The 55,487-nt window shown below is 72.4% G+C and carries 57 protein-coding genes, 1 pseudogene and 1 riboswitch (2 of these 59 running past the window's edge); of the genes and pseudogenes, 35 read left to right on the top strand and 23 right to left on the bottom strand.

The annotated features are described in order from the left end of the window. From BU52_RS17390 to BU52_RS17350, 9 genes are all read left to right on the top strand, one after another. Positions 1–1,697 carry the 3' portion of a mannose-1-phosphate guanyltransferase gene (locus BU52_RS17390; RefSeq protein ID WP_037935172.1) on the top strand. Its footprint begins 799 nt before the window's first position, so 1,697 of the gene's 2,496 nt are visible here — the last part of the coding sequence; the start codon falls outside the window, past its left edge; it ends in the stop codon at positions 1,695–1,697. Positions 1,698–1,795: 98 nt separating this feature from the next. After that, complete coding sequence (locus tag BU52_RS17385; RefSeq protein ID WP_107061196.1) at positions 1,796–2,701, top strand: DUF881 domain-containing protein; 906 nt, start codon at positions 1,796–1,798, stop codon at positions 2,699–2,701. After that, positions 2,698–3,030, top strand: coding sequence for a small basic family protein (locus BU52_RS17380; protein ID WP_003988855.1), 333 nt, complete (start codon positions 2,698–2,700; stop codon positions 3,028–3,030). Before BU52_RS17385 ends, BU52_RS17380 begins: the two co-directional genes overlap by 4 nt. Positions 3,031–3,035: 5 nt before the next feature. Further along, positions 3,036–3,923, top strand: a complete 888-nt coding sequence (locus BU52_RS17375) for a DUF881 domain-containing protein (RefSeq protein ID WP_037935167.1) — start codon at positions 3,036–3,038, stop codon at positions 3,921–3,923. A gap of 61 nt (positions 3,924–3,984) precedes the next feature. Next, positions 3,985–4,917, top strand: a complete 933-nt coding sequence (locus BU52_RS33720; protein ID WP_078903295.1) for an FHA domain-containing protein — start codon at positions 3,985–3,987, stop codon at positions 4,915–4,917. A gap of 39 nt (positions 4,918–4,956) precedes the next feature. Next, positions 4,957–5,697, top strand: a complete 741-nt coding sequence (ftsR, locus tag BU52_RS17365; RefSeq protein ID WP_037935162.1) for a transcriptional regulator FtsR — start codon at positions 4,957–4,959, stop codon at positions 5,695–5,697. Between the two features lie 82 nt (positions 5,698–5,779). Next, entirely contained in the window at positions 5,780–6,253 is a 474-nt protein-coding gene (locus tag BU52_RS17360) for a bifunctional nuclease family protein (protein ID WP_030833746.1), read from the top strand. 303 nt (positions 6,254–6,556) lie between these two features. Beyond that, positions 6,557–7,129, top strand: a complete 573-nt coding sequence (locus BU52_RS17355) for a MerR family transcriptional regulator (RefSeq protein ID WP_407702044.1) — start codon at positions 6,557–6,559, stop codon at positions 7,127–7,129. Between the two features lie 68 nt (positions 7,130–7,197). After that, positions 7,198–8,589: a DNA polymerase IV gene (locus tag BU52_RS17350; RefSeq protein WP_078903293.1), complete on the top strand. Its 1,392-nt coding sequence runs from the start codon at positions 7,198–7,200 to the stop codon at positions 8,587–8,589. A 10-nt stretch (positions 8,590–8,599) separates the two neighbouring features. Here BU52_RS17350 and BU52_RS17345 read toward each other — a convergent pair whose 3' ends face one another. Continuing rightward, positions 8,600–8,974 carry a PRC-barrel domain-containing protein gene (locus tag BU52_RS17345; protein WP_037935156.1) on the bottom strand — a complete coding sequence of 125 codons (375 nt, stop codon included), beginning with the start codon at positions 8,972–8,974 and terminating at the stop codon, positions 8,600–8,602. 113 nt (positions 8,975–9,087) lie between these two features. Further along, a riboswitch (glycine riboswitch) is annotated at positions 9,088–9,183 on the top strand. A 175-nt stretch (positions 9,184–9,358) separates the two neighbouring features. Here BU52_RS17345 and gcvP point away from each other — a divergent pair. Then, entirely contained in the window at positions 9,359–12,244 is a 2,886-nt protein-coding gene (gene gcvP / locus BU52_RS17340) for an aminomethyl-transferring glycine dehydrogenase (protein ID WP_037935154.1), read from the top strand. Between the two features lie 61 nt (positions 12,245–12,305). On the opposite strand, the gene BU52_RS17335 is transcribed toward gcvP, so the two are convergent. The 5 genes from BU52_RS17335 to BU52_RS17315 form a co-directional block, all read right to left on the bottom strand. Continuing rightward, positions 12,306–13,373, bottom strand: coding sequence for an ABC transporter ATP-binding protein (locus tag BU52_RS17335; RefSeq protein WP_200881208.1), 1,068 nt, complete (start codon positions 13,371–13,373; stop codon positions 12,306–12,308). 46 nt (positions 13,374–13,419) lie between these two features. Next, complete coding sequence (locus BU52_RS17330; RefSeq protein WP_037935146.1) at positions 13,420–14,247, bottom strand: ABC transporter permease; 828 nt, start codon at positions 14,245–14,247, stop codon at positions 13,420–13,422. Further along, positions 14,244–15,035, bottom strand: coding sequence for a molybdate ABC transporter substrate-binding protein (gene modA / locus BU52_RS17325; RefSeq protein ID WP_037935144.1), 792 nt, complete (start codon positions 15,033–15,035; stop codon positions 14,244–14,246). Before modA ends, BU52_RS17330 begins: the two co-directional genes overlap by 4 nt. 160 nt (positions 15,036–15,195) lie before the next feature. Continuing rightward, positions 15,196–15,591: a TOBE domain-containing protein gene (locus BU52_RS17320; RefSeq protein ID WP_037935141.1), complete on the bottom strand. Its 396-nt coding sequence runs from the start codon at positions 15,589–15,591 to the stop codon at positions 15,196–15,198. An 89-nt stretch (positions 15,592–15,680) separates the two neighbouring features. Further along, positions 15,681–15,881 (bottom strand): DUF5999 family protein, encoded by a 201-nt coding sequence (locus BU52_RS17315; RefSeq protein ID WP_037935139.1) that lies wholly within the window; start codon positions 15,879–15,881, stop codon positions 15,681–15,683. Between the two features lie 490 nt (positions 15,882–16,371). On the opposite strand from BU52_RS17315, the gene BU52_RS17310 reads away from it, so the two are divergent. Next, positions 16,372–16,971, top strand: a complete 600-nt coding sequence (locus BU52_RS17310) for a TetR/AcrR family transcriptional regulator (protein WP_037935135.1) — start codon at positions 16,372–16,374, stop codon at positions 16,969–16,971. Between the two features lie 152 nt (positions 16,972–17,123). Here BU52_RS17310 and BU52_RS17305 read toward each other — a convergent pair whose 3' ends face one another. Beyond that, entirely contained in the window at positions 17,124–17,708 is a 585-nt protein-coding gene (locus tag BU52_RS17305; protein ID WP_037935132.1) for a hypothetical protein, read from the bottom strand. A gap of 562 nt (positions 17,709–18,270) precedes the next feature. Between BU52_RS17305 and BU52_RS17300 the strand changes: the two genes are divergently transcribed. Next, positions 18,271–19,788: a glutamate-cysteine ligase family protein gene (locus tag BU52_RS17300; protein ID WP_037935130.1), complete on the top strand. Its 1,518-nt coding sequence runs from the start codon at positions 18,271–18,273 to the stop codon at positions 19,786–19,788. Positions 19,789–19,866: 78 nt separating this feature from the next. Further along, a complete protein-coding gene (locus tag BU52_RS17295) occupies positions 19,867–20,667 on the top strand; it encodes a CPBP family intramembrane glutamic endopeptidase (RefSeq protein ID WP_037935127.1) in 801 nt (266 codons plus the stop codon). Positions 20,668–20,720: 53 nt separating this feature from the next. On the opposite strand, the gene BU52_RS17290 is transcribed toward BU52_RS17295, so the two are convergent. Then, complete coding sequence (locus BU52_RS17290; protein ID WP_037935123.1) at positions 20,721–21,530, bottom strand: PhzF family phenazine biosynthesis protein; 810 nt, start codon at positions 21,528–21,530, stop codon at positions 20,721–20,723. A gap of 162 nt (positions 21,531–21,692) precedes the next feature. Here BU52_RS17290 and BU52_RS33715 point away from each other — a divergent pair, with 162 nt between their 5' ends. The 4 genes from BU52_RS33715 (at position 21,693) to BU52_RS17270 (ending at position 25,296) form a co-directional block, all read left to right on the top strand. Next, the gene (locus BU52_RS33715) at positions 21,693–22,319 is read left to right on the top strand and encodes a PadR family transcriptional regulator (protein ID WP_078903292.1); all 627 of its coding nucleotides are present in this window, start codon (positions 21,693–21,695) and stop codon (positions 22,317–22,319) included. A gap of 210 nt (positions 22,320–22,529) precedes the next feature. Then, the gene (locus BU52_RS17280) at positions 22,530–23,063 is read left to right on the top strand and encodes a Clp protease N-terminal domain-containing protein (RefSeq protein ID WP_037935207.1); all 534 of its coding nucleotides are present in this window, start codon (positions 22,530–22,532) and stop codon (positions 23,061–23,063) included. A gap of 46 nt (positions 23,064–23,109) precedes the next feature. Beyond that, the gene (locus tag BU52_RS17275; protein WP_037935118.1) at positions 23,110–24,111 is read left to right on the top strand and encodes an EamA family transporter; all 1,002 of its coding nucleotides are present in this window, start codon (positions 23,110–23,112) and stop codon (positions 24,109–24,111) included. 228 nt (positions 24,112–24,339) lie between these two features. Continuing rightward, positions 24,340–25,296: a DMT family transporter gene (locus BU52_RS17270; protein ID WP_037935116.1), complete on the top strand. Its 957-nt coding sequence runs from the start codon at positions 24,340–24,342 to the stop codon at positions 25,294–25,296. Between the two features lie 35 nt (positions 25,297–25,331). Here BU52_RS17270 and BU52_RS17265 read toward each other — a convergent pair. Next, positions 25,332–25,960: pseudogene (locus tag BU52_RS17265) on the bottom strand (FMN-binding negative transcriptional regulator). Then, entirely contained in the window at positions 25,960–26,643 is a 684-nt protein-coding gene (locus BU52_RS17260; RefSeq protein ID WP_037935114.1) for a pyridoxamine 5'-phosphate oxidase family protein, read from the bottom strand. Before BU52_RS17260 ends, BU52_RS17265 begins: the two are co-directional and overlap by 1 nt. 35 nt (positions 26,644–26,678) lie before the next feature. Here BU52_RS17260 and BU52_RS17255 point away from each other — a divergent pair, with 35 nt between their 5' ends. Then, the gene (locus BU52_RS17255; RefSeq protein ID WP_037935108.1) at positions 26,679–28,016 is read left to right on the top strand and encodes an aminotransferase class I/II-fold pyridoxal phosphate-dependent enzyme; all 1,338 of its coding nucleotides are present in this window, start codon (positions 26,679–26,681) and stop codon (positions 28,014–28,016) included. A 250-nt stretch (positions 28,017–28,266) separates the two neighbouring features. Here BU52_RS17255 and BU52_RS17250 read toward each other — a convergent pair whose 3' ends face one another. Continuing rightward, entirely contained in the window at positions 28,267–29,214 is a 948-nt protein-coding gene (locus tag BU52_RS17250) for a DMT family transporter (protein WP_051858318.1), read from the bottom strand. Positions 29,215–29,290: 76 nt separating this feature from the next. Between BU52_RS17250 and BU52_RS17245 the strand changes: the two genes are divergently transcribed. Continuing rightward, positions 29,291–30,220 carry a LysR family transcriptional regulator gene (locus BU52_RS17245; RefSeq protein ID WP_037935103.1) on the top strand — a complete coding sequence of 310 codons (930 nt, stop codon included), beginning with the start codon at positions 29,291–29,293 and terminating at the stop codon, positions 30,218–30,220. Here BU52_RS17245 and BU52_RS17240 read toward each other — a convergent pair. Then, positions 30,217–30,687 carry a pyridoxamine 5'-phosphate oxidase family protein gene (locus tag BU52_RS17240; protein WP_037935101.1) on the bottom strand — a complete coding sequence of 157 codons (471 nt, stop codon included), beginning with the start codon at positions 30,685–30,687 and terminating at the stop codon, positions 30,217–30,219. The genes BU52_RS17245 and BU52_RS17240 overlap by 4 nt on opposite strands. Before the next feature lie 52 nt (positions 30,688–30,739). Then, on the bottom strand, positions 30,740–31,225 hold the full coding sequence (locus BU52_RS17235; protein ID WP_037935098.1) for a Rieske (2Fe-2S) protein: 486 nt from the start codon (positions 31,223–31,225) through the stop codon (positions 30,740–30,742). Between the two features lie 197 nt (positions 31,226–31,422). Here BU52_RS17235 and BU52_RS17230 point away from each other — a divergent pair, with 197 nt between their 5' ends. Beyond that, positions 31,423–32,187, top strand: a complete 765-nt coding sequence (locus BU52_RS17230) for a HipA family kinase (protein WP_037935095.1) — start codon at positions 31,423–31,425, stop codon at positions 32,185–32,187. Beyond that, complete coding sequence (locus BU52_RS17225; RefSeq protein WP_037935092.1) at positions 32,184–32,567, top strand: DUF3037 domain-containing protein; 384 nt, start codon at positions 32,184–32,186, stop codon at positions 32,565–32,567. The genes BU52_RS17230 and BU52_RS17225 overlap by 4 nt, the downstream gene beginning before the upstream one ends. 20 nt (positions 32,568–32,587) lie before the next feature. Here the strand turns inward: BU52_RS17225 and BU52_RS17220 are convergent, their stop codons facing one another. Beyond that, positions 32,588–33,091: an excalibur calcium-binding domain-containing protein gene (locus tag BU52_RS17220; protein ID WP_037935090.1), complete on the bottom strand. Its 504-nt coding sequence runs from the start codon at positions 33,089–33,091 to the stop codon at positions 32,588–32,590. Between the two features lie 301 nt (positions 33,092–33,392). Here BU52_RS17220 and fabG point away from each other — a divergent pair, with 301 nt between their 5' ends. The 5 genes from fabG to BU52_RS17195 all read left to right on the top strand — a co-directional run bounded on the left by fabG (position 33,393) and on the right by BU52_RS17195 (position 38,188). Next, positions 33,393–34,154, top strand: coding sequence for a 3-oxoacyl-ACP reductase FabG (gene fabG, locus BU52_RS17215; protein ID WP_037935086.1), 762 nt, complete (start codon positions 33,393–33,395; stop codon positions 34,152–34,154). 13 nt (positions 34,155–34,167) lie between these two features. Next, complete coding sequence (locus BU52_RS17210; RefSeq protein ID WP_037935085.1) at positions 34,168–34,926, top strand: SDR family oxidoreductase; 759 nt, start codon at positions 34,168–34,170, stop codon at positions 34,924–34,926. 234 nt (positions 34,927–35,160) lie between these two features. Continuing rightward, on the top strand, positions 35,161–36,747 hold the full coding sequence (locus BU52_RS17205; protein ID WP_037935084.1) for an ABC transporter substrate-binding protein: 1,587 nt from the start codon (positions 35,161–35,163) through the stop codon (positions 36,745–36,747). 90 nt (positions 36,748–36,837) lie between these two features. Continuing rightward, a complete protein-coding gene (ung, locus tag BU52_RS17200) occupies positions 36,838–37,521 on the top strand; it encodes a uracil-DNA glycosylase (RefSeq protein WP_037935081.1) in 684 nt (227 codons plus the stop codon). 151 nt (positions 37,522–37,672) lie between these two features. After that, on the top strand, positions 37,673–38,188 hold the full coding sequence (locus BU52_RS17195) for a hypothetical protein (protein ID WP_037935205.1): 516 nt from the start codon (positions 37,673–37,675) through the stop codon (positions 38,186–38,188). 192 nt (positions 38,189–38,380) lie between these two features. On the opposite strand, the gene BU52_RS17190 is transcribed toward BU52_RS17195, so the two are convergent. From BU52_RS17190 to BU52_RS17180, 3 genes are read right to left on the bottom strand one after another with little or no spacing between them, the layout of a single operon-like run. Further along, positions 38,381–38,902: a hypothetical protein gene (locus tag BU52_RS17190; RefSeq protein ID WP_235216364.1), complete on the bottom strand. Its 522-nt coding sequence runs from the start codon at positions 38,900–38,902 to the stop codon at positions 38,381–38,383. Between the two features lie 57 nt (positions 38,903–38,959). Continuing rightward, positions 38,960–39,472, bottom strand: a complete 513-nt coding sequence (locus BU52_RS17185; RefSeq protein ID WP_037935075.1) for a DinB family protein — start codon at positions 39,470–39,472, stop codon at positions 38,960–38,962. Between the two features lie 29 nt (positions 39,473–39,501). Then, a complete protein-coding gene (locus BU52_RS17180; protein ID WP_037935072.1) occupies positions 39,502–40,104 on the bottom strand; it encodes a TetR/AcrR family transcriptional regulator in 603 nt (200 codons plus the stop codon). An 87-nt stretch (positions 40,105–40,191) separates the two neighbouring features. Here BU52_RS17180 and BU52_RS17175 point away from each other — a divergent pair, with 87 nt between their 5' ends. Both BU52_RS17175 and BU52_RS17170 read left to right on the top strand, forming a co-directional pair. Continuing rightward, entirely contained in the window at positions 40,192–41,415 is a 1,224-nt protein-coding gene (locus BU52_RS17175) for an FAD-dependent monooxygenase (RefSeq protein ID WP_078903291.1), read from the top strand. Positions 41,416–41,428: 13 nt separating this feature from the next. Further along, positions 41,429–42,334: a Gfo/Idh/MocA family protein gene (locus BU52_RS17170; protein ID WP_037935070.1), complete on the top strand. Its 906-nt coding sequence runs from the start codon at positions 41,429–41,431 to the stop codon at positions 42,332–42,334. On the opposite strand, the gene lnt is transcribed toward BU52_RS17170, so the two are convergent. Beyond that, positions 42,258–43,823: an apolipoprotein N-acyltransferase gene (lnt, locus tag BU52_RS17165; protein WP_037935069.1), complete on the bottom strand. Its 1,566-nt coding sequence runs from the start codon at positions 43,821–43,823 to the stop codon at positions 42,258–42,260. The two genes, BU52_RS17170 and lnt, sit on opposite strands and share 77 nt — an antisense overlap. Before the next feature lie 319 nt (positions 43,824–44,142). On the opposite strand from lnt, the gene BU52_RS17160 reads away from it, so the two are divergent. The 3 genes from BU52_RS17160 (at position 44,143) to BU52_RS17150 (ending at position 48,201) form a co-directional block, all read left to right on the top strand. After that, positions 44,143–45,681: an MFS transporter gene (locus BU52_RS17160; RefSeq protein ID WP_037935067.1), complete on the top strand. Its 1,539-nt coding sequence runs from the start codon at positions 44,143–44,145 to the stop codon at positions 45,679–45,681. Between the two features lie 212 nt (positions 45,682–45,893). After that, positions 45,894–47,282, top strand: a complete 1,389-nt coding sequence (locus BU52_RS17155) for a hypothetical protein (RefSeq protein WP_157847889.1) — start codon at positions 45,894–45,896, stop codon at positions 47,280–47,282. 178 nt (positions 47,283–47,460) lie between these two features. Then, positions 47,461–48,201 (top strand): SDR family NAD(P)-dependent oxidoreductase, encoded by a 741-nt coding sequence (locus BU52_RS17150; protein WP_037935062.1) that lies wholly within the window; start codon positions 47,461–47,463, stop codon positions 48,199–48,201. Positions 48,202–48,226: 25 nt separating this feature from the next. Here the strand turns inward: BU52_RS17150 and BU52_RS33710 are convergent, their stop codons facing one another. The 3 genes from BU52_RS33710 to BU52_RS17140 form a co-directional block, all read right to left on the bottom strand. Further along, entirely contained in the window at positions 48,227–48,406 is a 180-nt protein-coding gene (locus BU52_RS33710) for a hypothetical protein (RefSeq protein ID WP_078903290.1), read from the bottom strand. Between the two features lie 99 nt (positions 48,407–48,505). Next, positions 48,506–49,381: an undecaprenyl-diphosphate phosphatase gene (locus BU52_RS17145; protein WP_037935060.1), complete on the bottom strand. Its 876-nt coding sequence runs from the start codon at positions 49,379–49,381 to the stop codon at positions 48,506–48,508. A gap of 156 nt (positions 49,382–49,537) precedes the next feature. Then, positions 49,538–50,008 carry a winged helix-turn-helix transcriptional regulator gene (locus BU52_RS17140; protein WP_037935057.1) on the bottom strand — a complete coding sequence of 157 codons (471 nt, stop codon included), beginning with the start codon at positions 50,006–50,008 and terminating at the stop codon, positions 49,538–49,540. A gap of 129 nt (positions 50,009–50,137) precedes the next feature. Here BU52_RS17140 and BU52_RS17135 point away from each other — a divergent pair, with 129 nt between their 5' ends. After that, positions 50,138–51,307 carry a thiolase family protein gene (locus BU52_RS17135; RefSeq protein ID WP_037935054.1) on the top strand — a complete coding sequence of 390 codons (1,170 nt, stop codon included), beginning with the start codon at positions 50,138–50,140 and terminating at the stop codon, positions 51,305–51,307. Positions 51,308–51,323: 16 nt separating this feature from the next. On the opposite strand, the gene BU52_RS17130 is transcribed toward BU52_RS17135, so the two are convergent. Next, entirely contained in the window at positions 51,324–52,112 is a 789-nt protein-coding gene (locus BU52_RS17130) for a TVP38/TMEM64 family protein (protein WP_037935051.1), read from the bottom strand. 49 nt (positions 52,113–52,161) lie between these two features. On the opposite strand from BU52_RS17130, the gene BU52_RS17125 reads away from it, so the two are divergent. The 3 genes from BU52_RS17125 to BU52_RS17115 all read left to right on the top strand — a co-directional run bounded on the left by BU52_RS17125 (position 52,162) and on the right by BU52_RS17115 (position 55,308). After that, entirely contained in the window at positions 52,162–52,896 is a 735-nt protein-coding gene (locus BU52_RS17125; RefSeq protein ID WP_037935048.1) for a DNA alkylation repair protein, read from the top strand. Positions 52,897–53,197: 301 nt separating this feature from the next. Then, the gene (gene tuf / locus BU52_RS17120) at positions 53,198–54,367 is read left to right on the top strand and encodes an elongation factor Tu (RefSeq protein WP_037935045.1); all 1,170 of its coding nucleotides are present in this window, start codon (positions 53,198–53,200) and stop codon (positions 54,365–54,367) included. Between the two features lie 95 nt (positions 54,368–54,462). Then, the gene (locus BU52_RS17115; RefSeq protein WP_037935041.1) at positions 54,463–55,308 is read left to right on the top strand and encodes a spermidine synthase; all 846 of its coding nucleotides are present in this window, start codon (positions 54,463–54,465) and stop codon (positions 55,306–55,308) included. A gap of 47 nt (positions 55,309–55,355) precedes the next feature. On the opposite strand, the gene BU52_RS17110 is transcribed toward BU52_RS17115, so the two are convergent. Next, positions 55,356–55,487, bottom strand: the 3' portion of a protein-coding gene (locus tag BU52_RS17110) for an MFS transporter (protein ID WP_037935038.1). 1,170 nt of this gene lie beyond the right edge of the window; 132 of the gene's 1,302 nt are visible here — the last part of the coding sequence; the start codon falls outside the window, past its right edge — the gene reads right to left on this strand; the stop codon is at positions 55,356–55,358.

The following is a 55,487-nucleotide window of genomic DNA, read 5'->3' as shown; positions in this document are numbered from 1 at the left end:
CGCTGTACATCGGCGACTACGCCAAGGTCGAGGCCGGCGCGGAAATCCGTGAGCACACGGTCGTCGGGTCCAACGTCGTGGTGAAGAGCGGAGCCTTCCTGCACAAGGCCGTCGTGCACGACAACGTGTACGTCGGGCCGCACAGCAACCTGCGGGGCTGTGTCGTCGGCAAGAACACGGACATCATGCGGGCCGCGCGGATCGAGGACGGCGCCGTCATCGGTGACGAGTGCCTGATCGGTGAAGAATCGATCGTCCAGGGCAATGTGCGGGTGTACCCGTTCAAGACCATCGAGGCCGGTGCGTTCGTCAACACCTCGGTCATCTGGGAGTCCAGGGGACAGGCCCATCTCTTCGGAGCCCGTGGCGTGTCCGGCATCCTGAACGTCGAGATCACGCCCGAACTGGCGGTGCGGCTGGCCGGCGCGTACGCGACGACGTTGAAGAAGGGCTCGACCGTCACCACGGCCCGGGACCACTCCCGAGGTGCCCGTGCCCTGAAGCGGGCGGTCATCTCCGCGCTGCAGGCCAGTGCCATCGACGTCCGGGACCTGGAGAACGTACCGCTGCCCGTGGCGCGGCAGCAGACCGCTCGGGGCAGCGCGGGCGGCATCATGATCCGTACCACGCCCGGAGTGCCGGATTCCGTCGACATCATGTTCTTCGACGGCCAGGGCGCCGACCTGTCGCAGGGCAGCCAGCGGAAGCTGGACCGGGTGTTCGCGCGGCAGGAGTACCGGCGTGCCTTCCCCGGTGAGATCGGGGATCTGCACTTCCCGTCGAGCGTCTTCGACTCGTACACGGGGTCCCTGCTGCGCAATGTCGACATCACCGGCATCGCGGAGTCCGGGCTCAAGGTGGTCGTGGACGCGTCCAACGGCAGCGCCGGCCTGGTGCTGCCGAGCCTGCTCGGCAAGCTGGGCGTCGACTCGCTGACGATCAATCCCGGCCTCGACGAGTCCCGGCCGACGGAGACGGCCGACATGCGGCGCTCGGGGCTGGTCCGGCTCGGGGAGATCGTGGCGTCCTCCGGTGCCGCGTTCGGCGTGCGGTTCGACCCCGTCGGCGAGCGCCTGTCCCTGGTCGACGAGAAGGGGCGGATCGTCGAGGACGACCGGGCGCTGCTCGTGATGCTCGACCTCATCGCCTCCGAGCGGCGCAGTGGCAGGGTCGCGCTGCCGGTGACCACCACGCGGATCGCCGAACAGGTGGCGGCCTACCACGGCACGCAGGTCGAGTGGACGACCACGTCGCCCGACGACCTCACCCGGGTGGGCGGCGAGGAAGGGACGATCTTCGGCGGAGACGGCAAGGGCGGCTTCATCGTCCCGGAGTTCAGCAGTGTCTACGACGGCACCGCGGCCTTCGTGCGGCTCATCGGGCTGGTGGCGCGCACCCAGCTCACGCTCAGCCAGATCGACGCGCGAATTCCGCGGGCGCACGTGCTCAAGCGGGACCTGGCGACCCCGTGGGCCGTCAAGGGCCTGGTGATGCGGCGGGTCGTCGAGGCGGCCGGAGACCGCTCCGTGGACACCACCGACGGCGTGCGTGTGGTGGAGGCCGACGGCCGCTGGGTGATGGTGCTGCCCGACCCCGCCGAGGCTGTCACCCATCTCTGGGCCGAGGGCCCCGACGACGCCTCCGCGCAGGCGCTGCTCGACGAGTGGTCGGCCGTCGTGGACAGCGCCGGACGGTAGAACGAGCGGTACGTGTGCGTGCCGGACAAGTGTCCCCAACGGGGCCTGTCCGGCACGTCGGCAGGGCCGTTCGGAGGTAGTGGCCGCGGCGTGCGACGATGTGCGGCATGCCGCAGCAACCCCCCGTTCGGAGCACCCCCGCGCGGCCCGCGCGCCCGGACGCGTCCATGTCGTTGATCACCAACGTCATGGACCACAGCCTCGATGACGGATATGCCGAGGCCGCCGCACGGAGGAAGGCCGACGGGGACGGCGGTCTGCCGAGAACTCTCAGGGCGAAACTGGGTCTCGCCGGCGGCCTGGTGCTGGCCGCGCTGATCGTGACCGTCGGTGCCGCGCAGGCGCGGGTCGAGGCTCCCGTCGTCGCCAAGGAGCGCGAAGAGCTGATCGACCGGATCGATCAGGAGACCGAGACCGCGGACCGGCTCGAGGACAGCGTCGACGAGCTGCGCGCCGATGTGAGCGCACGGCAGCGCGAGGCGCTCCGCGACAGTGGCGGGAACGACCGGTCCGCGCTGATGGGCATCCTGTCGGGCGCCACCGCGGTCCACGGGCCCGGTGTGCGGCTCGTGGTCGACGACGCCAAGGACACGAGCGCGGGCGGTGACGGCGACGCCCGGTCGACCTCGGGATTCTCCGACACCGGGCGGGTCCGCGACCGCGACATGCAGCGGGTGGTCAACGGCCTGTGGGAGTCGGGGGCCGAGGCCGTCTCGATCAACGGGCAACGGCTCACCGCCCTGTCGGCGATCAGGGCCGCGGGAGACGCGATACTGGTCGACAACAGACCGCTGGTGCCGCCCTACACGGTGCTGGCGGTGGGGGACGGCGGTCGGCTCAGTGACCGCTTCCAGAACAGCCCGGACGGGCTGTATCTGCACGCCCTGCAGGAGAACTACGGCATCCGGACGGCCATCTCCGTGGAGGACGAGGTCCGGCTGCCCGCCGCACCGAGCGTGACCGTACGTACCGCACAGCCGATAACCGAGAAGGGCACATCGTGATCGCCGTACTGGGCCTCGTCGTGGGAGTCGTGGCCGGACTGTTGGTCCGGCCCGAGGTTCCGGCGGTTGTCGAGCCTTACTTGCCGATCGCCGTCGTCGCGGCGCTCGACGCCGTGTTCGGAGGGCTCCGCGCCATGCTCGACGGCATCTTCGACGACAAGGTCTTCGTGGTGTCGTTCCTGTCGAACGTCGTCGTCGCCGCGCTGATCGTGTTCCTCGGCGACAAGCTCGGCGTGGGGGCCCAGCTGTCCACGGGTGTCGTGGTCGTCCTCGGCATCCGCATCTTCTCCAACGCCGCGGCGATCCGCCGGCACGTGTTCCGGGCGTGAGGCCGATGAGTCAGCACGAGCACGACGAGTCCACGCGTCCGTCGGTGTCACCGCCCAGGACCGCTCCCGAGTCCCCGCCGCCGGCCGGACTGCGCCGGGAGCTGCCCGCGGAGGTGCCCGCCCCCGCGGCTGCGCGGCAGGACGTTCCGCAGGAACCGGGCGGTCCGGCGCTGACCGGGCGGCAACGGCTGGTGAAGGGGCTGTGGCCGCCGCGGGTGACCCGGGCGCAACTCATCGTCGCCCTGCTGCTGTTCGGACTCGGCTTCGGTCTGGCCGTCCAGGTGGCCTCCACCAGCGACACCGACAGCGCGCTGCGCGGGGCGCGCCAGGAAGATCTTGTGCGCATCCTCGATGAACTGGACGACCGCACGGAGCGTCTTGAGGACGAGAAGCAGGGACTCGAGCAGCAGCGCGACGAGCTGGAGAACAGCTCCGACCAGGCGGAAGAGGCCCGGAAGCAGACGATCGAGAAGGAGCGCCAGCTCGGCGTCCTCGCGGGCACCGTGGCCGCGCAGGGGCCGGGGATCACGATGACCATCGAGGACACGAAGGGGACGGTCGAGGCGAACATGCTGCTCGACGCCGTCCAGGAGCTGCGCGCGGCCGGTGCCGAGGCGATCCAGGTGAACGGTGTGCGGGTGGTGGCGGGCACCTATCTGACGGAATCGGGGAACGGGGTCGGCGTGGACGGGAACAAGATCACCGCGCCCTATCGTTTCAAGGTCATCGGCAAGGCGCAGGACCTCGAGCCGGCGCTCAACATCCCCGGAGGCGTGGTGCAGACTCTAGAGAAGGAACAGGCCACCGTTACCGTGGAGCGGTCAACCAAGATCGTCGTGGATGCCTTGCGGGCGGCGAAGCGGCCTGACTACGCTCGGTCGTCCTCCCAGTGAACCGGGGGTGCATGGGGGGTGTCCGGCGAGGGCATGAGGTTGCGGGGGGTCGGCGCACCGAATGGGTGGTGCGTGGTGGAAACTGTCTGGCGGAGGCGGACGTTGTGAAGATGTCCGGGTCGGCCAATGTGTTCAGTCAGGGTTCGTCCTGCCCCACGGGCGGGTCTGTTTCGGTCAAGGGGAATCGCCCGTGAAGTTGTTTGCGAAGTTGTTCGGCAAGAGCGCGCGGCGAGAGGGCAGCGAGAACGCGACCGCTCGTCACCGCGCACAGCCTGACGCGGAAGGCCAGCGTCCGCTGTTCCGGGACCAGGTGGGTCAGGGTGCGCCGTCCGTTGACCCCGCGCAGTCGGGCGGCATAGGTTTCGGGCAGCCGTCGACCTCAGGTGCGGGTGGTGGGTACTCCGACCCGTACGCGTCCCAAGCCCCCGGTGGGCAGCCGCGGCAGGAGGATCCGTCCATGTCGGCCCTGGTCTGTACGAGGTGCGGCAACCGCAACGCGGAGAACAGCCGCTTCTGCTCCAACTGCGGCGCCCCGCTGCGCCCCGGAGTGGCCCCGGAGCGCCCCTCGGAGACGACGTCCACGATCTCGATCTCCGGTCTTGAGGCCTACGACGCCGAGGCCACCGGCCAGACGCCGATGCCGACGCTCTCGCCCGAGGCGCAGGCTGCCGTCGACGCGCTGCCGATGGGCTCCGCCCTCCTGGTCGTGCGCCGCGGGCCGAACTCGGGCAGCCGCTTCCTGCTGGACGGCGACCTGACCACGGCCGGGCGTCACCCGCAGAGCGACATCTTCCTGGACGACGTGACGGTCTCCCGCCGACACGTGGAGTTCCGCCGCAGCCCGGACGGCTCGTTCACCGTGGCCGACGTCGGCAGCCTGAACGGCACCTACGTCAACCGTGAGCGGATCGACCAGGTCGCCCTGTCCAACGGCGACGAGGTGCAGATCGGCAAGTACCGGCTGGTCTTCTACGCGAGCCAGCGGGGCTACTGACCGCCCCGGACTCCGTCCGGGGAACTTCGGGGAAGGTCCATGCTTCAGACACCGAGCGGCGGTGCCGGCAACGGCGCCGCCGCGACGGGCACCGGGCTGATGAGCATCGGCGCGGTGCTGAACGTGCTGCGCGAGGAGTTCCCCGAGGTCACCATCTCCAAGATCCGTTTCCTGGAGACGGAGGGGCTGATCGAACCGCAGCGGACCCCGTCGGGGTACCGCAAGTTCAGCGCCGGGGACGTCGAGCGTCTCGGTCATGTGCTGAGGATGCAGCGGGACCACTACCTGCCGCTCAAGGTGATCCGTGAGCACCTGGCGGCCATGGAGCGCGGAGAGGCCGTCCAGCTGCCGGCGCTGAGCCGTCCGGGTGATGGTGAGGCCGCCAGGGAACCGGCCGCGGACGGGCCCACCGCGGCCCGTGTCGGGCGTGCTCAGCTGCTCGCGGCCGCGGGCGTCGACGAGGCCGAGCTCACCGAGTGGGAGTCGTACGGGCTGCTCGCCCCGGTCGAGGGCGGGATGTACGACGCCGAGGCGGTGACCGTGGCCGGGCTCATCACCGAGCTGGGGCGGTTCGGGATCGAGCCACGTCATCTGAGGGCGATGAAGGCCGCCGCCGACCGGGAGGCCGGCCTGGTGGACCAGGTCGTCGCCCCGCTGCGGCGCCACCGCAACCCGCAGACCCGGGCGCACGCCGAGGCCCGTACGAAGGAGCTGGCCGCGCTCACGGCGGGACTCCACGCGGCGCTGGTGCGGTCGGCGCTGGGTGTGCGGCTGCCCTGAGGGGAGCGGGCGGAGGGCCGGATCGGCCACCCGTTCCCTGCCCGACTACCCAAACGTCCCGGGCACGGCCTAGGGTTGCTGTGTGAACGAGCTCGATGTCGTAGGTGTCCGGGTCGAAATGCCCTCCAACCAACCGATCGTGCTGTTGCGTGAAGTGGGCGGCGACCGCTACCTCCCCATCTGGATCGGACCCGGGGAGGCGACGGCCATCGCCTTCGCCCAGCAGGGCATGGCACCCGCACGGCCGCTGACCCACGACCTGTTCAAGGACGTGCTGGAAGCCGTCGGACAGGAGCTCACGGAAGTCCGTATCACCGACCTGCGCGAGGGCGTCTTCTACGCGGAGCTGGTCTTCGCCAGCGGGGTGGAGGTCAGTGCCCGTCCCTCCGACGCCATAGCGCTGGCCCTGCGCACCGGCACGCCCATCTACGGCAGCGACACGGTGCTCGACGATGCCGGGATCGCCATTCCCGACGAGCAGGAGGACGAAGTGGAGAAGTTCCGCGAGTTCCTCGACCAGATCTCGCCGGAGGACTTCGGAAGCAGCAACCAGTGAGCGGATGCGGTCGCCACCGCGTCAGCCGGCCGCGACGCTCCCCTCGGGGCATTCGGCTAGCCTTTCCCCGTGGTGGGGCACGTTAAACCACTCTTAGGGTGATTATCACTCGGCGTGCCGAGTGTGGCGATCGTTGACGCACCCTTGGTGACTGCCTACCGTCGAGGAGGCAGGTCAAGGACGGAGGTCGGCGTGAGAAGCAGCGGCGACGGTACGGCTGGGGGTGCCCCCGGACCCGGTTTCGGGGCGAGCGGGCCGTATCCTCCCCAGAGCTCGCGGCTCCGTGCGGGAGGGGCGTATCGGGTGCAGGGCAGCACGATCGATCACGTTCCGCAGCGGCCGACGGCCGTGCTGAGCGGCGGAGGGGCGGCGGCCATGACGTCCGAGGAGGTCGGCTACCGGGGGCCCACGGCCTGCGCCGCCGCCGGCATCACCTACCGGCAGCTGGACTACTGGGCCCGCACCGGGCTGGTCGAGCCGAGTGTGCGACCGGCCCACGGGTCGGGGACCCAACGTCTGTACAGCTTCCGCGACGTCGTCGTGCTGAAGATCGTCAAGCGGTTCCTGGACACGGGCGTCTCCCTGCAGAACATCCGCACCGCCGTGCAGCATCTGCGCGAGCGAGGCTTCAGCGACCTGGAGCGCATGACGCTGATGAGCGACGGGGCCACGGTCTACGAGTGCACCTCGCCCGACGAGGTGCACGCCCTGCTCCAGGGCGGCCAGGGGGTCTTCGGCATCGCGGTGGGAGTGGTGTGGCGGGACGTCGAGAGCGCGTTGTCTCAGCTGCACGGGGAGCGCATCGACACCGGGGAGACCCTGGTCGGCCACAACCCGATGGACGAGCTGGCGCGCCGGCGCAACAAGGCCGTCTGAGGCGCCGCCCGGCGGTTCCTGGCCCTCCGGGGAGGGCGTTGTCAGTGGCGTAGGGCAGCATCGGACATGTGAGATCCGCGCCCACGATCCTGCATCTCGACATGGATGCCTTCTTCGCCTCGGTGGAGCAGGCGTCGAAGCCGAGTCTGCGCGGGAAGGCCGTCGTCGTGGGCGGGCTCGGACCGCGTGGTGTGGTCGCCACCGCCTCGTACGAGGCGCGGGTCTTCGGCGTCCACTCGGCGATGCCCATGGCCCAGGCCCGGCGGCTGGCGCCGAACGCCGCGTACCTGGTGCCGAGGTTCGCCCTCTACCGGTCGATCAGCGAGCAGGTGATGGGGCTGCTGAGGGCCGTGTCGCCGCTGGTGGAGCCACTGAGCCTGGACGAGGCGTTCGTGGATCTGGAGGCCGGTGGTACCGCCTGGGACGAGCGGTCGGCCCGCCTGGCCGGGTCGAAACTCCGCGCGGACATACGGGCGGTGACGGGGCTCACCGGATCGGTGGGACTGGCGGCCTCCAAGATGCTCGCGAAGATCGCGTCGGAGCAGGCGAAACCGGACGGGCTGGTGCTGATCGAGCCGGGGACGGAGCGGGCGCTGCTGGGGCCGCTGTCGGTCCGGACCCTGCCGGGCGTGGGCCCTGCGACCGGTGACCATCTGCGCCGGGCCGGGATCCACACGGTCGGCGAGCTCGCCGAGGCGGGGGAGGACGAGCTCGTACGGCTGCTGGGCCGGGCCCACGGGCACGCGCTGTTCGCGATGGCCCTGGCGCGCGACGAGCGGCCGGTGGTGGCCGAGCGGGAGACGAAGTCGGTGTCCGTCGAGGACACCTACGACGTGGACATCCACGACCGGGGGCGGGTCGGGGCGGAGGTGCAGCGGCTCGCCGACCGGTGTGTGCGCAGACTGCGCGGGGCGGGCCTGTCCGGGCGGACCATCGTGCTGAAGGTACGGCGGTACGACTTCTCCACGCTGACCCGGTCGGAGACCCTGCGCGGACCCACCGACGACCCGGCCGTGGTGCGGGAGGCCGCGGCACGGCTGCTGGACTCGGTCGACACCACGGGCGGGGTGCGGCTGCTGGGGGTGGGGGTCAGCGGACTGGCCGACTACACGCAGGAGGATCTGTTCGCACAGGCGGCGGGCGGCGGTGTGAGGGAGGCGGCCGGCGAGGAGCCCGAGGCCGTGCCCGCGGCGGAGAGCCCGGCGCCCGCCGAGCGGCGCTGGCCGGCGGGACACGACGTACGGCACGCCCTCCACGGGCACGGGTGGGTGCAGGGCAGCGGACTGGGCCGGGTCACGGTGCGCTTCGAGACCCCCGACTCGGAGCCCGGCCGGGTGAAGACCTTCCGCGTCGACGACCCGGCCCTGGAACCGGCGGAGCCGCTGCCGCTGGTGTCACGGGGACCGGGGGAGAGCGAGGGCGTGCGGGCCGGCGGGGGGAGAGGGCCGGGGAGCGGGTGAGCGGGGCGGGTCAGACCTGCTTGTCCTTCCCCGCGAGCCTGCCGAAGTCGCGGTCCGGCAGGGCGGGTGGGGCGGCGACGTCCAGGCCGTAGTGGTGGTAGAGCTGGAGCTCCTGCTCGGGGGAGAGGTGGCGGCCCACGCCGAAGTCGGGAGCGTCCCTGATCAGGGCGCGTTCGAACGGCACGTGGAGGGCGCCGTCGATCAGCTCGCTGGGTTCCAGGGGGACGAAGGCGTCCCTGCTGAACAGACCGGTGCGTATCGCCGCCCATTCCGGTACGCCGGTGGCGTCGTCGAGGTACACCTCGTCGATCGTGCCGATCCGGGTTCCGTTGCGGTCGAACGCCTTGCGGCCGATCAGATGGCGCGGATCGATGTCGGTCTGCACGGGCCCTCCACTGGTCGCAAACTCATCCGTAAGCACTACAGAACGGCACAATCGGCGGCGCGGCCACTCGAGGTCCCGGCGCGGTGCTCGCTGGTAGGCTGGCAATCGGCCGCTGACCCCGTGCGGGAGAGTCCTCCAGGCACCATCGGAGGCGCCGAAGGAGCAAATCCTCCCCGGAATCTCTCAGGCACACGTACCGCACGGACGAGGTCACTCTGGAAAGCAGGGCGGGTGTCGACGGCTTCCGCTCTCACCGACGGTGAAAGCCGGGTCCCCCACGGGCGGTCCGGTGAAGCTCTCAGGTTGAGATGACAGAGGGGGAGGCCGTCCGGGCACCTGCGCCGTGGTGCCCCTCGAAGGTCGTCGGACCAGGAGGCCTCCTCAATGACCGCCCCTCGCACTCCGCTCTCCGAGCTCGAACAGGGAATTCCCTTCGAACAGCGCCACATAGGCCCCGACCACGAGGCCCGGGCCAAGATGCTCGCCCAGGTGGGGTACGGCTCGCTGGACGAGCTGACGGCCGCCGCCGTGCCGGATGTCATCAAGAACGCCGACGCGCTGGACCTTCCGGGCGCGCGGAGCGAGGCCGAGGTGCTGGCCGAGCTGCGGTCGCTGGCCGACCGCAACGAGGTGCTCGGCTCCATGATCGGGCTCGGGTACTACGGCACCTTCACCCCGCCGGTCATCCTGCGCAACGTGATGGAGAACCCCGCCTGGTACACGGCCTACACGCCCTACCAGCCGGAGATTTCCCAGGGCCGGCTCGAGGCGCTGCTGAACTTCCAGACCGTGGTCGCCGAGCTCACCGGACTGCCGACCTCCGGCGCCTCCCTGCTCGACGAGGGCACCGCCGCCGCCGAGGCGATGGCGCTGTCGCGGCGCATGGGCAAGAACAAGAAGGGCCTGTTCCTGGTCGACGCGGACGCCCTTCCGCAGACGATCGCCGTGATCGAGACCCGCGCCGAGCCGACCGGCGTCGAGGTCGTCGTCGCCGACCTGAGCGACGGCATCCCCGCCGGGCTCGCCGAGCGCGAGATCAACGGTGTGCTGATCCAGTACCCGGGCGCCTCCGGTGCCGTGCGTGACATCAAGCCGGTGATCGACCAGGCGCACGGGCTCGGCGCGCTCGTCACCGTCGCCGCCGACCTGCTCGCCCTCACCCTGCTGAAGTCGCCCGGCGAGCTGGGCGCGGACATCGCGGTCGGCACCACCCAGCGCTTCGGTGTGCCGATGGGCTTCGGCGGACCGCACGCCGGATACATGGCCGTGCAGGAGAAGATGGCGCGGAGCCTGCCCGGGCGCCTCGTCGGCGTCTCCGTCGACGCGGACGGGCACAAGGCCTACCGCCTCGCGCTGCAGACCCGTGAGCAGCACATCCGCCGCGAGAAGGCCACCAGCAACATCTGCACCGCTCAAGTACTGCTCGCCGTCATGGCCGGCATGTACGCCGTCCACCACGGTCCGGAGGGGTTGCGGATCATCGCCCGGCGCACCCACCGGTACGCCACGATCCTCGCCGAGGGGCTGCGGGCCGGCGGAGCCGAGATCGTGCACCGCTCGTACTTCGACACGCTGACCGTGCGCGTCGCCGGGCGGGCCGCCGAGGTCGTCGCCGCCGCCCGCGACAACGGCGTCAACCTGCGTCTCGTCGACGCCGACCACGTCTCGATCGCCTGTGACGAGACCACGACCAGGGCGCACCTCTCCGCAGTCTGGAGCGCCTTCGGCACCGAGGGCGACATCGAGGCCCTGGACGCGGCCGCCCGGGACACGCTGCCGGACGCCCTGCTGCGCAACGACGAGTACCTGACGCACCCCGTCTTCCAGCAGCACCGCTCGGAGACCGCGATGCTGCGCTACCTGCGCCGCCTCGCCGACCGCGACTACGCGCTGGACCGCGGCATGATCCCGCTGGGCTCCTGCACCATGAAGCTCAACGCGACGACCGAGATGGAGCCGGTCACCTGGCCCGAGTTCGGGCAGCTGCACCCCTTCGTGCCCGCCGAGCAGGCGCAGGGCTACCTCACACTCATCCGCGAGCTGGAGGAACGTCTCGCCGAGGTCACCGGCTACGACAAGGTGTCCCTGCAGCCCAACGCCGGTTCCCAGGGTGAGCTGGCCGGTCTGCTCGCCGTGCGCGGCTACCACCGGGCGTGCGGCGACGAGCAGCGCACCGTCTGCCTGATCCCCTCCTCCGCGCACGGCACCAACGCCGCCAGCGCCGTGATGGCCGGGATGAAGGTCGTCGTGGTCAGGACGTCCGACGACGGTGAGATCGACGTCGCGGACCTGCGGGCGAAGATCGCGCAGTACCGGGACGAGCTCGCGGTGCTCATGATCACGTACCCTTCGACGCACGGTGTGTTCGAGGAGCACGTCGCCGACATCTGCGCGGAGGTGCACGAGGCCGGCGGCCAGGTGTACGTGGACGGCGCCAACCTCAACGCCCTGGTCGGTCTGGCGAAGCCGGGTCACTTCGGCGGCGACGTCTCCCACCTGAACCTGCACAAGACCTTCTGCATCCCGCACGGCGGCGGCGGCCCCGGCGTCGGCCCGGTCGGCGTGCGGGCGCATCTCGCCCCGTACCTGCCGAACCACCCGCTCCAGCCGGAGGCCGGGCCGGAGACGGGCGTCGGGCCCATCTCGGCGGCGCCCTGGGGCTCGGCGGGCATCCTGCCCATCTCCTGGGCGTACGTCCGCCTCATGGGCGGTGAGGGGCTCAAGCGGGCCACGCAGGTGGCCGTGCTCAGCGCCAACTACATCGCCAAGCGCCTGGAGCCGCACTACCCCGTGCTCTACACCGGTCCCGGCGGGCTGGTCGCGCACGAGTGCATCATCGACCTGCGCCCGCTGACCAAGGCGACCGGTGTGAGCGTGGACGACGTGGCCAAGCGCCTCATCGACTACGGCTTCCACGCGCCGACGATGTCGTTCCCGGTGGCCGGCACGCTGATGATCGAGCCCACCGAGTCCGAGGACCTGGCCGAGCTCGACCGTTTCTGCGACACCATGATCGCGATCCGTGCGGAGATCGAGAAGGTCGGCTCCGGCGAGTGGCCCGCGGACGACAACCCGCTGCGCAACGCACCGCACACCGCGGCCGCCCTCGGCGGGGAGTGGGACCACGCGTACGACCGTGAGGAGGCGGTCTTCCCGGCCGGGGTGAGCGCCGCCGACAAGTACTGGCCGCCGGTGCGCCGCATCGACCAGGCCTTCGGCGACCGGAACCTGGTCTGCTCCTGCCCGCCGCTGGACGCGTACGAGGACTGACGCACCAGGAGGGCCCCGCTAGCAGCAGGAGCGGGGCCCTTCGCTGTGCCAGGGCGGCCCCTCAGGCCGGGTACGCGTGTGTCTGCGTCGCCTTGACCGCCGCCCACACCGGCGCGCCCGGGTGCAGGTCGAGTTCGGCCGCGGCGACCGTGGTCAGGTCGGCGGCCAGGGACAGTTCGCCGGTGAGTTCCGCGCGGATCTGGTCCCCGTGGGTCTCCAGTCCGGCCACCGCGCAGCGCCAGAGGTTGCGGGCGCTCGATCCCGTGGGCCGGTCCCGGTGCAGGGTGACGGCGCCGGGCGGGAAGGCCACGAACACCGGCCCGGAGAGGTCCTCCGTGGTGCTGACGGCGGGCCCCGCGTCGAGCCGCACCGTGTGGCCGTCGCCCTGCCCGCGGTAGAGGTTGAGGCCGACGAGCTGGGCGATGTACTCGGTGCGCGGGTGGCGGGCGATGTCGGACGGCGTGCCCTCCTGCACGATCCGGCCCCGCTCCACGACCACCAGGCGGTCGGCCAGCACCATGGCGTCCAGCGGGTCGTGCGTGACCAGGACCGCCACGGCCTCGAAGGCGGCCAGATGACGGCGCAGCCGTGCCCGCACCTCCAGCCTGGTGCGTGCGTCCAGGGCGGCGAGCGGTTCGTCCAGGAGCAGCAGCCGGGGGTGGGTGGCCAGGGCGCGGGCGAGTGCCACCCGCTGGGCCTGACCGCCGGAGAGGTGCCGGGGCCGGGCCCCGGCGTGCTCGCTGAGCCCCATACGGTCCAGCCACGCGGCGGCCCGGGCACGTGCCTCCGCCTTCCCGGCGCCCCGGCAGCGCGGCCCGAAGGCCACGTTGTCGAGGGCGGTCAGATGCGGGAAGAGCAGGTAGTCCTGGAAGACGACACCCACCGGACGGGACTCCGGCGGCGTGCGGTGCAGGTCCGCGCCGTCGAGACGCAGATGGCCCGCGGTGAGGGGCGCCAGGCCCGCCAGGGCACGCAGGGCGGTGGTCTTGCCGGCGCCGTTCGGGCCCAGCAGGGCGACGACGTCGCCGGGCGCGGCGGTCAGCGCGACGTCCAGGTGGAAGGAACCGCGGTCCACCACGAGCCGGGCGTCCAGTCCCTCGGGGCCGGGGCCGGAGCCGGGCCCGGGCATGGCGCCCGCCGGGCCGGGCAGGGTCTCGGGATGCTTGGGCATGGCGTCAGACCGTCCTCATCCAGCGGTCCCGGAGCCCCGCGAGGACGGCGATGGACACCGCCAGCAGGACCAGGCTGAGCGCGATCGCGGCCGCCGGGTCGTTCTGCAGGGCCAGGTAGACGGCCAGCGGCATGGTCTGGGTGCGGCCGGGGAAGTTGCCGGCGAAGGTGATCGTCGCGCCGAACTCGCCGAGGGCCCTGGCCCAGGCGAGCACGGCACCGGCGGCGATGCCCGGGGCGATCAGCGGCAGGGTGACGCGGCGGAACGCGGTGAACCGGGACGCGCCCAGTGTGGCGGCCGCCTCCTCGAAGCGCGGGTCCGCGGCCCGCAGCGTGCCCTCGACGCTGATGACGAGGAACGGCATCGCCACGAACGTCTCCGCGAGGACGACGCCCGCGGTGGTGAACGGCAGGGTGACGCCGAACCACGCGTCCAGCCACTGGCCCACGACGCCGTTGCGGCCCAGCGCGAGCAGCAGGGCGACACCGCCCACAACCGGGGGCAGCACCAGCGGGAGCGTCACCAGGGCACGGAGCAGACCACGGCCGGGGAAGTCGGTGCGGGCGAGCAGCCAGGCCAGCGGGACTCCGACGACCAGGCTCAGCGCGGTCGCCGCCGTGGCGCAGAACAGCGACAGGCGCAACGCCTCCCACACCTCCGGACTGGTCAGCTGTTCGGGCAGGCTGCGCCAGGGAGCGCGGAGGAGGAGGGCCAGGAGGGGCACCAGAAGGAACGCCAGGCCCACGAGGGCGGGCGCGAGGAGGGCGAGCGGGACACCGCGCCCCGGCGGGCGGGGGCGGGCCTTCCGGGGAGTTTCCGCGCCGGTGGTCATGGCTTCAGGAACCCCGCCTCGCCCAGGACCTCCCGGCCCTCCTCCGACCTCACCAGCTCCACGAACGCCGTCGCCCCCGAGGGGTTCGGGGCGTTCTCGAGCCGGGCGATCGGATAGTCGTTGACCGCCTCGGCGGACTCGGGGAACTCCACGCCCTCCACCTTGTCACCGGCCGCGCGTACATCCGTGCGGTACACGACGGCGGCATCCGCCTCCTTGAGTTCGACCTTCGTCAGCGCGCTCTTGACGTCCTGCTCGTAGGAGACCGGTGTCAGTTCGACGCCCGCGGCCGTGAGCGCGGTCCGCGCGGCGGCGCCGCAGGGCACCGTCCTGTCGCACAGCACGACTTTCCGTCCCGGGGCCGACAGGTCGCGCAGGGAGTCGATCCGGTGCGGGTTGCCCGGCTCGGTGGCGATCTGCAGCCGGTTGCGGACGAACGTCCTCGGGCTGCCCGCCGTGTGACCCTCGTCCGTGACGAGTTTCATCGTTCGTGCGCTGGCCGCCGCGAACACGTCGGCGGGCGCTCCGTTGTTGATGCCGGCCGCCAGGGAGTCGCTGCCGCTGAAATTGAAGGTGACCCGGACTCCCGGGTGCTCCTTCTCGAACCGCCGGCCCAGCTCCGTGAAGCTCTCCTTCAGCGAGGCGGCGGCGAACACGGTGACCGTGCCGCTCACGTCCTGTGCGCCCGGGCCGGAGGAGGAGCCGGACGGCGAGCAGGCGCTCAGCGCGAGCAGCACGACGGCCCCGAGGCCGACGGCCCGGTGCGACCGGTGGGCGGAACGGGGCATCGCTGACTCCCTCGACGGGCGGGGGGAAGAGCCCGCACGACCCTCCCCTACGCCGATCATACTGACGCGTCTGCGAGGTTTTCCGTCCAGTCGCCTCGCATGAGCGAGGAAAAGCAGCGACCAGGTGTGCACGCGCGTTCTCGTGAGCGTGCCGTTCCGTTCAAGTGCGGTCGATATGGACGTTTGTCGACTTCACCCGGGCGGTGGCCTCCATACCTACTTCGAGGCCCAGCTCCTCGACGGCCTCGCGGGTGAGCAGGGAGACCAGGCGGTGCGGGCCGGCCTGGATCTCGACCTGGGCGGCGACGTCGCCGAGCTTGATCGCCGTGACGATGCCGGGGAAGGCGTTGCGCGCGGAGGTGTAGGGGGTGTCCGGCTCGGCTGTGCCCGCCCTGGCGAGCTCGACCGAGAAGGCGGCGAGGTCCCGCCCGTCGACGAGCCGCCGTCCACCCTCGTCGCGGTGCGTGGAGATGCGCCCGGCGTCCGCCCAGCGGCGGGCGGTGTCCGGGCTCACTCCGAGCAGCCTCGCTGCCTGGCCGATCGTGTACGACTGCATGCCCGTCACCCTAGGCCGCGGTGCGGGCAGCGGCGGGCCGGGGGTCGGGCGCCGGCCCCTGTTCTCCCGGTGACGCCCGCCCCCCCCGCTCAGGCGGTGGTCAGGCTGGCGCCCCGGGGGCGCTGCGGGGCGATGATCCTGCCGTCGGGGAGGAGCTCGCCGGTGTCCTCGAAGAGCACGACACCGTTGCACAGCAGGCTCCAGCCCTGCTCCGGGTGGTGCGCCACGAGACGGGCGGATTCCCGGTCGGCGGAGTCGGCTGAGGGGCACGGTGGCTGGTGCTGGCACATGGGTGGGTTCTCTCGCTCTGTGGTGACCTGTGAGTCGGCTGTCGTTTCAGTTCCGCGGCGTGAAGCCTCGTTCATGACCGCCCCCCGGTGTGATACGTCGGTCGGAAACCAGTGTTGCCCCACGGACGACGATCCGCAGGGATTTCGCGGCACCGCTCCTCACAGGTTGATGACGCATCACCCGCGCGGACGGTTCATCCCAACTGCACTGTCACTTCGGGTGGTTCGCCGTGGCCGAATGGCGCTGGTCCTCGTGGTTCCGGTTGACGGGGTGTACTCCTCACGTGCCGTCCGCGCCCACGTTCACCAGCGGGGGATCCGCGCCGTGATCCCCGTCCCGGCGGGCCCCCCGGCAGCGGCGCGGCAGCGGTCGTCCACCTTGCCGGACTCCGTCCGTAGGTGCGCGTACGGGCTGGTGATCCCCAGTGGCCCCCACTCGTAGTACTCTCCGTGAAGTGGTGTGGGCGTAGTACTACATCTGGAGTGGTCGATGGTGAGACGGAACGACCAGCGGCGCGCGGCGCTCGTCGACGCGGCGATCGAGGTGCTGGCCCGAGAAGGCGCACGCGGCCTGACCTTCCGGGCCGTGGATGCCGAGGCCACCGTTCCCGCCGGCACGGCGTCCAACTACTTCGCAAGCCGCGACGACCTCTTCACTCAGGCCGGTGCCCGGGTCTACGAGCGGCTCCAGCCCGACGAGGCCACGATCGCCCGCCAGCAGGCGGCCGACCGCGACCCTGAGACCTACGCCGAACTGATGCGCGAGCTCGTCGGCCGCATCGCCTCCTTCCGCACCGGTTACCTCGCGCTGCTGGAACTCCGCCTCGAGGCCACCCGCCGCCCCGAACTTCGCAGGGTCCTCACTGACCGGGTCCGAGCCGACGTCGACGGCAATGTCGCCTATCACGAGGCTTCCGGCCTCCCGGGCGACGCCACGGCAGTCAAGCTGCTCATACTGACGCTGAACTGGCTGATCGTTGAGCAGCTCACCCTGCCGGACGTCTTCACGGAGGAGGAGCGTGAACAACTGGTGACGGCCGCCGTGGAGCGCATCGTGGCGGTGGAGCAGAGGGCTCGATCCGGCACATGAGGCCGCCCGGTTGCAGCGGCAGCAGACCGGACCGGCCCGGGCACGGGCCCGCCGTTGCTTCCCTCCGCCGATCCGGAACGGACGGTCCGGTCCGCATGCCCGTGCCCCGCCGTCCGGGGTGGCCGGACGGCGGGGCACGCGACGCGGAAACCTCAGGCGGGTGAGCCGAGCAGCCGGGTCGGTGTCACCCGGTGTGTCAGCACCGGAAGCAGTTCGGTGACCCGGTGCGGGCGGTGGGCCGCGATGCCGGGCGGCGCCGGCGCGAGGGGGACGAGCAGATCGGTGGCGGCGGGCCGGCCGCCTGTGGCGTCCGCGGTGGGATCGCCGTGCAGCCACAGCGCCAGCATGTAGAGGCCGGGCACCGACAGCAGCCGCGGCTGGTACGGCTGGGCCATGGCCTCGGCCTGGCGCAGGGCGAGCTCGGTGGACGGGATGTACGGACCCTCGAAGAAGCGGGAAAAGGTCCATCCGTCCGCGGTGAGCACGCTGTCCGCGGCGGCCACCGCGCGGTCGCCGGTGCGGATCAGGAAACGCCACCCGGCCAGCCGTGTCGCGGTCCCGCCCTCGGCGGTCACGTGGTCCAGGACGTGGACGGGGAGGGGAAGCTCGGGTGAGACGGGTCCCGGGGCGCCGAGCAGGGAGGGAGTCCGCGCCTCACGCACCGCGGTCGGTGAGGAGAGCGCGGTCAGGACGGAACGCAGTGCGGGCGCGGGAGCCGGGGGGACATGCAGCGGCATGGTGGGTCGCCTCTCATTCGAAGGCACGGTGGCGCGAGGGCGGGGCGTGGCGTGGCGGACGGCGCTGTCTGCTCGCGAAGGTCAGAGAGGCAGGGACCGGGGTCCGAACGCGGGTGACGGGGATGAGAGCTGCCGCACGCCGTCTTCCGGCTGGATCGATCGACCGTGGGCGCCCACCTTCTGCCTTGTGGGCGAAGTTTATACGACGTGTGTTCAGGCTTTGTTTCGGCTAGCTGTTTTCAGTCGGGCCGACAAGGGTACTTCTGGCCGGAGAAACGCGAAAATCATCCCGATTCCAGGCAGGGTGCACGCCGATGACCTCGGATAACGGCCGTCAAGCGGTCGGCCAATTCTCGTCGGCGTTTTTCACGACTTCGCATCCGGCCCGCACCATGCGTTCTGTGCCATGCCCCGTGAATGTGCCACTGGTCTCCATCGACCAGACTAGCGGCCGACAGTGGGGCCCGGGACGTTATCGATCGCATCCGCGGGGCATCCTCCTGTGTGGACCGGGACCCCGGCGGCCGTTCTTCGGTCCGCCCATCCGAGGAGGGACGCTTCGATGGGGGAGAAGGTCGTGGCAGGTCAGTTCGACCTGTCCGATCGCCAGCGCTACCGCGAGAAGCTCCGCAGCTGCCTGACGGGCTTGGAGCGACTCCTGGCGGAGAAGCGGTTCGACCGCCCCAAGAACCTCATGGGGCTGGAGATCGAATTGAATCTCGCGGGCGCCGACGGCATGCCGAAAATGTTGAATGCGCAAGTCCTCGAAAGGATTGCCAGCAGGGACTTCCAAACGGAACTCGCGATGTTCAATCTGGAAGTGAACATCGCGCCCCACCGATTGAGCGGACGGGTTTTCGACCGGCTCGACGAGGAACTGCGCACCTCGCTCGCCTATGCCGACCGGAAAGCCGGCGAGGTGGACGCGGGCATCGTGATGATCGGCATCCTGCCGACCCTGGACCGGGACGACCTCGTCTCCTCGAACCTTTCCGATGTCGACCGCTACGCCCTGCTCAACGAGCAGATCGTGGCCGCGCGCGGCGAGGACTTCACCCTGGACATCGACGGTGTGGAGCGGCTGAGCTGCACCTCGAAGTCGATCGCCCCCGAGGCCGCCTGCACCTCGGTGCAGCTGCACCTCCAGGTCACCCCGGAACGCTTCGCGGGAGTGTGGAACGCGGCCCAGGCCGTCGCCGCGGCGCAGATCGCCGTCGGCGCCAACTCGCCGTTCCTGTTCGGGCGTGAACTGTGGCGCGAGTCGCGGCCGCCGCTGTTCCAGCAGTCCACCGACACCCGGCCGCCCGAGCTGCAGGCCCAGGGCGTGCGGCCGCGCACCTGGTTCGGGGAGCGGTGGGTGACCTCGGCGTTCGACCTCTTCGAGGAGAACCTGCGCTACTACCCCGCCCTGCTGCCGATCTGTGACGACGAGGACCCGCTGGAGGTGCTGGACCGGGGCGGCGTCCCCACGCTCGCCGAACTCGTCCTGCACAACGGCACCGTCTACCGCTGGAACCGGCCCGTGTACGGCATCGCAGACGGCGTCCCCCACCTGCGGGTGGAGAACCGCGTGCTGCCCGCCGGCCCCACCATCACGGACGTCATCGCCAACGCGGCCTTCTACTACGGAGTGGTCCGCGCCCTCGCGGAGGACAGCCGCCCGGTGTGGACCCGGCTGCCCTTCGAGGCCGCCGCCGCGAACTTCGACGCCGCCTGCAAGCACGGCATCGAAGCCCGCCTCACCTGGCCCCGGCGCGGTCGTCTGGGCGGTCTCGGGGAGGTGGACGCGGTCACCCTCGTACGGGACGAGCTGCTGCCGCTCGCCGAGGCCGGGCTGGACGCGTGGGGGATCGAGCCCGCCGACCGCGACCTGTACCTCGGGGTGATCGAGGAGCGGTGCCGGCGGCGGGTGAACGGCGCGACGTGGCAGGCCGCGACCTTCCACCGCGCCCTCGACCTCGGCCTGGGCCGGGACGCCGCCCTGGCGGCCACCACGCGTCGCTACCGGGAGCTGGCGAAACAGGGAGAGCCCGTGCACAGCTGGCCGGTGGGCCTGCCGGAACCGGTGCCCACGGCCTGACCGCGGCGCGGCCCCCCGGCCGCATGCACAGCCGCTGCCCTCATACTGATCGGACCGATCGGTGATGTGGAGGCAGGTGTGCGGGTGGAGGCGGGTACGGGGGCCGATTCCCTTCCTGAGCGGAGACTGTCGCGCAGGACGCTGCGCAACGAGACGCTGCTCGTGCTCGCGCTGTCGCTCGGCGCGAGCGGCGTGTCCGCGCTGATCAGCTTCGTCGGCTCGGTCACCGAACCGGGTGGACTGGAGGATCAGGCGGCCACCCTGAACGCCTCGGCCGCGCCGGGCCGCCCGTGGCTGGACCTGGCCTGGCAGCTCTTCGGGATCACCACGGCGCTCGTACCGGTCGCGCTGGTCGCGCACTTCCTGCTGCGCGAGGGCGCCGGGCTGCGCGTCCTCGGCTTCGACCGCACCCGGCCGTGGTTCGACCTCGGTCGCGGAGCGGCGGTCGCGGCGGTCATCGGCAGCAGCGGCATCGCCTTCTACCTGGCCATGCGGGGTCTCGGCTTCAACCTCACCGTGGTACCGGAGGCGCTGCCCGAGGTGTGGTGGAAGTACCCCGTGCTGATCCTGTCGGCGCTGCAGAACTCGATCGTCGAGGAGGTCATCGTCCTCGGCTATCTGCTGCGCCGGCTCAACCAGCTCGGCTGGACCCCGGGCGCCGCGATGGCGGGCAGCGCGGTGCTGCGTGGCTCGTACCACCTCTATCAGGGCGTCGGCGGCTTCATCGGGAACATGGTCATGGGCGTGGTGTTCGTCCACCTCTACCGGCGCTGGGGGCGCGTGGGGCCCCTGGTGGTCGCGCACACGCTGCTCGACATCGGGGCGTTCGTGGGGTACGCGCTGCTGGCCGGCAAGGTGGACTGGCTGCCGACGGCGTGAGACGGCGAGGGAGGGGTGTGCGGACTGCCGTACGCCCCTCCACCACATAGGCGTCAGACCAGCAGGTCGCCCTCGATGACCGTCACGGCGCGTCCGCTCAGCAGCGTGCGTGCGCCGCGCACCTCGGTGCGGACGCGGCCGGAGCGCGGTGAGGCCTGGAGACCGGTGAGAGCGGGGCGGCCGAGCCGCTCGGACCAGTAGGGAGCCAGCGCGGTGTGCGCGCTGCCGGTCACCGGGTCCTCGTCGATTCCCACGTTCGGGAAGAAACAGCGGGAGACGAAGTCGTAGCCGAGGGCGGGGTTCTCGGCGCGGGCGGTGGCGATGAGGCCGCGCTCGGAGTGGGCGGCCAGCGCCTTGAGGTCGGGCCGCAGGGCATGCACCGTGCGCTCGTCGGCCACCTCGACCAGCAGGTCCCCGATGTTCGGGCCGGTGTCGAACGCCGTCAGGGGCGCGGTACCCAGGGCCTCGGCGACGCCCTCGGGGACGTCGACGGCGGTGAGCGGGGCCGTGGGGAAGTCCAGGGTGACGGCGCCGTCAGCGCCGGGGGTGGCGACCAGGACCCCGCTGCGGGTGGCGAACCGTACGGGACCTCGGTGCGCGCCGGTGCTGTGCAGGACGTGCGCGGTGGCCAGTGTCGCGTGGCCGCACAGTGCGACCTCTACGGCGGGGGTGAACCAGCGCAGCGCCCAGTCGGCCTCGCCGCCGTCGGCGAGCGGGTGCGCGAAGGCCGTCTCGGCGTGGTTGACCTCCAGGGCGACGCTCTGGAGCCAGGCGTCGTCGGGGAAGGCGTCCAGGAGCAGCACTCCGGCGGGATTTCCGGCGAAGGGCCGGTCGGTGAAGGCGTCGACGATTCGGATCCGCATGGCGCGACGGTACGGGCGGCGCGGAGCCGCGGGCCAAGGCCAATCGGAGGGTGGTGGACCGGTCACGGGAGTGTCCGGTCGGCCGAGGGGGTTGTCGCCCGTCGTTCTCCGATATATCGTTGAAGCATCGCGACCGATCAACGATCGAGTGGAGTGGCGACGATGCGTACGCATGGACACGAGCACGGGCACGACGCCCCCCGAGGCGGCTGGGGCGACTTCGAGAGGCTGCGTGCGGCCTTCGGTCCCTTCGGCCCGGGTGGCCCGGGCGGCCCCGGGGGGCCCTTCGGCCCGGGTTTCGGCCACGGGGGTCCCTGGGGCGGACGAGGGCGCGGCGGACCGAGGGGAAGGGCGCGGCGCGGTGACGTACGGGCCTCGATCCTGGCCCTGCTGAAGGACCGCCCCATGCACGGCTACGAGATGATCCAGGAGATCGCCGAGCGCAGCGGCGGGGCGTGGAAGCCCAGCCCCGGCTCGGTGTACCCGACCCTCCAGCTGCTGGAGGACGAGGGGCTCATCATCAGCGAGTCCGAGGGCGGCAAGAAGTTGTTCTCCCTCACCGAGGCCGGCCGTACGGCGGCCGGGGAAGGTCCCGAGGCGCCCTGGGAGGAGGCCTCGCGCGGGGTCGACTGGGAGGCGCTGAGCGAGATCCGGCAGGCCGGCCTCGGCCTGATGGAGGCCTTCGGGCAGGTCTGGAAGACCGGCAGCAAGGGGCAGCGCGAGAAGGCCCTCGCCGTCATCAACGAGGCACGCAAGAAGCTGTACCTGATTCTCGCCGACGAGGACTGACGAAGTTCCCCGAGGGTCGTCGGCACGACAAGGACGGGCGCGGACCCGGCGAAGGGCGTGACGCGGACCGGCGCGCGCCTCTCGGCACCGAACACCCTGATCTCCTCCGCAAGGAGGAGATTCCCGTCCGGGGCGTCCACTTTCCGTGGGACGCCAAGATGCTTCCCGCCGGGGATGTCCGGACGGCACGGGACTGATGGGGTGGGGGACGTGCAACCCCGTATCCCCCGGCCGCAGGCCCAGGAGTTCCAGGAGCAGGGCCCTCATCGCGGCGACAACGATGCCAGGCTCAGCGCCGAGCTGGCGGCGGTGGTCGCCGGGGCCCGCCGCAGGGCCGTCCGGGACGGGGACGGACAGATCGACACGGCCCATCTGCTGCACTCGCTCCTGGAGTCCGACCCCGAGGTGAGGGCCGTCCTCGGCGAGGGGCCCCGGCTCGCCCGGCTGCTCGGCTATCTGGTCCAGCGCAGCATCGGTTACGGCCTGCGCTGGCAGGGCGCGGTGGAGGACTCGGGAAGCGTCCCGGCGGTGACCGTGACGGCGGGCTTCTCCCCGCTGGCGGCGGGCTGCATGGAGTGCGCCCATGGGCGCGCCGCCCGCAACGGCAAAGGCCCGGCACGCGGCACGGACCTGCTCGCCGCGCTCGTCGCGGACCCGCAGGCGCGCGCCGTCGAGGTGCTCGAACGCGCCGGGATCGACCCCCGCGCACTGTCCACCCTGCTCAAGGCGCCGTCCAGTCGGTGAGACAGGTGTCATGGGGGGTGACGCTCCTGTCGGCGCCTGTCATCATGTGCCGGTGCCTACCACTGTCAGTACCCGGAACCACCGTGGACGGGGCGTCGGGCTCAGTCTCGCGCTGCTGTCCGCCGTGGCCTTCGGGGGATCCGGTGTCGCGGCCAAGCCGCTGATCGAGGCGGGCCTCGACCCGCTCCACGTCGTATGGCTGCGCGTGGCGGGCGCGGCGCTCGTCATGCTGCCGCTGGCGGTGCGGCACCGGGGCCTGTTGCGCAGCAGGCCGGGGCTGCTCGTCGGGTTCGGCCTGCTCGCCGTGGCCGGAGTCCAGGCCTGCTACTTCGCCGCCATCTCCCGCATCCCCGTCGGTGTCGCGCTGCTGGTCGAGTATCTGGCGCCGGCACTCGTGCTCGGCTGGGTGCGCTTCGTGCAGCGGCGGCCGGTGACCCGCGCCGCCGCGGTCGGCGTGGTCCTCGCGGTGGGCGGGCTCGCCTGTGTCGTGGAGGTGTGGTTCGGCCTCGGCTTCGACGCCCTCGGACTGCTGCTGGCGCTCGGCGCCGCCTGCTGCCAGGTCGGCTACTTCGTCCTGTCCGACCAGGGCAGCGACGCCGACGAGGCGCCCGATCCGCTCGGTGTGATCGCCTACGGACTGCTGATCGGCGCCGCCGTGCTGACCGTCGTCGCCCGCCCCTGGTCCATGGAATGGTCCGTGCTCACCGGCAGCGCCGAGATGGACGGCACCCCGGTCGCCGCCCTCGTGCTGCTGGGCTGGATCGTCCTCGTCGCCACGGTGACCGCATACGTCACCGGAGTGGTGTCGGTGCGCCGGCTCTCGCCCCAGGTCGCCGGTGTCGTGGCCTGTCTCGAGGCGGTCATCGCCACCGTCCTCGCCTGGGTCCTGCTCGGAGAGCATCTGTCGGCACCGCAGATCGTGGGCGGCGCGGTCGTTCTGGCGGGCGCCTTCATCGCCCAGTCCTCGGCCCCGGCGAAGGCCTCCGCGACACCGGTGGCGGGCGGCGGCCCCGAACGTGAGTTGTCCACGCCGGGAACGACCGCATAAGGTGCTGATCATGCATGCGCGCGCACTCGTTCTTCCGCCTCCCGCCGTCTGAGGCGGGCCCTCCGGTACATCCGCCCCGGCACGTCGCCCGGGGCGTGACGGTGCTGCCCGCAGACGAAGTCCGATGATCCCGCCGCTCCGGCCCCGGCCGGGGCCCCTCCGGGATCCCTTCCCGAACTTCCGCGCCCACGCCGACGCGCGTGGTGTGCGCATCTGCGGAGAGAACACGTGTCGAACGCCGTATCCGGCCTGCCCGTCGGGCGAGGCCTCCTCTATCTGATCGTCGCCGGTGCCGCCTGGGGCACCGCGGGCGCGGCCGCGTCGCTGGTCTACCGGACCAGCGACATGGGCCCCGTCTCCCTCTCCTTCTGGCGCTGCGCCGTCGGCCTGGTCCTGTTGCTCGCCGTCCGGCCGCTGGCCCGGCGCCCCCGGCCCGCCGTCCCGGAGCCGTTCGGCCGCCGGGCGCTGCGGGCCGGAGCCACCGGCGTCGGGCTCGCGATCTTCCAGACCGCCTACTTCGCGGCCGTCTCCGCCACAGGACTCGCCGTGGCCACCGTCGTCACCCTGGGCGCCGGGCCCGTGCTGATCGCGCTCGGTGCCCGGCTGGCCATGGGCGAGCGGCTCGGGCGCGGTGGCCTGGCCGCCGTCGCGGGTGCCCTCGCCGGACTCGTGGTGCTCGTCCTCGGTGGCGGTGAGACGACCGTGGACCCGTGGGGCGTCCTGCTCGCGCTGCTGTCCGCGGCCGGATACTCGGCGATGACCCTGCTCACCCGCTGGTGGGGACGTGGCGGCGGTACGGACTCCGCCGGTACGACCGTGAGGGCGTTCGCCGTCACCAGCCTGGTACTGCTGCCGTTCGCCGCGGTCGAGGGCCTGGTGCCGCACACCGGCGCCCCCGGTGTGCTGCTGTGCCTGGTCGCGTACGTCGCGTCCGTGCCGACGGCGCTCGCGTACGGCCTCTACTTCGCCGGTGCCGCCGTCGTACGGTCGGCCACCGTGTCCGTGATCATGCTGCTGGAGCCGGTGAGCGCGGCGGTGCTCGCGGTCGCCCTGCTCGGTGAGCGGCTCACGGCGGCCACCGTGGCCGGCACCCTGCTGATGCTGGGCTCGGTCGCGGGGCTCGCGGTGGGCGAGGCGCGGGGTGCGCGGACCCGCGGGGTCGAGCCGGAAGCCGCACCCGTGTGACGTCGCGTGCCCTCCCGGCGGGGAGGGCACGCGGTTCAGGCCGTCCGGCGGTGCAGGACGTGCGCGCGTGCCTCCGCGTCACGCGCGCCGTCCCGGTCCGCCAGCCCGGCCGCGATCCGGTCGCGCACCGCCTCGGACCGTTTGCCGGCGTACTTGAACTTGGCCCGTACGCCCGTCACTTCGAGCCGGAGGCCGCGGATCCCGGACAGCAGCATCCGTACGGCACCTCGCCCTCGGCCGCCCGCGCGGAACCACCCTCCGGCTGGAAGTGGCCCGTCTGCCGGTTCAGCAGCGCGGCCTTCCCCGCCGGGTCGTCCACGACGTGGGCGCGGCAGCGCAGTTGGACGGCGGCGTAGAGGCTCGTCGGGACGCCGTGCTCCGGCGGGGTGCCTGGCTCGGCCTGCCAGGGGCCGGGGACGAAGACGTAGTCGTCGACCACGCTCAGCAGGACGTCCGGGTTCGCCTCGAGGGCGTGCCAGAGCGGGTTGGGCCGGGCCAGGTGGGTGACCGCCTCGTCGCGCTCCGCGTCGTACGCGAAGTGCAGGGGCTGGACGTACGGCGGTTCGCCCGGAGGGCCGTTGACCGCGAGCTGGCCGAAGTCGTGCACGGCCAGCCACCGCTGCCACTCGTCGTCGCGGGGCGCGTCCCAGGGGTGGATCAGCATCACAGGGCCGCCAGGTAGCCGGGAAGTTCGGCGCCGGGCGCCAGGCCCGGGTCGGCGAGCGGGGCGCCGTAGCCCTTGTTCAGCGGGACGACGCCGGCCCAGTGGGGCAGGTTCAGGTCCTCGGGCTCGTCGTTGACGCCGCCGGTGCGGAGCTTGGCGGAGACCTCGTTCAGCTCCAGACGGATCACCGCCGTGGCGGCCAGCTCCTTCTTGTTCGCCGGGCGGGAGTCGGCGGCCCGGCCCGGTACGACGTGGTCGACCAGGGCGTCGAGCGCCTGCCGCTTCTCCTCGGGGTCGGTGACGTCGTACGCCGGGCCGTGCACCACCACCGAGCGGTAGTTGACCGAGTGGTGGAAGGCGGAGCGGGCCAGTACCAGCCCGTCGACGTGGGTCACGGTCAGGCAGACGGGCAGGCCCTGACCGGCCCGGCCCGCGGCGCGCAGCGGACGCGAACCGGTCGAGCCGTGGACGTAGAGGACCTCACCGACCCGGCCGTACAGCGTGGGCAGGACCACCGGCGCGCCGTCCCGGACGAAGCCGAGGTGGCAGACGTAGCCCTCGTCGAGTATCGCGTGCACCAGCTCCCTGTCGTACGAGGCACGGTCGGGGGAGCGGGTGGGGACGGTGCGCCCGGTGGGCGGGTAGGTGGCGGCGGGCCGCTGCTGCGGCTGGGTCCCCTGCATGGCGGTCTCCGTTGCACTAGTGCATACTTGGCTTTGTGCTAGGAGAGTATCGGATCAGTGGGCGGCGTGCGGCGGACATCGCCGCGAGCATCGAGCTGGCGGTGGGGGACGGGGCACTGCGACCGGGCGAAGTTCTGCCTCCCCTAAGGGAGTTGGCGGACCGGCTCGGGGTGAACCCGAACACCGTCGCGGCCGCCTACCGGACCCTGCGTGAGCGCGGGGTCATCGAGACCGCGGGCCGGCGCGGGAGTCGCGTGCGGCCCAAACCGGCGACCACGGCACGCGAACTCATCCGGGTGGAGGTCCCGCCGGGCGTGCGCAACCTGTCCGAGGGCAACCCGGACCCCGCGCTGCTGCCCCCGCTCGCCGGGGCGTTCGCGGCGGCGGCCGCCCAGGGTGACCGCGACCCGGTGCTCTACGGCCACGCGCCCGTCGAGCCCGAGCTGGCACGACTGGCCCGGGCCGCGCTGGACGCCGACGGTGTCCCCGACGGGCCCGTCGCCGTCACCTCGGGCGCGCTGGACGCCATCGAGCGGGTGCTCACGGCCCACCTCAGACCCGGTGACGCGGTCGCGGTGGAGGACCCCGGGTGGGGGAGTCTGCTGGACCTGGTCCCGGCGCTCGGCCTGCGGACCGTTCCCGTCGGCGTCGACGGCGAGGGCCCGTTCCCCGACGACGTGCGGCAGGCGCTGGCGAGCGGGGCGCGGGCCCTCGTCGTCACCGACCGGGCACAGAACCCGACCGGCGCCGCGCTGAGCGCCGCACGCGCGGGTGATCTGCGGTCGGTGCTCGCCGAGCACCCCGGGACCCTGCTGGTCGAGGACGACCACGGGCACCACATCGTCGACCTCCCGCTCCATCCCCTCGCGGGAGCCACCCGGAGCTGGGCCTTCGTGCGCTCGGAGGCCAAGGCCTACGGTCCCGACCTGCGGCTGGCGGTGCTCACCGGGGACGCGGTGACCGTAGACCGGGTACGCGGACGGCAACGGCTCGGACCGGGCTGGGTCAGCCGGATCGTCCAGCGTGCGGTGGTGCGGCTGTGGAGCGAGGGAGCGGTGGACCCGGCGGCCGTGGCCGCGCGCTACGGGCGGCGCCGCGACGCGCTGATCGGGGCGCTGGCCCGGCGCGGGATCGCCGCCCACGGACCCAGCGGGATGAACGTGTGGGTGCCCGTCCCCGACGAGACCGGCGCCGTCGCCCGGCTCCTGCACGCGGGCTGGGCGGTGGCCCCTGGCGCCCGCTTCCGGATGAGCGCGCCGCCGGGCATCCGGGTCACCGTCTCGACGCTCACCGAGGCCGAGATCGAGCCGCTGTCCGAGGCCATCGCCGCGGCGATCGGCCCCGCCGGGGGACAGGCGCGGACCTACGCGTAGGCGCGGGGCGCGGCGGCCGGCCGCGTCCCGGGCCGGCGCGGAGCGGTGGTGCCGCGGCCGCGGCACGCGGGCCTGCGGTGGGCCGACGCGGGCGTGCTCCGAAGCGCGGGTGCGGCGCCCGGCCGTCACGGCTGGGGCACCGGCGCTCCCCCCCCACACACACACACGCCGGAGGCTTCCAAGACGGCCGGCGCATCCCGTCCGGTGGCCGGCTCCGCGCGGCAGCCTGAGGCGCCCGCCGGCGTCGCGGTCAGACCGGCCGCTTCGGCCTCGCCTGCGTCAGTGCCGCGCCCGCCAGCACGATCGCCGCGCCCACCGGTGTCGACCACGTCAGGGTCTCACCGAGCAGCACGATGCCGGCCGCGGCGGCGATCACCGGGACGAAGTAGGTGACCATCTGCCCGGTCGTCGGACCCACCTCGGCGACGAGACCGTACTGGACGAGGACGGCCAGCCCCGTGCCCAGCGTGCCCAGCGCGGCGATCGCCAGCAGCGGCCCGACGGCGAACGTGGTCGGCAGGGTGGTGAACACCGGCGTGACAACGCCCAGTTGAACGGTGGCGAGCAACAACTGGCCCCCGGTCAGGGACAGGTTCGAGTGGCTGCTGCCCGCCAGGGTGCGGCGGACGTAGATCCAGCCGACCGGGTAGCTCAGCGAGGCCAGCAGCGCCAGGGCGGTGCCGCGGGCGTCCAGGCCCTGGAAACCCTGCCAGGCCCCCAGCACGGTCAGCACCCCGAGGAACCCCAGGCCGAGCCCCGCCACCCGCACCCGGGTCGGCCGGTCCTCGGAGAGCGCCACCAGCGACAGCGCCATGCCCCACAGCGGCGACGTAGCGTTGCAGATGCCGGCCAGCGTGGACGGGATGGTCAGCTCCGCGAAGGCGAACAGCGAGAACGGCAGGGCGTTCAGCAGGAATCCGGCGACCGCGAGATGCCCCCAGGTACGCGCACCGCGCGGCAGCCGCTCCCGGCGTACCGCCATCGCGACGGCGAGGACGGCGGTCCCGAAGGCCAGCCTGCCGAAGGTGACCTGGAACGGGGCGTAGCCCTGGGTGCCCACCTTGATGAGGAGGAAGCTGAAGCCCCAGATCAGGGACAGTGCGCCGAAACGCAGCCGCCAGTCAAGGCGGGGGAGGGCGCTGTCCGGGGCGGGACCGACCGGGCCCGGCGTGGTGGTGGTCGCGGTGACGCTGCTCATGGTCGTACACGATGCGGGAGATCCATCTCGTAGCACAATCGAGATTTCGCACGCGGTACCTCGTAGCATCGCTTACATGTTGAACCTGGAGCGCCTGCGCACCCTCGACGCCCTCGCCCGGCACGGCTCGGTCAGCGGCGCGGCGGAGGGGCTGCACATCACGACCTCGGCCGTCTCGCAGCAGATGGCCAAGCTGGAGCGGGAGGTCGGCCAGCGGCTGCTGGCGAAGAACGGGCGCGGTGTCCGGCTCACGGACGCGGGCCGGCTGCTCGCCGAGCACGCCGCGCGCATCCTGTCCCAGGTCGAGCTGGCCCAGTCCGATCTGGAGGCGCAGCGCGGGCAGGTCGCCGGTGAGCTGCGCGTCTCCGCGTTCCCGACCGCCGCCCGCGGGCTGTTCCCGGTCGCGCTCGCGGATCTGCGCGCCCGGCATCCCGCGCTGCGCGTGCGCTCCCGCGAGCTGGAACCGGAGCAGGGCATCCGGGGCGTGGTCCGCGGGGACCTCGACCTCGCCGTGGTGCTCGACTGGTACAACAAGCCGATGCCGCTGCCCGACGGACTGGTCAAGGCACTCCTGCTCGACGACCCGGCCGATGTGGCGCTCCCGGCCGGCCACCCGCTGGCCGGCCGCGACGAGGTGGACCTCGCCGAGTTCGCCGAGGACGAGTGGATCACCTGGGGCGAGGGCGAGTTCTGCCACGAGTGGCTCATGTTCACCCTGCGCTCCAAGGGCATCGAGCCGATCGTCGGCCACCGCGCCGCCGAGAGCCACACCCAGCTGGGCCTGGTCGCGGCGGGTCTCGGCGTCTGCATCGCCCCCCTGCTGGGCCGCAACCCGCTGCCGGAGGGGGTCGTGACGGTCCCCCTGCGGCAGCGTGTGCGGCGGCACGTCTTCGTGGTCTGGCGTGCGGACGCCGACCGGCGCCCCTCCATCCGCGCGGCGGTGGAGGCGTTGCGGGCGGCCGGGGAGCACGTCGGGCCGGCCGGGGTGAGCGAGGGGCGTTCCTAGGACAGCCCCGGCAGCTTTCTGAAGTCCCAGGACACGATCTTCTCCGGCGTCAGGCGGAGCCAGGCGTGCCGTCCGTCGTGGGGCATCTCGTCCAGGCCGAAGTTCTTTCGGGCGAACAGGGTCTCGGGGACGTCGAGTTCCGCGCACAGTTCGCCGGTGCGCGGGATCTCGCCCACGAACTCCACCCGTCCGGACAGCTCCGCGCCGCGCAGCTCGTCGTACTCCTCGCCCGTGTCGACCACGATCGCCACCCGCGGGTCCCGCCGCAGATCCGCCCAGCGCCTGCTGCGCACCACGGAGTACAGCCAGAGCGAGGTGCCGTCCCAGGCGAACCAGAGGGTGCTGACGTGCGGCGCGCCCCCGGCGGACACCGTGGCGACCCGGCAGGTCCGCTGGACGGTGAGGAAATCGTCCAGTTCTCCGGGCGTCATCATGATCTTGCGGCCCCGGCGCTGCGTGGCGGTCATACGGCCTCCTCTTCTCTCATGTCGTGCAGGGTGCCAGACGCCGCCCGACGGCTCAGGCGAGGGTGATCGAGTCCCCGCTGACGGTGATCTCCACCGCGGGCAGCGGCTTGGTCGCCGGACCGCTCTTCACGCTGCCGTCGGCGATGGAGAAGTTGCTGTTGTGGCAGGGGCAGTTGATGACCCCGTCGGCGACGCTCCCCACCGCGCACCCCTGGTGGGTGCAGGTGGCCGAGAAGGCCTTGAACTCGCCCGCCGCCGGCTGGGTGACGACCACCTCACGGTCGGCGAAGACCTTTCCGCCGCCCTCGGGGATGTCCCCGGTCGAGGCCAGCGGCTCGGCGGCGCCACCACCCTCCGAACCGGCGCCGCCCGCACCGTCGTCCGGCGGGCCCGCGGTGGAGCCGGAGTCCACGGAGGAGCTCGACGCGTCGTCGGTACCTCCGCACGCGGTCAGCGCGACGGCGAGGCCCGCCGCTCCGGCCGCCGCCACGACGGTTCGACGGGCGGGTCCCGATGTGGGCAGAGGTGATGCGGTCATGCTGATGTCCCTTCCGGGGATGCGGGGGATTCGGGGAGAGGTACGGCCGGCGGGTCCACGTCGTTCAGGGATGCCGGGAGTCCGGTGTGCCCGCGGTCGGAGGGGCGTACGTCACGGCTGTCCTTCCGCTGCCGGGCGGGGGCCCTTCCCGCCCGGGCGGCCTCCGGTGCGCGGCGCCGCGCCAGTAGCCTGGGGCGATGCTCAAGGAAGTCATCGCGACCCGCTTCATCGCGCCGCTGCGCGAGGGCGGCTCGCTGCCCGGACTGATCGAGGCCGACGACCTCGGGACCTACGTCCTGAAGTTCACCGGCGCCGGGCAGGGCCGCAAGACGCTGGTCGCCGAGGTCGTCTGCGGGGAACTGGCCCGCCGGCTCGGGCTGAGGGTGCCGCGGCTGGTCACCGTCGAACTCGACCCCGTGCTGGGGCTCGGTGAGCCCGACCAGGAGGTGCAGCAACTGCTGAAGTCCAGCGGCGGCACCAACCTGGGCATGGACTTCCTCTCCGGCGCCCTCGGCTTCGACCCCCTCGCCTTCGAGGTGAGCCCCGAGGAGGCCGGCCGGATCGTCTGGTTCGACGCGCTGGTGAACAACGTCGACCGCTCCTGGCGCAACCCCAACATGCTCCGCCGGAGCGAGGGGCTGTGGCTCATCGACCACGGCGCGACGATGATCTGGCACCACAACTGGCCGGGCGCCGCCGCCTCCGCCGCCCGTCCCTACGACGCCTCCGACCACGCCCTGAGGACGTTCGCACCGGACATCGCGTCGGCCGCCGCGGATCTCGCACCGCGGGTGACCGAGGACCTGCTGGCCGAGGTCACCGCCGAGATCCCCGACGTCTGGCTGGCCGGGGAGCAGGGGTTCGACACGCCCGACGAGCTCCGGTCTGCCTACACGCGGCCGCTGATCGCCCGCGCGGCCACCGTCCACCAGCGCATCCACGGCCTCGAGGGGGACCGGTGAGCGACCGGCACGTCTTCGAGTACGCGCTGCTGAGGGTCGTCCCGCGCATCGAGCGCGGCGAGTGCGTCAACGCGGGGGTGCTCGTGTACTGCCGGCCCAGGTCCTTCGTCGCCGCCCGGACCCATCTCGACGAGGCGCGGCTGCTCGCCCTCGACCCGTCGGTGGACCTGCCCGGTGTACGGGCCGCGCTGCGGGCGGTCGAGGGCGTGTGCGCGGGCGGGGACGCGGCGGGTCAGGCCGCGGGCGACGACGCGGGGCGGCGCTTCCGCTGGCTGATCGCGCCCCGGTCCACCATCGTCCAGCCCGGTCCGGTGCACACCGGGCTCACCGCCGATCCTGCGGCCGAGGTGGGGCGGCTGCTCGATCTGCTCGTGCGCTGACCGCGGCCGTCCACGGACCGTCAGGCGCGGCGGCGCCTCACCAGGTATCCGGCCGCGAGCACGGCGCCCGTCACGAACACCGCGCCGATGCCCAGGTCCCAGCCGCTCGGCCCGGACGCCGACGAGCCACCCAGCCCGCCCTGCACACCCCGCGTCGGCGGGACGGAGCCGACGGGCGCCGACGCAGTGGTGGGCGCGGTGGTGGGGGGCGCGCTCCGGGTGGGTGGAGCGCTGGTCGGTGACGGTGACGGCGACCGGGTGGGGGCGGACGTGGCGGGTGCCGGCCGGAAGGTGGACGAGGTGAGACCGCGCCGGGGAAGCGCCTCGCAGGCCACCCCGTCGTCCGGACCAGGGTCCTCGTCGAGCCGGTGCGGATCGCTCCGGTCCAGCTCGAAGAAGGTCTGCGCGTCCTCCTGGTAGGTGAAATCGCTGCAGTTCAGGTCCTGGGCGTGGGCGGTGTCGGCCAACGGCACGATCGCGGCGAGCGCGATCAGCGTGCCCATGGCACCGGTGCGACGGCGCATGGAGCGCCTCCTTTCCGGCCGCGGGTGGCTCGCGCTTCGACGCTAGGGGCCGCCGGGCGCGCAGGCGCGCCGCGGTGGGCCGATCGGGTGCTTCGCACGGACCACGGGGTGGCGCCGGGCGGCCGGGGGCGCCCCGCGCCGGAAGGGGTCGCCGCGCGGGGAATGGATCACACACGCGCGGTGTGCCGTTGACACCGGGTGCCAGGGCTTCTAGCGTCACGTCTGCTGAAGGTACTAAGCGGTCGCTCACCGAATCGGGTCCGGCCGCGGAGCCGCATCCCAAGGGCGAGGAGAAGCAGCAATGTCCACCACTGAGCAGCGGGTCGCGGTCGTCACCGGCGCCGCGCGCGGCATCGGGGCCGCCACCGCCGTACGACTGGCCGCCGAGGGCCGCGCGGTCGCCGTGATCGACCTCGACGAGGCCGCCTGCAAGGACACCGTCGAGAAGATCACCGCCGCGGGCGGCACGGCCCTCGCGGTCGGCTGCGACGTCTCCGACGAGGCGCAGGTCGAGGCCGCCGTCGCGCGGATCGCCGAGGAGCTCGGCGCGCCGACCATCCTGGTGAACAACGCGGGCGTGCTGCGCGACAACCTGCTGTTCAAGATGAGCGTCTCCGACTGGGACACGGTCATGAACGTGCACCTGCGCGGCGCGTTCCTGATGTCGAAGGCCTGTCAGAAGCACATGGTGGACGCCGGCTTCGGCCGGATCGTCAACCTGTCGTCCTCCTCGGCGCTCGGCAACCGCGGCCAGGTCAACTACTCGGCCGCCAAGGCCGGCCTCCAGGGCTTCACCAAGACCCTCGCCAAGGAGCTCGGCAAGTTCGGCGTCACCGCCAACGCCGTCGCGCCCGGCTTCATCGCCACCGAGATGACCAAGACCACCGCCGACCGCGTCGGCATGGGCTTCGAGGACTTCAAGGCCGCCGCCGCCACCCAGATCCCGGTCGCCCGCGTCGGCGAGCCCGAGGACATCGCCAACGCGATCGCCTTCTTCACCGGCGAGGCGGCCGGCTTCGTCTCCGGCCAGGTGCTGTACGTCGCCGGCGGACCGCTCGACTAGGAAGACCGGGAACATGACTGCAGTGGAACTCTCGGGCAAGGTCGCCCTGATCACCGGCGCCAGCCGCGGCATCGGCTACGGAGTCGCCGAGGCCCTCGTCGCGCGCGGCGACCGGGTCTGCATCACCGGCCGGGGCGAGGACGCCCTCAAGGAGGCCGTCGAGAAGCTCGGCACCGACCGGGCCGTGTACGTCGCGGGCAAGGCGCACGACGAGGCCCACCAGGCCGTCGCCGTCGAGCGCGCGATGGAGGCCTTCGGCCGCGTCGACTACCTGGTCAACAACGCCGGCACCAACCCGGTGTTCGGGGCGATCGCCGACCTCGACCTGAACGTGGCGCGCAAGGTGTTCGAGACCAACGTGATCTCGGCGCTCGGGTTCGCCCAGAAGACCTGGCACGCCTGGCAGAAGGACAACGGCGGCGCGATCGTCAACATCGCCTCCGTCGCGGGCCTCGCGCCCTCGCCGTTCATCGCCGCCTACGGCGTCAGCAAGGCCGCGCTGATCAACCTGACCCAGCAGCTGGCGCACGAGTTCGCGCCCCGGGTGCGGGTCAACGCCATCGCCCCCGCGGTGGTCAAGACCAAGTTCGCGCAGGCGCTGTACGAGGGCCGGGAGGAGGAGGCGGCGGCGGGCTACCCCCTGGGCCGGCTCGGTGTGCCCTCGGACATCGGCGGTGCCGCCGCGTTCCTCACCTCGGACCAGTCGGACTGGGTCACCGGTCAGACCCTGGTCGTTGACGGCGGCATCTTCCTGAACGCCGGCGTGGCCTGACGCGCACGCCCGCGCGCGTGTGCCGGGCACGCGCGCGGGAACGAGCGGGACGGTCCCGGCGCGGGCGATCCGTTGACGAGAACGGCGTCCGTGTCGGTGTCTCCGGCCCGCGACGGCCGGTGACAACGTAGTCATCGCGAATCGATCTCAAGGGTCGTACACGGGAGGGTCAGCCGGGGTGACACTGCGGTATGGTCTGCCGACCCTTGGCATGGCAGATCGAGGAGCGTGCGCGTGTTCAACCGGAAACGATGCCTGCGGCGGGTGGCGGCCATCGCGTCCATATCGTCCCTGTTGACCGGATGCGGCATTCTGTCGTCGGACAGCGCGGACGACGAGGGACCCATAGTCGTCGGCACCACCAGTTCGCCCAGCACGCTGGATCCTGCCGCCTCCTGGGACAGCTCCTGGGAGCTGTTCCGCAACATCTACCAGACCCTGCTGAGCTACCCGGTCGGTGCGACCACGCCTCAGCCGGACGCCGCGGAGAGCTGCGAGTTCTCCGACACCTCCAACCAGGTGTTCCGCTGCGAGCTGCGCGAGGGGCTGAAGTTCTCCGACGGCAGCACGCTCGACGCCAAGGCGGTCAAGCACTCCATCGACCGCATCCGGCAGATCAACGTCAACGGCGGTCCGGCCGGTCTGCTCGGCAGCCTGGAACGGGTACAGGCGCCCAGCGAGCGCGAGGTCGTCTTCTACCTCAACAAGCCGGACGCCACCTTCCCGTTCGTGCTCGCCACCCCCGCCATGTCGATCGTCGATCCGGACGCCTACCCGGCCGACGCCCTGCGCGAGGAGAGCGGGATCGTCGGTTCGGGGCCCTACACCCTCCAGTCGTACGAGGAGGGCGAGAAGGCCGAACTCGCGCGCAACGGCCGCTACAAGGGCTACGCCGAGCGGAAGAACAACGCGGTGACCATCCGCTACTTCCAGGACTCCGGCGCCATGGTCAAGGCACTGCGCGACGACCAGATCGACCTGACCTACCGCGGCCTGGCCGCGGGCGACGTCATCGAATTCCAGGGCAGGGTCTCCAAGGAGGAGGAGATCCAGCTCATCGAGGGCAGCGGGACCGACATCAACTACCTGGTGTTCAACCCGAAGGACCCGTGGGCCGGCAAGAAGGAAGTGCGGCAGGCCGTCGCCCAGGTCATCGACCGCGCGGCGATCGCTCACAAGGTCTACAGGGACACCGTCGACCCGCTGTACTCCATGGTCCCCAAGGGTCTGACCGGGCACACCACCGGCTTCTTCGACGACTACGGCGACCCCAGCGTCGACAAGGCCCGCGAGATCCTCACCGACGCGGGCATCACCGAGCCGGTCCCGCTCACCCTCTGGTACACCACGGACCGCTACGGCTCCGAGACCGCGCTGGAGTTCAAGGAACTCGAGCGTCAGCTGGAGGCGTCGAAGCTGTTCGAGGTCACCCTCAAGAGCCGCCCCTGGAAGACGTACGTCGAGGGCTACCAGAAGGGCCAGTACCCGGTGTTCGGGCGCGGCTGGTTCCCCGACTTCCCGGACGCGGACAACTTCATCGCCCCGTTCGTCGGCAAGCAGAACGCGCTCGGCACACCCTACGAGGCGACCAGGATCACGAACGATCTGCTGCCCAGCTCCCGGCGGGAGAGCGACCGTGGCAACGTGGTGAAGCAGTTCAAGGAGGCCCAGCAGATACTCGTCGACGACGTGCGGCTGCTGCCGCTGTGGCAGGGCCGGCAGTACGTGGCGGCGAGCCGGGACGTCTCGGGTGCGGAGCGGGCGCTGGATCCGTCCACCATCATGATGTTGTGGCAGCTCTCCCGGAAGACCAGCTGGTAGAGCCCGGTACGACCGTCCGCGGAGCCGGTTGTCAGTGGTCGCCTGTAGGTTCTGTGGCCTGGAAGTGACCGCACACGTGAGGACATTGACGTGACCGACATCGCCATGCTGCCCGAGTCCTGGCGCGGGGTTCTGGGCGACGAGCTGCAGCAGCCCTACTTCAAGGAGCTGGTCGAGTTCGTCGAGGAGGAGCGGGCGAACGGTCCCGTGTACCCGCCCCGCGAGGAGGTCTTCGCGGCGCTGGAGGCCACGCCGTACGACGAGGTGAAGGTCCTGGTCCTCGGCCAGGACCCGTACCACGGCGAGGGCCAGGGTCACGGCCTGTGCTTCTCGGTCCGGCCCGGCGTCAGGATTCCCCCGTCCCTGCGCAACATCTACAAGGAGATGCACGCCGAGCTGGGCACGCCCATCCCGGACAACGGGTATCTGATGCCGTGGGCCCGGCAGGGTGTGCTCCTGCTCAACGCGGTGCTCACCGTCCGCGCCGGTGAGGCCAACTCGCACAAGGGGCGGGGCTGGGAGCTGTTCACCGACGCGGTGATCCGCGCGGTGGCGAACCGTCCCGACCCGGCGGTCTTCGTGCTGTGGGGCAATTACGCGCAGAAGAAGCTGCCGCTGATCGACGAGAGCCGTCACGTGGTGGTCAAGGGGGCGCACCCCTCGCCGCTGTCGGCGAAGAAGTTCTTCGGGTCCCGCCCGTTCACGCAGATCAACGAGGCGGTGGCCGCGCAGGGCCACGATCCGATCGACTGGACCGTCCCGAACGTGGGCTGACGCACCGCTTGCCGCCGCCCTGCCGGGTGTGGGACCGGCACGCCGGTCCCGCACCCGGACCGCACGGGAGACCACGGAGCGGCTTGTCCGGTATTGCCCAGGCCTGCGGTTAGCGTCGGGGGACGAGACCCGGCGAGGTGCGGAGGACGTGGTGGCGGAGCGACAGGGGCAGGCGGCGCCGGACGCCGTGCTGACGCGGATCGGTCAGCTCGTGATGCTGCACCACGCGGGGGACCGCGAGGAGGCCCGGCACCGGTTCCTCGGACTGTGGGCGGAGATCGGCGAGCACGGCGACCCCCTGCACCGCTGCACACTCGCCCACTACCTCGCCGACACGCAGGACGACCCCGAGGACGAACTGGCCTGGGACCTGCGGGCGCTGACGGCGGCCGAGGAGGCCGCGGCCGGCCGGCCCGCAGGGTACGAGGGGGCTCCCGCGGTGCGCGCCCTCTACCCGTCGCTGCACCTGGACCTGGCCGCCGACTACGCCCGCCTCGGCCGCACCGACGCCGCGCGCTCGCACCTCCGCCGGGCCCGGGGCGCGGCCCTCACCCTCGCCGCCGACCGCTATGGCGAGGGCGTACGGGCCGCGATCCGACGGCTGGAGGTCCGGCTGGGCGTGGACGGGCCACCCGGCGGCTGGGCACCGCCGAGACAGCGCCCCTAGAGGCCTGTGCGGCAGGTCCGAGCGGAGGAATCGGGCTGTGCTCCGCCGCCGAGGTGGGCGGGGGAACCGGCAACCGACGGCGCCGCTGGAGACACCGGCGTCCGGGGAGGGCGTTCCGGACCTCGCGTCTGCGGCGTGTCCGCCGGACAGGCCCCGGGGCGTCCGGCGGCTGACCGCGGCGTCGCTGCCGGCTCAGCGGCCGTAGGTCTCCTGGCAGATGGCCGCCTCCGGACTGTCCGCGCGCCAGCCGCCGTACTCCCGGCCGAGCGCACAGAGGTCCGGCTTGACCGAGGGGGCTGGGTTCACCGGCTTCCCGGCGCCGGGGAGGTCCAGCGGCGGGCGCGGCGGGGGGACGTGGCCGTCCGGCCGCGGCCGGACGTTCCGGCCCTCCGGAGGCGTGTTCTGCTCCGGCGGGGCCGTGCGGTGCGCCGGCGGCGCCGGTTTCCTCGGTGGCCGGGACGGGCCGACCCTCTCCAGGGCCTCGCGCGCCGGTGCCTGCACGACCTGCGTCTCGTTCCGCCCGGCCGGGACCGGCTCGGTCCGCTGGGACGGTGCTGCCGGGGGGCCGGGTGCCAGGGGACGCTGGACCGTCACACAGCCCGAGAGGACGGAGACCGCCACGGTCACCAGAAGCGCTGCTGTGGTCGTCGTTCGATGCACCCGCTCCACTCTGCTGGCTCCGGCCGCCCCGGAGCGGGCGGACAGGCGCAGCATGCCCCGCAAGAGTGATCTCCCGCCCCGTACGGAGGCCCCGGTGGCGCGGGGGTGACGTCACTCTCCGGTGACGCCGTCGAGCCGCTCGCGGATCAGGTCGGCGTGGCCGTTGTGCCGCGCGTACTCCTCGATCATGTGCGTGTAGATCCAGCGCAGCGTGTACGGGTCGGGGCTGAAGCGGTGGCGGCCCAGGGACGGGTCGCCCAGGCCGAAGCGGGCCGCGTGGCGCCGGGCGGCGTCGATCTCGGCCTGCCAGGTCGCATATGCCTCCTGCCAGGTGTCCGCCTCGGTGACGTGGAACTCGCCGTCGGGGTCGGCCTCGCCGTAGTAGAGCGGGCCGGCGTCCTCGCCGGCGAGCACCCTGCGGAACCAGCCGCGCTCCACCTCGGCCATGTGCCGGACCAGGCCCAGCAGGGACAGCTCCGAGGGAGGCACCGACGCGGTGCGCAGCTGTTCCCCGCTCAGTCCCTCGCACTTCCGGGCGAGGGTGCCGCGGTGGTAGTCCAGCCATCCCTCCAGCATGGTGCGCTCGTCGGCGTCGGCGGCGGGTTCACGGCGCTCGGTCGTCATGGCGCCATCCTGCCCAGGGAAGATCCTCATCACCAGGGCTTTTCGGTGCCGAGCATCCCGGCCAGCAGTTCCCGCAGGTCCGCGCGGACCTCCGCGAGGCCCGGTACGCGCGTGCTGAAGGAACCGGCCACGCAGGAGAACATCAGGCCGTCCGCCCAGGCGATCAGGGACAGCGCATGGCGCTCGGGGTCCCCGGAGCCGAGTCCGGTGACCAGGGCGGTCAGCTGTTCGCGGAAGCGGGCGCCGGCCGCGTCGAAGTACGCCCGGAGCTCCGGGCGGCGGGTCGCCTCCAGGGCCAGCTCGTAGCGGGCGAGGGTCAGCGCCCGGTTCCGGGTGAGCGCGCGGTGCGCGGCCACGGCCATGGCGTCCACCAGGGGTCCGGCGCCGGCCCGCGGGTCCGGCATCTCGTGCAGACCCAGCACCCGTGCCTCCCGCTCGGCGAGCCGCCGCACGGCCAGTTCCAGCAGTGCCTGGCGGGTGCGCGCCAGGTTCGACGTGGACCCCTGCGGGAGCCCGGCCGCCTCGTCGACCGCCCGGTGGGTCAGTCCGCGCATCCCGCGTTCGGCGAGCAGGGCCAGGGCGGTGTCGGCGACGAGATCGGCGCGGGAGGCGCCTGCGGTGTGTACGGACATGGAGTCAAACTACCCGCCGCACTACGGGTGTAGTACGTTGGAGCCGACGGTTCACTACAGACGTAGTTGACGACCCGAGGAGGAGCCATGACACGGGTGGAGCGGGCGATCGTGATCGGCGGCGGAATCGGCGGTCTGACGGCGGCGGTCGCCCTGCACCAGCAGGGTGTCCGCGTCACGGTTCTGGAGCGCGCCGGCTCCCTGGAGCCGGTCGGCGCGGCCATCTCCCTGTCACCGAACGCGCTGCGCGGCCTGGACGTCGTCGGACTCGGTGACGGCATCCGAGCCCTGGCCGCCTGGCAGGGCGACGGAGGGCTGCGCGCGCCCGGCGGACGGTGGCTGGCCCGGACCAGTGCCGCCGCCGCGGCCGAGCGTTTCGGCGGCCCCCTCGTCCTGCTGCACCGCGCCACCCTCGTCGACCACCTCGCCGCGGCGCTGCCGTCCGGCGCCGTCCGCACGGCCGCCGCCGCGCGCCTCCTGGACCCCGGTGCCGTGGGCGGCTCCGGCCGGCCGGCCCGCGTCGCCGTCCCCGGCGGCGAACTGGAGGCCGACCTGGTGGTGGCCGCCGACGGCATCCGCTCCGCCGTGCGCCGCGCGCTCTTCCCCGGTCACCCCGGGCCGGTGTACTCCGGGTTCACCACCTGGCGGGTGGTGATCCCGCTGCCCGGCGTGGATTTCGCCTCGCACGAGACCTGGGGCCGGGGCCGCATCTGGGGCACGCACCCGCTCAAGGACGGCAGGGTCTACGCCTACGCCGCCGCCGTCGCCCCCGCGGGGGAGCACGCCCCGGACGACGAGCGCGCCGAACTGCTGCGCCTCTACGGCGACTGGCACACCCCGGTCCCCGAGGTACTGGCGGCCGCCCGCCCCGAGGACGTACTCCGCCACGACGTCCACCACATCGCCGAGCCACTGCCCGCCCTGCACCACGGCCGGGTGGCGGTGCTCGGCGACGCCGCGCACGGCATGCCGCCGACCCTCGGACAGGGCGGCAACCAGGCGGTCGAGGACGCGATCACCCTCGCCGGCCACCTGGACGACCTGCCCGGTTACACCGCGGCCCGGCTGCCCCGCACCACCGTGATCACCCGCCGGGCCGTGCAGGTGGCCCGCGTCAACCTGATGACCGGCCGCGTGGGCACCGCGGTACGCGACCACGCCCTCGTCGCGCTGTCGAGGGCCGCTCCGGGACTGTTCCTGCGCGGATTCGACGGCATCGCCGACTGGCGGCCGCCCCAGGGCACCGCCCACTCGAGTGAAGGCGGGAGCGGGCAAGGCCGTATGCTCGCAGACACGGCAGGCGAGGGCTAGAGGAGAACACCCCGTGAAGGTCGGCTGCATCGGACTCGGCGACATCGCGCAGAAGGCCTATCTCCCGGTGCTGGCCGTGCAGCCCGGGGTGGAACTGCACCTGCAGACCCGCACCGCCGCGACCCTCGACCGGGTCGCGGACAGCCTTCGTCTCCCGGCGGGCCGGCGCCACGCGGACCTCGCCTCCCTGCTGGCCCAGAACCTCGACGCGGCCTTCGTGCACGCGCCCACCCAGGTCCACCCGGAGATCGTGACGCGGCTCCTGGAGGCGGGCGTACCGACGTATGTCGACAAGCCGCTCGCCTACGAACTCGCCGATTCCGAGCGGTTGGTGGCACTCGCCGAGGAACGGGGCACGAGCCTCGCCGTCGGCTTCAACCGCCGCTTCGCCCCGGGCTACGCGCAGTGCGCGGACCATCCGCGCGAGCTGATCCTCATGCAGAAGAACCGGATCGGGCTGCCGGAGGAGCCGCGCACGATGATCCTCGACGACTTCATCCACGTCGTGGACACCCTGCGCTTCCTGGCGCCCGGCCAGGTCGACGACGTGACCGTGCGCGCCCGCACCGAGGACGGGCTCCTGCACCACGTGGTGCTCCAGCTCTCCGGGGAGGGCTTCACCGCCCTCGGCGTGATGAACCGGCTCAGCGGTTCGGCGGAGGAGATCCTGGAGGTCTCCGGGCAGGACACCAAGCGCCAGGTGGTCAACCTGGCCGAGGTGATCGACCACAAGGGCCAGCCGACCGTGCGGCGGCGGGGCGACTGGGTGCCGGTGGCACGACAGCGCGGCATCGAGCAGGCGGTGCTCGCCTTCCTCGACGCGGTGCGGGCGGGCAAGGTGCTCAGTGCCCGGGACGCGCTGGCGACCCATGAGCTGTGCGAACGGGTGGTACGAGCGATCCACGAGCGCCCCGCCTGACGCGCACCACCTCGGTGACGCCCCAGACCCCGAGGACCACCAGCGCCGCGTACAGCGGCCAGTCACCGTAGCGGACGTAGGCCGTGGTGCCGTGCGCCAGCGGCACCTCGTAGACCTGCGCGGCGCTGGTGTCCGTGCCGAGCCGCGGGCCGACGCGCGCGCCGTCCGGCCCGTACACGGCGGAGACGCCGGTCAGGGTCGCGTGCACCATCGGACGGCCGCTCTCCGCGGCGCGCAGCGCGGCCAGCGAGGCGTGCTGCCCGGGCGCCCAGCTCTGCTGGAACGTCGAGGTGGAGGACTGGGCGAGCAGCACGTCGGCGCCGCCCTCGGCGAGATGCCGGCTCATGTCGGGGAACGCGGACTCGAAGCACACCATGGGGCCGATCCGCAGCCCGTTCCCCGCGTCCATCACCACCTGCCGGGAGCCCTGGCGGCGGTCCTCACCGGCCGCCTTGCCGACGGACGTCGCCCAGCCCAGCAGGGAACGGGCCGGGATGTACTCACCGAACGGGACCAGCCGCATCTTGTCGTACCGGAACCCGGTGGGGCCGTCGGGGCCGATGAGGACCGAGCTCTTGTAGATGCCGGGCCTGTCGGAGCGCCGGGCGTCCACGTTGACCAGGATGCGTGCGTCCGTCTCGCGGGACAGCGCGGCCAGCCGCCGTGCGAGGTCGGGCCGGTCCCCGAGGTCGAAGCCGACGCTGCTCTCGCCCCAGACGATCAGACCGACGTCCTGGCCGGCCAGCTCGCGCGTGAGCCGTTCCTCGAGGTCGAAGCGGCGGTCGGCACTGTCCGGCCCGGAGACGACCCCCGGCTGCACGAGCGCGACCCGGACCCGGTCGCCGGTGTCCGGGCGCGGTGACCACACCCAGGCGGCGGAGGTGGCCGCGGCCGTGGCGACCAGCCCGGCCAGGGCCGGGATCCGGGCCCGGCGGACCGCGACGAGCACGGCCACGGCGACGTTCAGGGTCACCACCAGGAAGCTGGGCAGCCACACCCCGCCCACCGACGCCAGGCGCAGCGCCGGCTCCACCTCCCACTGGCTCGCGCCCAGCACGCCCCAGGGGCCGCCGAGCCCCTGCCAGGAGCGGACCAACTCGATCGCCAGCCACCCCGAGGGCACCACGACCAGCGCGGCCGCGACCCGCCCGCGCGACGGCACCCCGCCCAGCAGCCGCCGCACCAGCCAGCCCCACGGCGCCCACAGTGCGCCGAGCAGGGCGGCGATGACGAACGTGAACACGTGCAGGTTCGGCAGCAGCCAGTGGTGCATGGCCAGCATGAAGCCGAACCCGCCCCACCACCCGTCGAAGGCCGCCCGTTTCCCCGTCGGAGCGGTACGGGCCAGCAGGATCCAGGGGACCAGGGCGACGTAGGCGAACCACCACAGGGACGGGGCGGGAAACGCCAGGACGGGCAGGGCACCCACGACCGCGGCTACGGTCGAGCGGCGCCACGGGGAGGTGAGCCAGTGGCCGAGCGTCTTCATAGGCGCCTCCCTACCCCGTGGTGCCTCCAGTGTGCGTCCCGGAGGTGATCGGGAACAGCGCACGCCGGTTCAGTTGATCACAGGAGCCGCCCGCCGGCCGTGGGCGCGCCGTTCGCTTCTCCCGTACGGCCACCCCGCTCGGCCGCCGGCCGTCGTCCGTACACGGCACCGCGAAGGCGCTCCGGGCCCGAGGCCGTGCACCGTCGTCTGACCCGAATGCCGTGCCGCTGCGCGCGTCGGCCCGGGGAATCCCGGCGGCACGCGGTGACCGGGTTAGCGTCGACCGGCATGCGACCGTGGGAGCCCGGGAGGTGTCGCGATGCCGGCCGCCGGACCTCGCACCGACGCGCCACCTTGGCCGATCGTCATCGGACTCTCCCTCGCCTTCACGGTCACGGTCGTCGATCCGCTGGTGCTCAGCCTGAACATGCCGCAGGTCACGCGGGCTCTGAGCGTCCCGCCGCAGGTCGTAGGACTGCTGGGCGGAGCGGCGACGCTGGTGATGGCCGCCTCCGTCCTTGCCGCGGGCAGGGTCGGGGACGCCGTGGGGCTCAAGCGGCTGCTCATGCTGGGGCTGGCCCTCGTCACGGTCGTCGACGTGCTGTCCGTACTCTCGCCTTCCACCGGCTTCCTGCTGGGGATGCGCTTCCTGGTAGGGCTGGGGATGACCGCGCTGCTGGGAGTGCCGCTCGCCCTCCTGAAGGCGTCCGTGGCGCCGGAGAGGCGGCCGGTGGCCATCGGTGTGCTGATGGCCGTCTACGTGGTCGTGTGCGGGGTCGTTCCCCCCTTCACCGGCTGGGCCGTCACTGCCGCCGGATGGCGGGTCGTCTTCCTGATGACCCCGCTGCTGTGCCTGGTCTCCTTCTGGTTGGTCGCCCGGTACGTCCCTGAGCCGCCCGTTCAGCGGGGCCGTCGCCTCGACGCGGTCGGTGTCACCCTGATCGGGATGACACTGCTGGCCCTCGTCGTGGGCCTCGCCGCGGCGCAGAACGGCGTCGCCCGGCCCGCGACCTGGGCACCCCTGGTGACCGGCGCGGTCCTCGTCGCGCTCTTCGTGGTACACGCCCGCCGCGCTCCCGAGCCCGCGCTGGACCTGGCGCTGTTCCGCCGCGCACCGTTCACCGTCGCCCTGGCGGCGACCCTCACGCTGAACTTCCTGATCGCCGGGCTCGGTATCGTCCTGGGGCAGTTCGGCACCGTGGTGCTGTCGCTGTCCCCCGAGTCCATCGGCCTGCTGTACCTGCCCGGCACCGTGCTGATCGCGGGCGCGGTGATCCTCGCCGGGCGCCTGGTCGGCACGTACACCCCGCGGCCGGTGATGGTCACCGGTCTGCTGGTGATGGCGGCCGGCGGACTGCTGATGGCGGGCACCGTCAGCCCCACGATGGCGGTGTGGCTGCTCGTGCCGGCCATCTGGCTGTGCAACCTCGGGGCGGTGGTCACGTCCGCGGCGGTGTCCGAAACGGTGCTCGCCCAGGCGCCGCACGGGCGATCCGGCACGGTGGCGTCGGTCCAGATGGCCTTCGCGGTGACCGGCGCCGCGATGGGGCCCACCGTGTATCTCCTGTTCCTCGGTCTCTTCTTCCGGCGGCAGTGGCTGGCGGACGCGGAGTCACGCGGGCTGTCGGCGACCCGGGCCGAGCGGGCCGTGGACGCCGTGCGCAGCGGGATGGCCCAGAGCCCGGGCAGCTCCGTGTACGACCCGAACCTGCTCCGTCAGGCCTCGGGGCTGGAACTCGGGCCGGACTTCGCCGACGGACTGCGGCTCACCATGCTGGTCGTCAGCATCCTGCCGCTCGTCGTGGCGGTGGCGGCCTTCCTGCTGATGCCCCGCCGCAAGGAACCCAGGACAGCGTAGGTTCCCCTCGGGGAATTCTGCTTTCGTGCACGGGCCGACCCGCAAGTGGTGCACCGGCCCCGCCACTCCTAGAGTGAAAACGCAGCCGTTTGCCGGGGCCATCGGGCTACCACCGCCTCGCGTCGGGAAGCACCTTCAGGACCATGACACCTCATCTGTCACCTTCCGCCCCGAGTCGCACTCTGACCGCCCGGCCGGAATACGACGTGGTCGTGCGTGAGTACACCCTCACGGACACTCCCGCCGGCCTGCGCTACCGCGTGGAAGTGGGCCCCCTCACCTTTTCGTCCAGCATCTCCTACACGTCCGTCCCGGCGTGGTCCGACGTCTTCGCCGTCATGCCCTCACGGCAGAACGCCCTACGGCTGGTCAGCGCCCTGATCGCATGGGATGCCATGCGGTTTCTCGCGCTGGGAGGTGAGCGTCTCGTCCTGCCCCCCGGCCTTCCCTGCGACGCCGTCGTCAGTGCGCCGTGGCGCCGCTGTTTCCTGAACCAGTTCGGTGAGTGGCGTTACCGCAACGGCATCCGTTACCGCGGCAGCGCGCCGGAACTGGTGGCGGCCCCGGGTGTGCCCGTGGAGGAGGTGCGCGGGGGAGGCGGTACGTCGCACACCGGAGGCCGCGCACTGCTGACCAACGGCGGCGGCAAGGACACCCTGGCCGGAATGATGATTCTCGGCAGGAGCGGGATCGATCACGACGTGTACGAGGCCTACCTGCCCGTCGGTGGTGACCACGGACTGCAGCGGCACCTGCTGGAGAACCTGCGGGCGGGCGCGGAGGCGCGGCGCACCGAGGTGGTCCGCGTATACGTGCACGACGACTTCTACGGCAGGCCGGCGGCCGAATTCACCGACGCCGGTGTGACGGCGGATCATTACCGGACCGACTTCGCGGTCGGGCACACGGCCGGCTACGTCGGATACATGCCGGTCCTCCTGCACGGCGGCTACGACCGCGTCTGGTTCAACATCGAGCGATCCGCGGACGACCCTCGTGTCCTGTGGGAGGGTGAGGAGATCAGTCATCAGTGGTGCAAGAGCGGGGAGTACCAGTCGATAGCGTCGTCCCTTTTTGCGGAACTCACCGGCTGTGACTGGTTCAAGGGCTTCGATTCCACGCTGCGAGGTCTTTACGACCACGCGATCTACCGTATAGTCGCCACTCGGCCCGACCTGCTCCTCCGCACGCATTCGTGCAACTACGGAAAACCCTGGTGCGGCCGATGCCCCAAGTGCTGCTTCTGCTACCTCATGACCACCGCTTTCCTGGGTGAGGATTACGCGCGGAGGCTGCTGGGCACGGAAGAAAGTGCACTGGCGGATCCGCGCAACCTTCCGGTATGGGAATCCCTCATGGATTCGTCCCGGGTGGCCTGGGAATGTGTACCGTCTCATGAGGAGGTCCTGACCGCGGTGGACCAGTGCCTCACGCGGGGTGTCGACCACCCGGTACTCCGCCGGTACGCGCCCGGACGCGCGGCGGCGGACCGGCTCCGCCGCCGCTTCCTCGGCATCGACTGGCCCCGCGTGCCCGCTCCGATAGCGGCGGCTGTGCGTGACCTGGCGTCGGGTCCCGTCCCCACCCCGTGGGCGCGGTGACAGCCGTCGGGCTGCCTTCTCCGGTTTCCTCCCGGTGCGTCCGCATCCGGTCATCGGTCCGGCCCGCCGTGGTCGTCGGACGACGCCTTCGGGCGACGGCTCGTCCCTCGACGACAAGGGGCTCGCGCTTCTGGCAGCCTGAGGATCTTCGTCTCGTGCTCATTGCCAGGAGGTACTCATGAAGCGTCTGGTCACGGTGGTCACCGGTGGGAGCCGGGGGATCGGGGCCGCGACCTGTCTGCGGCTCGCGGCGCAGGGGCACGACGTGGTGGTGGACTACGCCCGCGACCGCGCCGCCGCCGAGGCGGTGGCGGAGGGGGTGCGGGCGGCCGGGGCGCGGGCCGTGACCGTGCGCGCGGACACGTCCGTCGAGGCGGAGGTCGAGCGGCTCTTCGAGGTGGCGGAGCGGGAACTCGGTCCGGTGTCGGGGCTGGTCAACAACGCGGCGGTGACGGGACCGCTCGGGCGGTTGACCGAGGCCGACACGGGCGCCCTGCGGCGGGTCGTCGACGTCAACCTGATGGGGACGCTGCTGTGTGCGCGACGGGCCGCGCAGCTCATGGTCCCCCGGGGCGAGGGCGTGATCGTGAACATCTCCTCGGGCGCCGCCACGCTGGGAAGTCCGAACGAGTACGTGCACTACGCGGCGACCAAGGCCGCCGTCGACGCGCTGACCGTGGGACTGGCCAAGGAGCTCGGTCCGGACGGCATCCGCGTCAACGCGGTCGCTCCCGGCGTGATCGACACGGAGATGCACGCCGCCATGGGCGCCCCCGACCGTGCGCGGCAGGTCGCCGGTGCCGTTCCGCTGCGGCGGGCGGGGCAGGCCGAGGAGATCGCGGCGGCCGTGGCGTGGCTGATGTCGCCGGACGCCTCGTATACCACGGGGGCGGTGCTGCGGGTCGCGGGCGGACGCTGAGGCGTGACGGCGGGGGCGGGGGTGATCAGGCCGCTTCGACGACCCGGCTGCGGATCGCCGCCGCCCACTCGACCACGAGCAGTTCGTACTCCGCGCGTTCCTGGGCGGACAGGGAGCCACCCGCGCGCAGCCACAGGGCGCGGATCTGCTCGTTGATTTCGGCGGCGGACCGCACGGAACCAGGGGTCGTTAAATCGGGGGACATGCCGACCAGCCTAGGGCCATGGACTGACGGTGCGCTACCGGACGGCTACGCAACCCGTATGTTCTCGGTCACGTGCCCCGGTCACGTCCCGAACGGGACTCAGCCGGCCGACTCCGCCGCGTGCGGGCTGAGCGCACCCGTGGCGACCAGGAAGATGATCACCACGCCGAGGGCGATGCGGTACCAGACGAACGGCATGAAGCTCTTGGTCGAGATGAACTTCATGAACCAGGCGATCACCGCGTAGCCGGTCGCGAAGGCGATGACCGTGGCGAAGAGCGTGGGACCCCAGGAGACGTGCCCGCCCTCCGCCGCGTCCTTCAGTTCGAACAGACCGGAGGCCAGGACCGCGGGGATGGCGAGCAGGAAGGAGTAGCGGGCCGCGGCCTCGCGCCGGTAGCCCATGAACAGGCCGCCGCTGATGGTGGCGCCGGAGCGGGAGACGCCCGGGATCAGGGCCATGGCCTGGCAGACGCCGTAGATCAGGCCGTCCCTGACGGTCAGGTCCCCGAGTTCCTTGCGCCGTTTGGCCACCCGGTGCCGGCCGCCGCTCTCGTCCCGCGCGGCGAGGCGGTCGGCGACGCCGAGCACGACGCCCATGCCGATCAGCATCGCCGCGGTGAGCCGCAGATCGCGGAACGGCCCCTCGATCTGGTCCTTGAGGGTCACCCCGAGCACACCGATGGGGATCGAGCCGACGATGACCAGCCAGCCCATGCGCGCGTCCTGGTCCCGGCGCATCTCCTTGTCCGTGAGGGAGCGGCTCCAGGCCGACAGGATCCGCCCGATGTCCTTGCGGAAGTAGATCAGCACCGCCGCCTCCGTGCCGATCTGGGTGATCGCGGTGAAGGCCGCACCCGGGTCCTCCCAGCCGGAGAAGGCCGCGGTCAGCCGCAGGTGCGCACTGGAGGAGACGGGCAGGAACTCGGTCAGCCCCTGGACGAGTCCGAGGATGAGGGATTCAAACCAAGACATGAGGTAGCGGAGTCCAAGTGCCGATCGTGGGACGGACGAAGGGCGCACCGCACCGCCGTGTGCGGTGATCGATGAACAGGCGCGCCGAGGGGGAAGCGTAGCGCCCCAAGATGAACCCGCCGCACAGGGGCTTTGCGGTCCGCCGCCCCGGAGGGCTCAGGCCGCCGCCGGGCCGCCCACCGTCCACCCCGGGGCCTGCGGGTGCGGCGTCAGCTCCGCGTGCCGCGCCTCGTCGCCGCAGGCCCGGCAGGTGACGACCGGGACGAACTCGTCGCCGCAGCTGTGCTCGAGCACCATCGGCAGGTCGCCGCCCGGGCGCAGATGGCGGTCGCCCCACTCCTTGAGGAGCAGCAGCACGGGCTCCAGGTCCAGGCCCGCCCGGGTGGGCCGGTACTCGAAGCGCTGGGGGCGTTCGCTGTAGGGGACCTTGGTCAGGATCCCGGCGTCGACGAGTCGTCGCAGCCGCGCGGCCAGGATGTCGCGCGGCGCGCCGATGTTGCGCACGAGCTGGTCGAAACGGCCGTTGCCGAGGCACACCTCGCGCAGGACGAGCAGCGAGTACTTCTCGCCGACGAGCGCGAGCGCGTCGGCGATCGAGCAGGGGCGCGGTTCCTTGGGGGCGGCCATGGGGGCGAGTCTACGTGAGGTTTGCTTTTCCAACTTACCCGGTTATGGTGAGTCCGGATTTCCTACTCACCGGTACGTCGTTCCCGACCCGCCCCCGGTACCGCCCGGGCGGCCAAGGAGGCCCGCACCATGCGTGACGCAGTCGTCGTCGAAGCCGTACGCACCCCCATCGGCAAGGGCAAGCCGCACGGTGCCCTCGCGCACGTCCATCCCGTCGAACTCCTCGCCCACACCCTGCGCACCCTCGTCGAGCGCTCCGGTGTGGACCCCGCGCTGATCGACGACGTCATCGGCGGCACCGTCGACCAGGTCGGCGAGCAGGCTATGAACACCACCCGCTACGCCGCCCTCTCCGCCGGTCTGCCGGAGTCCGTCCCGGCCACCACCGTCGACCGCCAGTGCGGCTCCTCGCAACAGGCCGTGCACTTCGCGGCCCAGGGGGTCCTCGCGGGCGCCTACGACCTCGTCGTCGCCTGCGGTGTGGAGTCCATGAGCCGGGTGCCGATGTGGTCCAACGTGCCCGAGGGCAAGGACCCCTTCGGCCCCGGAGTCGCCGGGCGCTACCCGGAGGGGCTCGTCCCGCAGGGCATCAGCGCCGAGCTCATCGCCGCCAAGTGGTCGATCACCCGTGAGCAGATGGACGCCTTCGCCGTCTCCTCGCACCACAGGGCCGCCGCTGCCTGGGACGCCGGACTGTTCGACGCCGAGGTCGCGCCCCTGGACGGCGTCACCCGCGACGAGTGCGTACGGCCGGACACGACGGCCGACGTCCTGGCCGGCCTCCGCCCCGCCTACCACGACCCGGTCTTCGCCGAGCGCTTCCCGCAGATCGAGTGGAACGTCACGGCCGGCAACGCCAGCCCCGTCAACGACGGCGCCTCCGCCGTCCTCATCACCTCGGGCGAGACCGCCGCGCGGCTCGGCCTGCGTCCGCTGGCGCGGCTGCACAGCTTCGCCGTCACCGGCTCGGACCCGCTGCTGATGCTCACCGGTGTCGTCCCGGCCACCGAGAAGGTGCTGCGCCGGGCCGGTCTCGGGCTCGACGACATCGACCTGTTCGAGGTCAACGAGGCGTTCTCCAGTGTGGTCCTGGCCTGGCAGCAGGAAACCGGCGCCGACCTGGGCAAGGTCAACGTCCACGGCGGCGCCGTCGCCCTCGGCCACCCGCTCGGTGCCAGCGGCACCCGGCTCACGACGACCCTGGTCCACGCGATGCGCGAGCGCGGCGCCCGCTACGCCCTGCAGACCATGTGCGAGGCGGGCGGACTGGCCAACGCCATGGTGCTCGAGAGCGTCTGACGCCCCGGCGGCCGGCTCACCGCCCGCGCAGCTTGTGCCGCTTGCGCCACGCCACGGCGGCGCCCGCCAGGCCCGGCACCGCGATGCAGGCCAGCGCGATCAGGAAGGCCGGGGACGTCGGCGTCGAGGCGCGGGCGCCGGCCACCACGTAGGCGGCGGTGTTCGGGACCGAACCGAGCGCCGTCGCCAGCAGGAACGGCAGCAGGCCCATCCGGGAGACGGCGGCACAGTAGTTCGAGGCGGCGAAGGGGATGCCGGGAAACAGCCGGGCCGCCAGCATCGAGCGGAAGCCGTGCCGGCTGAGCTGGTCGTCCGCCGCCTTCAGCCAGCGCCCACGCAGCAGCGGACGCAGCGCCTCCTGGCCGAGCGCCCGCCCCAGACAGAAGGCCAGCCCGGCGCCCAGCACCGTACCGCCCAGCGCGGCGGCCAGGCCCAGCTGGGAGGCGAACAGCGCCCCCGCGGCGAGGTTCAGCAGCGGGCGCGGCACGAACGCCACCGTGCAGACCCCGTAGGCCACCGCGTACGCCAGGACCGCCGCGGCGCCGCCCAGCCGGTCCGGCCAGCCGTCCGTCAGCAGCCGCTGCGGTTCGAGGACCAGCATCGCCGACGCCGCGGAGGCGAGCAGCACGACGAGCAGCGACAGCCGCGACCACGGCGACAGCAGCACTCTCGCGCACCGGGCGGCGAAACCCGTGGCGGGCGCGAGAGTGGGAGCGGCCGTGGGGACGGCGACCGCGAGGTCGTTTGCGGCGGCCCGGGGAGAGACCGCGGCGGTGCCCCCAGAGCGGGTGGTGGCATCGAGCATCCGGTGACACTAACCGACACATGTCTGTGATCGCCGTAGTGTTCGTCTCATGCGCGTCACAGGAGCCGGCCCGGCGGCCGGGACACCACGTGCACCGGACAGCCCGTCGGCCGACACGGTGATCGAGCGGCTCACCGCCGCCTACGGGGCGGCGGCCGATCCGGAGCGGGCAGCGGCCATGCGGGCGTACATGAAGGACGTCGCCCCCTTCCTGGGGCTGGCCACGCCCGTCCGCCGTGCCCTGTCCCGCACCGTCGTGGCGGGGGTGCCCCGGCCCGGCGAGGGCGACTGCACCGCCGTCGCCCTGCGCTGCTGGGACCTGCCCGAGCGCGAGTACCAGTACTTCGCCGTCGACTACCTGCGCCGCCACGTACGGCACTGCACCTCCGGCTTCCTGCCCGTCGTACGGCACCTCGTCACCACCGTCCCGTGGTGGGACACCGTCGACCCGCTCGCCGCGCACGTGGCCGGTGCCCTGGTCGCCGCCGACCCGGGGCTCGCGGCCGACATGGACGAGTGGATCACGGACGACCACATGTGGCTCGTCCGCGCCGCCCTGCTCCACCAGCTGCGCTTCAAGGAGCGCACCGACAGCGAACGCCTCTTCGGCTACTGCCTGCGCCAGTCCGGGCACCCGGACTTCTTCGTCCGCAAGGCCATCGGCTGGTGCCTGCGCGAGTACGCCAGGACCGACCCGGACGCCGTACGCGCCTTCCTGGCGCGTGAGCGGGGACGCCTCGCGCCGCTGTCGGTGCGGGAGGCGCTGAGGAACATCGGCGCGTAGCGGCCGGACGCCGCCCGCGAAAACCGTTCGACGCGGGGGCGGGCCGTCGGTGATGATCGACGCCATGTTCCGGTACGCCTTCCACCTCGCAGCATCCGCGGTCGCGGATGCCCCGAAGGCTGCCGTTCCCGCTCTCCTCGCCGCAGTCGACGGCGCCCGAAGCTGACCCTCCCCGGATCGTCCGGCGGACCCCCCAGGGGGAGGGTCGGCCAGGTCCCTGGGGTCCCCGTCCCGGCCGCGCGCCGATCCGCCGCGCCCCGGGCCGTCACGCGTCACCACCGAGAGACTTCGAGGTACCGCCATGTCCAAGACGGCGTACGTCCGCACCAAACCGCATCTGAACATCGGCACGATGGGCCACGTCGACCACGGCAAGACCACCCTGACCGCCGCCATCACCAAGGTCCTCGCCGAGCGCGGCTCCGCCGGCTACGTGCCGTTCGACCGCATCGACCGGGCCCCGGAGGAGGCCGCCCGCGGCATCACCATCAACATCGCGCACGTCGAGTACGAGACCGACACCCGGCACTACGCGCACGTCGACATGCCCGGTCACGCCGACTACGTCAAGAACATGGTCACCGGTGCCGCGCAGCTCGACGGGGCGATCCTCGTCGTCTCCGCGCTGGACGGGATCATGCCGCAGACCGCCGAGCACGTCCTGCTCGCCCGCCAGGTGGGCGTCGACCACATCGTCGTCGCCCTCAACAAGGCCGACGCGGGGGACGAGGAGCTGACCGACCTGGTCGAGCTGGAGGTCCGCGACCTGCTCTCCGCGCACGGCTACGGCGGTGAGTCGGTCCCCGTCGTACGGGTGTCCGGACTGAAGGCGCTCGAGGGCGACCCGCGCTGGACGGCGTCGATCGACGCACTGCTCGACGCGGTGGACACATACGTGCCCATGCCCGAGCGGTACCTGGACGCGCCGTTCCTGCTGCCGGTGGAGAACGTGCTCACGATCACCGGCCGGGGAACCGTCGTGACCGGTGCGGTGGAGCGCGGCACGGTCCGCGTCGGCGACCGGGTCGAGGTGCTCGGCGCCGGCGTGGAGACCGTGGTGACCGGTCTGGAGACCTTCGGCAAGCCCATGCAGGAGGCGCAGGCGGGGGACAACGTGGCACTGCTGCTGCGCGGGGTGCCGCGCGACGCGGTACGGCGCGGGCACGTGGTGGCCGCGCCGGGCAGCGTGGTGCCGAGCCGACGGTTCACGGCGCGGGTGTACGTGCTGTCCGCCCGTGAGGGCGGCCGGACGACACCCGTGTCGACCGGGTACCGGCCGCAGTTCTACATCCGCACGGCGGACGTGGTGGGCGACGTCGACCTCGGCGATGCGGCGGTCGCCCTGCCCGGGGACACGGTCACCCTGACCGTGGAGCTGGGGCGCGAGGTGCCGCTGGAGCCCGGGCTCGGCTTCGCCGTCCGCGAGGGCGGCCGCACCGTGGGGGCGGGGACCGTGACCGCCGTCGGATAGGGACGGCGTCCGCCCGCGCGGGGGACCGCCGGCCGGCCCGGCGGCCGGCGGTCCCCCGCGCCCCGGAGGCACCGGCCCACCCGCACAATGAGGGGGTGAACGAAGCCGTACCCGTCAGCCGCGTCACCGACCGCGGCACCGCCAAGCTCATGCCGGACGTGGACCGGGAGCGGGCCTGGCTGCTGACCGTCGACGGGGCACCGCAGTCGTACGTCGACCTGGAGGAGCCGACGCACCTGGAGTTCGAGTACGCCCGGCGGCTCGGGCACCTGCTGGACGTCCTCGCCGAACCGGGCGCCCCGCTGGACGCCCTGCACCTCGGCGGCGGCGCGCTGACCCTGCCCCGCTACCTGGCCGCCACCCGGCCGGGCTCCCGGCAGCACGTCGTGGAGTTCGACGGGGGGCTGCTGGAACTGGTCGCCGAGCACCTGCCGCTCCCCGCTGGGGCCGATGTCACCCTGCACGCGGCGGACGCCCGGGCGTGGCTCGAGGCGGCCCCCGACGACAGCGCGGACGTCCTGGTCGCCGACGTCTTCGGTGGCTCCCGGGTGCCGGCGCACCTGACTTCCGTCGGCTACGTCCGCGAGGCCGCGCGCGTCCTGCGGTCCGACGGGGTCTACCTGGCCAACCTCGCCGACGCGGCCCCGTTCGCCTTCCTGCGGTCCCAGCTCGCCACCCTCGCCACGCGGTTCGGGGAACTGGCGCTGATCGCCGAGCCCGGGGTGCTGCGCGGCCGCCGGTTCGGCAACGCGGTGCTGGCCGCCGCCCACCGCCCCCTGGACATCACGCGGCTGTCCCGCGCCACCGCCGCCGACGCCTTCCCGGCCCGGGTGGAACACGGCCCGGCGCTGCGGGACTTCACGGGCGGCGCGCGCCCGGTGCGGGACGAGGACGCCGTGCCCTCACCGGAGCCGCCCGCGGGGGCGTTCGGCATCGGCTGACCCACGGCCCGCGCCGGCACGGCGGTTGCGGCGGAACGTACCGCGGCTCAGTCCCGCGGCACCGTCCCGAGGTCACCGGTACGGCTCCCGGCACCGGCCGGCGCGGGAACCGTGCCGGTGACGTGGCGGGAACGGCGGCGCAGGTCGCGCACGTCCGGGACGCACAGGACCGCCGCCGT

The organism is Streptomyces toyocaensis, from assembly GCF_000725125.1.
GTDB classification, from domain to species: Bacteria; Actinomycetota; Actinomycetes; order Streptomycetales; family Streptomycetaceae; genus Streptomyces; species Streptomyces toyocaensis.
Note: the sequence above shows the minus strand (reverse complement) of the source record. Positions and strands in the feature narration are given on the sequence as shown.

Excerpts from the sequence above, each read along its gene's own strand:
- tuf (WP_037935045.1), top strand. The coding sequence starts at position 53,198 with ATGTCCAAGACGGCGTACGTCCGCACCAAACCGCATCTGAACATCGGC.
- BU52_RS17190 (WP_235216364.1), bottom strand. The coding sequence starts at position 38,902 with ATGCTGCGCCTGTCCGCCCGCTCCGGGGCGGCCGGAGCCAGCAGAGTG.
- BU52_RS17310 (WP_037935135.1), top strand. The coding sequence starts at position 16,372 with ATGGTGAGACGGAACGACCAGCGGCGCGCGGCGCTCGTCGACGCGGCG.
- BU52_RS17330 (WP_037935146.1), bottom strand. The coding sequence starts at position 14,247 with ATGACCACCGGCGCGGAAACTCCCCGGAAGGCCCGCCCCCGCCCGCCG.
- BU52_RS17220 (WP_037935090.1), bottom strand. The coding sequence starts at position 33,091 with ATGCGCCGTCGCACCGGTGCCATGGGCACGCTGATCGCGCTCGCCGCG.
- BU52_RS17385 (WP_107061196.1), top strand. The coding sequence starts at position 1,796 with ATGTGCGGCATGCCGCAGCAACCCCCCGTTCGGAGCACCCCCGCGCGG.
- BU52_RS17375 (WP_037935167.1), top strand. The coding sequence starts at position 3,036 with ATGAGTCAGCACGAGCACGACGAGTCCACGCGTCCGTCGGTGTCACCG.
- BU52_RS33715 (WP_078903292.1), top strand. The coding sequence starts at position 21,693 with ATGCGTACGCATGGACACGAGCACGGGCACGACGCCCCCCGAGGCGGC.
- fabG (WP_037935086.1), top strand. The coding sequence starts at position 33,393 with ATGTCCACCACTGAGCAGCGGGTCGCGGTCGTCACCGGCGCCGCGCGC.
- BU52_RS17290 (WP_037935123.1), bottom strand. The coding sequence starts at position 21,530 with ATGCGGATCCGAATCGTCGACGCCTTCACCGACCGGCCCTTCGCCGGA.
- BU52_RS17175 (WP_078903291.1), top strand. The coding sequence starts at position 40,192 with ATGACACGGGTGGAGCGGGCGATCGTGATCGGCGGCGGAATCGGCGGT.
- BU52_RS17145 (WP_037935060.1), bottom strand. The coding sequence starts at position 49,381 with ATGTCTTGGTTTGAATCCCTCATCCTCGGACTCGTCCAGGGGCTGACC.
- BU52_RS17240 (WP_037935101.1), bottom strand. The coding sequence starts at position 30,687 with ATGACCGCCACGCAGCGCCGGGGCCGCAAGATCATGATGACGCCCGGA.
- BU52_RS17125 (WP_037935048.1), top strand. The coding sequence starts at position 52,162 with ATGCGCGTCACAGGAGCCGGCCCGGCGGCCGGGACACCACGTGCACCG.
- BU52_RS17260 (WP_037935114.1), bottom strand. The coding sequence starts at position 26,643 with ATGCAGGGGACCCAGCCGCAGCAGCGGCCCGCCGCCACCTACCCGCCC.
- BU52_RS17250 (WP_051858318.1), bottom strand. The coding sequence starts at position 29,214 with ATGAGCAGCGTCACCGCGACCACCACCACGCCGGGCCCGGTCGGTCCC.
- BU52_RS17130 (WP_037935051.1), bottom strand. The coding sequence starts at position 52,112 with ATGCTCGATGCCACCACCCGCTCTGGGGGCACCGCCGCGGTCTCTCCC.
- BU52_RS17235 (WP_037935098.1), bottom strand. The coding sequence starts at position 31,225 with ATGACCGCATCACCTCTGCCCACATCGGGACCCGCCCGTCGAACCGTC.
- BU52_RS17180 (WP_037935072.1), bottom strand. The coding sequence starts at position 40,104 with ATGTCCGTACACACCGCAGGCGCCTCCCGCGCCGATCTCGTCGCCGAC.
- lnt (WP_037935069.1), bottom strand. The coding sequence starts at position 43,823 with ATGAAGACGCTCGGCCACTGGCTCACCTCCCCGTGGCGCCGCTCGACC.
- BU52_RS17300 (WP_037935130.1), top strand. The coding sequence starts at position 18,271 with ATGGGGGAGAAGGTCGTGGCAGGTCAGTTCGACCTGTCCGATCGCCAG.
- BU52_RS17315 (WP_037935139.1), bottom strand. The coding sequence starts at position 15,881 with ATGTGCCAGCACCAGCCACCGTGCCCCTCAGCCGACTCCGCCGACCGG.
- BU52_RS17150 (WP_037935062.1), top strand. The coding sequence starts at position 47,461 with ATGAAGCGTCTGGTCACGGTGGTCACCGGTGGGAGCCGGGGGATCGGG.
- BU52_RS17230 (WP_037935095.1), top strand. The coding sequence starts at position 31,423 with ATGCTCAAGGAAGTCATCGCGACCCGCTTCATCGCGCCGCTGCGCGAG.
- BU52_RS17320 (WP_037935141.1), bottom strand. The coding sequence starts at position 15,591 with ATGCAGTCGTACACGATCGGCCAGGCAGCGAGGCTGCTCGGAGTGAGC.
- modA (WP_037935144.1), bottom strand. The coding sequence starts at position 15,035 with ATGCCCCGTTCCGCCCACCGGTCGCACCGGGCCGTCGGCCTCGGGGCC.
- BU52_RS33720 (WP_078903295.1), top strand. The coding sequence starts at position 3,985 with ATGGGTGGTGCGTGGTGGAAACTGTCTGGCGGAGGCGGACGTTGTGAA.
- ftsR (WP_037935162.1), top strand. The coding sequence starts at position 4,957 with ATGCTTCAGACACCGAGCGGCGGTGCCGGCAACGGCGCCGCCGCGACG.
- BU52_RS17140 (WP_037935057.1), bottom strand. The coding sequence starts at position 50,008 with ATGGCCGCCCCCAAGGAACCGCGCCCCTGCTCGATCGCCGACGCGCTC.
- BU52_RS17185 (WP_037935075.1), bottom strand. The coding sequence starts at position 39,472 with ATGACGACCGAGCGCCGTGAACCCGCCGCCGACGCCGACGAGCGCACC.
- BU52_RS17135 (WP_037935054.1), top strand. The coding sequence starts at position 50,138 with ATGCGTGACGCAGTCGTCGTCGAAGCCGTACGCACCCCCATCGGCAAG.
- BU52_RS17210 (WP_037935085.1), top strand. The coding sequence starts at position 34,168 with ATGACTGCAGTGGAACTCTCGGGCAAGGTCGCCCTGATCACCGGCGCC.
- BU52_RS17305 (WP_037935132.1), bottom strand. The coding sequence starts at position 17,708 with ATGCCGCTGCATGTCCCCCCGGCTCCCGCGCCCGCACTGCGTTCCGTC.
- BU52_RS33710 (WP_078903290.1), bottom strand. The coding sequence starts at position 48,406 with ATGTCCCCCGATTTAACGACCCCTGGTTCCGTGCGGTCCGCCGCCGAA.
- BU52_RS17335 (WP_200881208.1), bottom strand. The coding sequence starts at position 13,373 with ATGCCCGGGCCCGGCTCCGGCCCCGGCCCCGAGGGACTGGACGCCCGG.
- BU52_RS17245 (WP_037935103.1), top strand. The coding sequence starts at position 29,291 with ATGTTGAACCTGGAGCGCCTGCGCACCCTCGACGCCCTCGCCCGGCAC.
- BU52_RS17160 (WP_037935067.1), top strand. The coding sequence starts at position 44,143 with ATGCCGGCCGCCGGACCTCGCACCGACGCGCCACCTTGGCCGATCGTC.
- gcvP (WP_037935154.1), top strand. The coding sequence starts at position 9,359 with ATGACCGCCCCTCGCACTCCGCTCTCCGAGCTCGAACAGGGAATTCCC.